The following is a 57,671-nucleotide window of genomic DNA, read 5'->3' as shown; positions in this document are numbered from 1 at the left end:
CCGCCCGCCGCAGATCACGCGCCGTCGAGTAGCCAGCGGACGGTCTCGATCTGGTGCGGGAAGACGACGTCCTCGTCGATGCTCCAGGCCATTGTGTGACCGATCGTCCAACCCCGTACCCGCTCGGCGTCCAGCCCCAGTTCGGTGCTGAGCCGGTCGAGCCGGTGCCGGACTGCGGCCGGCGAGTGGCCCAGCTCCTGACCGCGCACGAGCGGGACGACCGAGAACTCCCGCTCGCCGCTCAGGGGCTTCGGGTCGATCACCAGCCATGGCTCGCGGTCGGCGGCGAGCACGTTGCCGGCGTGCAGGTCCTGGTTGACGAGCACCTGCTCGCCCTGGCTCGACGCCAGGTCGACGAGCAGGGCGCGTGCCGCGTCGAGCAGTCGCCGCTCGTACGGCCGGCCGGTCCGCTCCCAGCTTCGCGGAATCCGGTCGAGCCAGCCGGCCGCCTCCTCGGCCAGCGGGGTGAACGGTGCGCCGGCCGGCCGCCAGAGCCGGGGCAGCACGTCGATCGCCGCGTCCAGGGCCCGGTCCATCGGCAGCTCGTACAGCGGTGTGCCGGGTTGGCAGCGTTCCACAAGCAGGGCGTGCCGGTCCGGGTCGTGCGCGAGCAGCCGGACCGCGCCGTCACCGTCCCAGTGGGCCAGCGCGTGGGCCTCGTGCTGGCTGTCCTCGGCAGGGAACTGGAGCTTGAGCACCGCCGCCGTGCCGTCGGGCAGGTCGGCGGGGAGAGCGAGGGAGGCGTACGCGTACCGGAAGGGCGGGCCCAGCCGCAGCGACCACCGCTCGGCGCACTCCGCCAGCAAGGTCGGGAGTGTGGCCAGCCAGGCCCTGCCGACAGCTGATGTTCGTATCCAGGCAAGTCCCTCAGGCAGATCCATCCGGTCATCCTGGGGCATCCGCGCCGCTGAATCGACAGTGTTCGTGTGTCGGGTCCACTGTGGCTAGCGTGGACGGATGACACCTGAGGACGAGACGTTTCTCCGCCGTGCCGTCGACCTCGCCGCTCGGGCGGGGGCTGCCGGCGAACGGCCGTTCGGCTCGTTGCTTGTCGGCGCGGACGGCGTCGTCCTGATCGAGGACCACAACACGGTGGTCTCGGATTCGGACATCACCGCCCATCCGGAGCTGAAGCTGGCCCGCTGGGCAGCCCGGGAACTCTCCCCGGAGGCGGCCGCCGGCACCACGATGTTCACGAGCTGCCAGCCCTGCCCGATGTGCGCCACCGCGATCGACCGCTCCGGCCTCGGGCGGGTGGTGTACGCGCTGTCCGGCGAGCAGTTCGAGGAGGTCAAGCCTGCCACCCCGCCGCTGCCTCCGGTCCGCTACGAGGGGCCGGCGCTGTTCGAGGAGGCGCGTCGACCGATCGACGACTACTACTGAGCCGAGCCCGCGGCCGTCGGCGGGTGTGACGCAAGCGCAATTGACAGTCGACAGGTAGTCGGAGCAGGGTTGAAGCCTGACAACGATGTCAACGGGCAAGAAGGGATGAATCGTACACATGATCCTCTTGCTCTCATCCGGTGCGACCGGCCGGTTACGGTGTCCCGTTGGCGGGTTTCCCGACGCGAACCCGGTCCGTCCGCCGATTCTGGCCGTATGTCCCCATTCCTATCCGACGGTGACCAGCTGAGATGACCGACGTGCCCCAACCCGACGCCGCCACGACCCCCGCTCCCGCAGGGTCACCCGACCTGCCCGACCTGGCCGGGTTCCTCACCGACCAGGCCCACACGCTGCTCGACACGGCCCGCCGCGCGGTCCGGCCCGAGGGTGGGTTCTGGTGGCTCACCGACGACCGCACCCCGGACCGTGGCGAGCCTCTCCACACCTGGATCACCTGCCGGATGACCCACGTGGCCGCGCTCGCCCACTCCGGCGGCGACCCGGATGCCGCCGCCCTCGTCGACCACGGAGTCGCCGCGCTCAGCACGCTGCTGCGCGACGACAGGTACGGCGGCTGGTTCGGCGGAGTGGACCAGCAGGGCACGCCCACCGACGACCGCAAGGCCGGGTACGACCACGCGTTCGTGCTGCTCGCCGCGTCCAGCGCCACTCGGGCCGGGCGACCCGGCGCCGACCGCCTGCTCGCCGACGTGCTGAGCGTGGTGCGGGACCGGTTCTGGGACGACGAGGTGGGCGCGGTCCGCGAATCGTGGAACCGGGACTGGACTGTCACCGAGGACTACCGAGGCGCGAACAGCAGCATGCACATGGTCGAGGCGTTCCTCGCCGCTGCCGCCGCCACCGGCGACGCGAGCTGGACCGACCGTGCCCTGCGGATCGCCACCCACCTGGTGCACACCGAGGCCGCCCGGCACGACTGGCGACTGCCCGAGCACTTCACCGCCGACTGGACGCCCCTGCTCGACTACAACCGGGACCAGCCCGCCGACCCGTTCCGGCCGTACGGGTCGACGATGGGCCACTGGCTGGAGTGGGCCCGACTGCTGCTGGAGTTGGAGGCGGTCCTGCCGCAGCCACCGGACTGGCTGCTCGCCGACGCCCGTACCCTGTTCGCCGCCGCCGTGCGGCGCGGCTGGGCTGTCGACGGCGCAGACGGCTTCGTCTACACGATCGACTGGGACGACCGGCCGGTGGTGCGCTCCCGGATGCACTGGGTGCTGGCCGAGGCCATCGGCGCGGCGATCACCCTGCACCGCCGCACCGGGGACGCGGTCTACGCCGACTGGTACCGGGTCTTCTGGGCGTACGCGCGCCGCTACCTGATCGACGGCACCGGCTGGCGGCACGAGTTGGACGCGCGGAACCTGCCCGCCGACACGGTCTGGCACGGCCGACCGGACGTCTACCACGCGTACCAGGCGGTGCTGCTGTCCCGCTCGGCCGACGGGCTCGGTGGCCCCGGCCCGCTCGCCCCGGGCACGGTGACCGCATGATCGTGGTCGCCGGCGAGGCTCTCATCGACCTGGTGGTCACCCTCGACGGGCAGCGGGCGGTGCCGGGTGGCTCCCCGGCGAACGTGGCGGTCACCCTGGCGCGGCTCGACCAGCCGGTGCGGCTACTGGCCCGGCTCGGCCCCGACGAGTACGGCCGGCAGATCGCCGAGCACCTGGCGGCCAACCGGGTGGACCTGCGGTGGGCGGTCCACGCCGAGGAGCCCACCTCGGTGGCGGTGGCCACCCTGGACGCCACCGGCCAGGCGAGCTACGAGTTCCGGCTCGACGGCACGGCGGACTGGCAGTGGACCCCGCAGGAGCTGCCCGACCTGGCCGGATCGTCGGCGACGGCCCTGCACACCGGATCGCTCGCGCTCGCCCTCGCGCCCGGCGTGCACGTGCTGGAGGGCCTGCTCTCCCGCGAACGCGACCGCGACGGGCTGACCATCTCGATCGACCTCAACCTGCGCCCGAGCATCGTCACCGACCGGGCCGCGGAGCAGCAGCGGGTACGCCGGCAGGTCCGCCTCGCGCACCTGGTCAAGGCCAGCGACGAGGACCTGGCCTGGCTCTACCCCGATCGCTCGGTGGGCGACGTGCTGGCCGAGTGGCGCGAGGTCGGGGTGTCCTGCGCGGTGGTCACCCGGGGCGGCGAGGGCGCGTTGCTGCTCGCCCCGAACGGCGCACTGCACGAACAACCGGCGGTACGCACCACGGTGGTCGACACCGTCGGCGCCGGCGACTCGTTCACAGGTGGCCTGCTGGCCGCGCTGGCCGACGTCGACGCGCTCGGTGACCGGCCGGCCGACCGGCTCGCCACGGTGACCGAGCAGCAGTGGAGCGCGGTGCTGCGCCAGGCCGCGACGGTGGCCGCGCTGACCTGCGCCCACCGGGGCGCGGACCCGCCCCGAAAGGCGGAGGTCGACGCACTCCTCCACACCACCTGAGCCGCCCCGGGGCCGGGGGTCAGGCGGGGGGTGGCGGGTTCAGGCCCCGGCGGAGGAGTCGGGTGGGGAGCACCGTTGTCGACGGCGGGGAGTCGTCGCCGGCGATGCGGTGGAACAGGCGCTCGGTCGCGACCCGGGCCAGCTCCCGTGTGTCGTACCCGACGACCCGCAACGGCCGGGGCATCAGGTGGGCCAGCTCGAAGTCGTCGAAGCCGACCAACGCCGCGTCGCTGCCCCGGCGGTGCAGCTCGGCGAGGGCGCCGACGGTGAGCCGGTTGTTGCCGCAGAAGAACGCGGTGGGCGGATCCGGAAGGTCGAGCAGCGCGGCGACCGCCCGGCCGGCGTCCTCGGGAGCGATCAGGCGGTCGCGGATCAGCGAGTCGTCCGGTTCGACCCCGGTCGCCGCCAGCGCGGCTCGCGCGCCGACCAGCCGTTCACGCATGGTCGAGACGCTCGGCGCGCCGAGCAGGAGACCCACCCGCCGGTGCCCCTCGTCGAGCAGTGCGGCGACCCCGGCTCGGCCGCCACCTCGGTTGTCCAGCAGCACGGCGTCCGCGAGCAACCCCTGCGGCGGCCGGTCCAGGAAGACCACAGGCATGCCCAGCTCGACCTCGCGGCGCAGGAACGAGTGGTCGGGACCGGCGGGCACCACCAGCAGCCCGTCGACCCGGCGCTGGGTGAAGTCCTGGAGGACGGCGCGTTCCCGCTCCGGGTCCTCCTCGGAGGAGGCGGTGATCAACATGGTGCCGTGGGCGGCGGCGATCTCGGCGGCGACGCTCGCGATGGTGGCGTAGAACGGGTTGGCGATCTCCTCGATCAGCAGCCCGACGGTGGCGTTGAGCTGCCGCGAGCGCAGGTTGCGCGCGATGTCGTTGCGCCGGAAACCCAGCTCGGCGATGGCGGCCAGCACCCGACCGAGCAACTCCTGCCCCACCGGCTCGTCGTTGACGACCCGGGAGACCGTCTTCAGGCTGACTCCGGCGTGCCGGGCGACATCGACCATTGTCGGACGTCGGCGCGCGGTCGACCTGGTCGGAGTCTGGGTCACGGGGTGGTCCTCCACGGCGGGCGCGGGTCAACGGTCGAGAGCGGCGAGCGCGTCGACCGCCTTTCGGGCGGCGATCAGCACCGGATCCCAGACCGGCGCGTACGGCGGAGCGTAGCCCAGGTCGAGCGCGGTCATGTCATCCACCGTCATGCCGTTCCACAGCGCCACGGCCAACGTGTCGATCCGTTTGGCCGCCTCGGACCAGCCGACGATCTGCGCGCCGAGCAGCCGGCCGCTGGGTCGCTCGGCGATCAGCTTGACGGTCATCTGCCGCGCGCCCGGGTAGTAGCCGGCCCGGTTGGTCGACTCGGCGACCACCGAGACGAACTCGAAGCCGGCCGCCTCGGCCTCCCGCTCGCGCAGGCCCGTGCGACCCACCTCCAGGTCGCAGACCTTGGTCACCGCCGTGCCGATCACGCCCGGGAAGGTCGCGTACCCACCGCCGATGTTGATGCCGGCCGCGCGGCCCTGCTTGTTGGCGTGCGTGCCCAGCGGCACGTGCACAGGCATTCCGCTGACCCGGTGCAGCGTCTCCACGCAGTCGCCCGCCGCCCAGACCCCGGGCAGGCCCGGCACCCGCAGCCGGCGGTCCACCCGGATGCCACCCGTCGGCCCGATCGGAAATCCGGCAGCCTTGGCGAGCGCGGTGTTCGGGCGTACGCCCAGGCCCAGGACCACGACGTCGGTGGGCATCGGCCCCTCGGCCGTGACGACCGCGGACACCCGGCCGTCCCGCTGCTCCAGGCCGGTCACCGGGAGGCTGGTGCGGATCGTGACGCCGAGGCCGCGCATGGCCTCGGCGACCAGTTCGGCCATGTCGCCGTCCACCGTCGCCATGGGCTGCTGGCCCGCCTCGACCAGGGTGACCGCGAGGCCACGCTCGATCAGCGCCTCGGCCATCTCGACGCCGATGTACCCGCCACCGACTACCACGGCCCGGCGCGGCTGCGGCTCGGCGTCCAGCCAGGCGCGCAGGGCCGCGCCGTCGTCGAGGGTCTGCATCCCGAACACGCCGCCCGCGTCGGTGTCCGCCCACGGTGGCTGCACAGGTACCGCGCCAGCGGCGTACACCAGGTCGTCGAAACGCTCGCGGACCTCGCCGCCGCCCTCCAGGTCCCGGGCGACGACCTCGCGGCGTTCCAGGTCGATGGCCGTCACCTCGTGCCGCATCCGCACGTCCATGGCGTACTGCGTGCGGAACGTCTCCGGCGTCCGCGCGATCAACTCCTCGGGGCCGGACACCATCCCGCTGATCCAGTACGGGATGCCGCACGACGAGTACGAGGTGAAGTGACCCCGCTCGAAGACCACGATTTCCAGGTCGGCACTGCCGCGACGGCGTCGCGCCTGGGACGCCGCCGACATGCCGGCGGCGTCCCCGCCGATGACGATCAGTCGTTGCGCCACGGGATCATCCTGTCACGGGTGTGTTCAGCCGCGGGTCTGTCGCGCCACGTCCTGCACCACGTCGACGAGCCGTCCGGTACGGGCGTACACGGCACGCTGCCGGGCCGCGCCGGTGCCGTGGCGGCGCAGCCCGCCCAGCAGGTCGGACACCTCCGCCCAGTCGCCGTGCTGCTCCAGCGCCGGCCGCAGCCGCTCCACGAACCCGTCCAGCAGCTCCCAGGCCGGGCGCAGCTCGCCTGTGGTGACGTCGACGCCGTCGCCCTCCAGGCCGTCGTGGGCGGCCCGCCAGTGCGCGCCGACCAGCAGGTGGTGGTCGGTCCGCAGGGCCGGCCGGTCGGCCTCGACGTCCGCGATGGCGGTGGCCACGAGGGCCCGGACCAGCGCGGCGACAAGCACCGCGTCGTCCACCGTCGGGCAGACGTCGCCGATGCGCAGCTCCACGGTCGGGTACTTCGCCGACAGCCGGGCGTACCAGTAGAGCATTCCCTCGTCGAGCATTACCCCGCTGGAGATCAACTGACGGATCAGCCGCTGGTAGTGCTCGTGCGACTCCAACCAGGGCGTCGGCGCCACCGACGGCCAACGCTCCCACTCCACCGAGCGCCAGCTCGCGTAGCCGGTGTCCTCGCCGCGGGAGAACGGCGAGTTGGTGGTGATGGCGTGCAGCATCGGCAGCCACGGCCGGACGTGGTTGAGCACCTGCACGCCGGTCTCCGGATCGGGAATGCCCACGTGCACGTGCATGCCGTTGTTGCCGGGGCCGGGAACGAGCAGCCGGAACCGTTCGATCATCCGGTCGAAACGGGGCTTGTCCACCACCGGAGGCACCGGGCCGTCCACCGGGCCGGTGCCGATGGCCAGCAGCCGTACGCCGGCCCGCTCGGCCGCGTCGCTCAGAGCCCCACGCAGTACGCCGAGGGAGTGCCGGATCGAGGACAGCTCCAACCCGGGCGGAGTGCCGATCTCGATCTGGCTGGTCTGGAACTCGCGCTCGACCTGGCCGCGCAGCTCCGCCGGCACCTGCTCAAGGACCAGGTCGACGGCGGGCACCGCAGCGCCGGTGTGCGGGTCGACGAGCAGGAACTCCTCCTCGACACCCACGGTGAGCGCATCGGTTCCCGCGGTCGTCCCGCTGGGTGCCTCCGCCAGCTGGCCCGTCATCGCGACACCACCGTCCGTTTCTGCCTGTCGCGGTCCGTCCGCGTCGGTCGGCCGCTTGGTTACCCACAGTGGCAACGCCCGGAAACGTGGAACGGCGCGCCGCCCGCGCGTGTCGCGCCACAACTGGCGCGTGGTGCGGCACGGGCCGGCCGCCGGGGCGATCGCGATTCGACCGGACGGTGTGACAGTGGGTCCTATGCTGAGCCCGTGCCGGTGCCGCTGAGTTTCCTCTGGGTCGCGTGGATGTCCGCGTTCGCCCAGCTCACCATGCTCGCGGACCGCCCTGCCGACGTGCTGGCGGGGGCCGCCCTGACCGCCCTGGTCCTGTTCGCCGCGCTGCTCGCCGCGCACGTGCCCGGTCAGCCGGGAGCACCGGGCGTCGCGCGACGGTGGGCCGGGCTGCGTGCCCGCGCCCGAGGTCGCCGGGTTCCCCGTCAGATCGACCCGGACGCCGCCGGCCGACCTCGCCCCCGCGCACCGGGACGCCCCTCGGCCGCGTAGCGCCACACCGTCGCGCGGCCGATCCCACAGTCACCGGTCCTCCGTGCCGGCGGCCGCCGCCGGGGGAGGACCCACCGGAATCGGACCGAGGGGTTTCCCATGCTCGCCTTCGCACCACTGCACAGCGTCGTCGGCGCCGCCGGCACCGCGTTGTCCTGGCTCACCGATCTGCTCGAACCGTTGGCCGGTGGCACGGCGACAGTCGCCGCCATCGTGCTGCTCACCATCGCCGTCCGGTTGCTCATCGCGCCGCTGACCGTCGCGCAGGTCCGCGGGGAACGACGCCGCGCGGCGCTCGCCCCCCAGGTGCGCGATCTCCAGCAGCGGTACGCCGACGACCCGGCGACACTCCAGCGCGAGGTGTTCGCGCTCTACCGCTCGGCCGGCGCGAACCCGATCGCCGGCTGCCTGCCGTTGCTGCTCCAGGCGCCGTTCCTGCTGGTGCTGTACCGGCTGTTCGCCACCGACGAGGGCGGCACCGGACTGCTGGGCGAGCGGCTGGCCGGGGTGCCGCTGGGCCATCACGTGAGCGACGGGTTGGCCGGCGCGGCCGGACCGCTCTTCGTCGTCCTGCTGGGCCTGCTGCTGGTGCTGGCCTGGTGGTCGTCGCGGCGGGCACGCCGGGCGCAGGCGGCGGTCGGCACGGTCGCCGGTACGCCCACCGAGGGGCCGGGCGCCGCCACGCTCGGCCGGCTGCTGCCCCTGCTGCCGTTCACGACAGTGCTGGTGGCGCTGGTGCTGCCGCTCGCGGCGGTGATCTACCTGGTGACGACGACGGCCTGGTCGGCGCTGGAGCAGGCGGTGCTGCGCCGTCCCCAGCAGCCCGTCGCGTCGCCCGGCTGACCCGTGGCGCTGCCCGGCCGAGTGGAACGCGGATCAGCGACCGGCGGTCACCGACCGCCGGTCGTCGCGCTCGCGACGGCGGCGGATCTTGCGGATCACCCAGCCGACCACCATCACGACGAAGACCAGGCCGATCGCGTAGTTGAACCAGTCGCTGTAGCGGGCCACGTCCTGCCAGCGGCTGCCCAGCGCGTAACCGGCCCCGACGATGAGGGCGTTCCACACGCCGCTGCCGATCGTGGTGAGCAGGACGAACTCGCCCAGCGGCATCCGGTTGGCCCCGGCCGGGACGGAGACCAGGCTGCGGACAACCGGCACCACCCGGCCGATCAGCACCGCCCACCGGCCGTGCCGCTCGAACCAGCGGTCGGCCCTCTCCAGGTCGTCGCGGTCCACCAGCGGGATCCGGTCCAGCCAGCGCTTGAGCCGTTCCTCCCCGAGGGCCGCGCCGAGCCAGTAGAGCACCAGCGCGCCGACCAGCGAGCCGACCGTCGCGGCCAGCACCACGACGACGACGTTGAACTTGCCCTCGTGGGACAGGAAGCCGGCCAGCGCCAGCACGATCTCGCTGGGGATCGGCGGGACGATGCTCTCCAACGCGACAAGCAGCGCCACCCCGACCGGGCCCATCGCCTCGATCACCGCCGCCACCCACCCGGTCAGGCCGGTGAACTCGGACGGGTCACCAGTCTGGGCGTACGCCATTGGTCGTCCTTCCGAGCCGGCTACCGGGGATCGGATGGTCATACCCAGCGGCCGGCGACGCACACCTGCGCGTGAGCCGTGCCACGCCGGGCGGGTCAGCCCTCCAGGCGCAGGGGCGGGTCAGCCCTCCGGGTGCAGCGCGGTGTCGGCCGGGCCCTGCCGCCAGCCGGTGAACGCCACGGTGAGGCCGGCGCGCGTCGGCGCGCAGCAGAACGGACCGGCCATGGCCTCGGCCGCCGGATCCAACGGTGCGAGGCGGACCAGCCGCCAGGCCGCGTCCGCGACCCGGGCCCGTACGGTCAGCGCGTCGCCGGCCCGGCTGACCCGCACGGTCACCTCCTGGCCGGCCCAGCCCGGGACCGGGGACACCGACCAGTCGGAGAACTCCCGGGTCGCCACCGCGCCGAGCTGGGCCTCGCCGTCGCTCACCTCGACGCCCGCCTTGACCCACGTCCCCTCGTCCACCCGGACCAGCACACCTGCCTGGTCGAACTGCTCCGAGAAGTCGAGGGTGAAGCTCACCTCCATGGCGGCGCCCACCGGCAGCGGCGCCAGCAGGGCCGGCCCGTTGTCGTGGACGAAGCCGTAGCTGGTCCGCCGCCAGAAGTCGGTCTCCGCCCCGGCCTCGACGACCAGCTCACCGGCCGGACCCTCCTCGGCGCGGACCGGCGGGTGCAACCACGCGCCCCGGGCCCAGTCCAGCGGTTCGCTCGGCGGTACGAGGTCGATCTCCATGACCGGCACGTTAACCAACCGCGCCGGGCCCCGCCGCCCGGGTTTGCCGTGGTGATCGACCGGAGATGTTCCTCCGGCATGGGTGACCGTTGGTATTCCGAAGCCGTCGTCTACTGCCTCGACATCGACACGTACGCCGACTCCGACGGCGACGGGATCGGTGACATTCGCGGGCTGATCGGTCGACTGGACTATCTGGCCCGGCTGGGCGTGACCTGCCTGTGGCTGCACCCGATCCACCCGTCACCCAACCGCGACGACGGCTACGACGTCACCGACTTCTACAACGTGGACCCGCGCTTCGGCACCCTCGGCGACTTCGCCGAGCTGCTGCACCAGGCGCAGAACCGGGGCATCCGCGTGATCATCGACCTGGTGGTCAACCACACCTCCGACGAGCACCCGTGGTTCCAGTCCGCCCGCTCGTCGCCGGACTCGCCGTACCGCGACTGGTTCGTCTGGTCCGACACCGAGCCCGACGACAGGCACCAGGGCATGGTCTTCCCCGGGGAGCAGAAGGAGACGTGGAGCTACGACCGGACGGCCAAGGCGTGGTTCTACCACCGGTTCTACAAGTTCCAGCCGGACCTCAACTTCGCCAACCCGCAGGTCCGCGCCGAGGTCAAGAAGATCATGTCGTTCTGGCTCCAGCTCGGGGTCTCCGGTTTCCGCATGGACGCCGTGCCGTTCATCATCGAGCTGACCGAGCCGGGCAACCCGGACTCGCCTAAGGACTTCGAGTTCCTCACCGAGATGCGCCAGCACGTGCAGTGGCGGCGCGGCGACGCCGTCCTGCTGGCCGAGGCGAACGTCGAACCGGACCAACTGCCCACGTTCTTCGGCGACACCAGCGGCTCCGGCAACCGCATCCACATGCTCTTCGACTTCATGCTCAACGGCCGGCTCATGCTCGCCCTGGCCCGGCAGGACCCGGAGTCGCTGATCGAGGCGTTGCGCGACACCCCGAAGCTCCCCGTCGGCGGGCAGTGGGCCACCTTCCTGCGCAACCACGACGAGATCGACCTGTCCCGGTTGACCACCGAACAGCGCAACCAGGTGTACGCGGAGTTCGGCCCGGACGAGAACATGCGGATCTACGACCGGGGCATCCGTCGCCGGCTCGCCCCGATGCTCGGCAACGACAGGCGGCGCATCGAACTGGCGTACGCCCTGCAGTTCTCGCTGCGCGGCACGCCGGTGCTGCGCTACGGCGAGGAGATCGGGATGGGCGAGGACCTGTCGCTGCCCGGTCGGGAGGCGATCCGTACGCCCATGCAGTGGTCGTACAAGCCGAACGCCGGCTTCTCCACCGCGGACCCGGAGAAGCTGGTCCGCCCGGTGCTCGACAAGGGTGAGTTCGGCTACCAGACCGTCAACGTCACCGCCCAGCGCGGCAACCCGAAGTCGCTGCTCGCCTGGTTCGAGCGCATGATCCGGACCCTGCGGGAGGCCCCTGAGATCGGCTCCGGCTCGACCACCCACATCGACGTGGCGGTGCCGCCCGGAGTGCTGGCACACCGCGCGGACGGGCCGACCGGGACGATGGTCTTCGTGCACAACCTGGGCACCGACGACGTCGAGGTGGACCTGAGCAGCCTCGAACCGGAGGCCGACCTGCCGATCGACGTGCTCACCGACCGTGGCTACGGCGAGTTGGGCAAGCTCGGCGCGGTGAAGGTCTCCGGGCACGGATACCGGTGGATTCGCCTATGCCGGGGTCGGGGGTTCTGACGTTAAGCTCCTCCGATCGACCCCACGTTACCGGGAGGTAATCATGTCGGAGGAGTCCCGCGTCGCCATCGTCACCGGAGCCGCACGCGGCATCGGCGCGGCCACCGCCCGACGGCTGGCCGCCGACGGGATGGCCGTGGCCGTGGTCGACATCGAGGAGGCCGCCACCAAGGAGACGGTGGACGCCATCGTCGGCGCCGGCGGCCGTGCGCTCGGTGTGGGCGCCGACGTCTCCGACCGCGACCAGGTCGAGGCGGCGGTGGCCCGTGTCGCCGCCGACCTTGGCGCGCCCACCGTGCTTGTCAACAACGCCGGCGTGCTCCGCGACAACCTGCTGTTCAAGATGACCAACGCCGACTGGGACACGGTCATGGGAGTGCACCTGCGCGGCGCGTTCCTGTTCAGCCAGGCCACGCAGAAGCACATGGTGGACCGCAAGTGGGGCCGGATCGTCAACCTCTCCAGCACGTCCGCGCTGGGCAACCGGGGTCAGGCGAACTACGCGACGGCCAAGGCGGGCCTGCAGGGCTTCACCAAGACGCTCGCCATCGAGCTGGGGCCGTTCGGGGTGACGGTCAACGCGGTCGCGCCGGGCTTCATCGTCACCGACATGACCGCGGCCACCGCCGCCCGCATGAAGGTCGACTTCGAGGACCTCCAGAAGCACGCCGCCGCCGAGATCCCGGTACGCCGCCCCGGGCGCCCGGAGGACGTCGCGCACACCATCTCGTTCCTGGCCAGCGAGGGGGCCGGATTCGTCTCCGGCCAGGTCATCTACGTCGCCGGCGGCCCACGGGCCTGACCCGGCCGTCCGACGAGGGCGCTTGCTCACCGAGGAAGCGCCCTCGTCAGCCGTGGCCACCGCTGCTCGGTCCAGGCCCGCAACAGCCACTCCATCGGCCCGTACCGGAACCGGGCCATCCACGCCGCGCTGACGGCGAGCTGCACACAGTAGATCGCGACCGCGATGAGGACCACGAACGCAGGTGCCACGGAGCCGGCGAGCCCCAGACCGACACCTGTGAAGACAAGCACGCAGAGCAGCGACTGGCCCAGGTAGTTCGACAGGGACATCCGTCCGGCCGGCGCGAGTACGGCGACCACCCGCCGCCCCCGGTCGGTCTGGAAGAACTGGAGCAGGCTGGCCGCGTACGCCGCCGCGAGCAGTGGCGCGGTGAGCACGCCCGCGGTCAGCCCGGTCAGGTTGGCGGTGCCCCCGCCCGAGGCGAAGATCACCGCGCCGGCCAGGCCGACCGGATAGCCAACGTGCTGCACCCGGCGCAGGAACTGCCGGTTCTCGACGACTGTGGTGAGCAGCCGACGCCGCCCGGCCGCGTAACCGAAGAGGAACGCCGAGAAGGCGAGCGGCCCCTGCACGATCAACGCGCCGACCATCGCCGGCAGTTGGCGTACGTGCTCGGCGATCACCGAGCCGAGGCCACCCTGTAGCGCCTCGGTGGACCGCTGCCCCGCCGCGAGTGCCGTCGCCGGATCGGTGACCAACTGGACCCCGCCGACGGCGGCGAGCGCGAGGACGAAGCCGATCCCGCCGGTCACCAGCACGGCGGTGCGCAGGGCGGTCCCGACTGCGACTCGTCGCATGGCGAGCAGGACCAGACCGAGCAATGCGTACGTGGTCAGGATGTCGCCCTGGAACAGCAGCACCGCGTGCAGGATGCCAAGCACGAAGAGCCCGGCCAGTCGTCGCCGGAACCGTGGGGCGAAGTCGACGCCCCGCCGTGCGGCGGAATCGAGTTGGAGCGTGAAGCTGTAGCCGAACAGAAAGGAGAAGAGCAGGTACGCCTTCATCGTGAAGAGGAGCTCGACCAGCCACAGGACCGTCCGGTCGCCCCACGAGTCCTGTGCGGGATCCGGAACCAGCTGGAAGGCGTAGCCGGAGGCGAAGAAGGCGATGTTGACGATCAGGATGAGAAGCAGCGCCACGGCTCGCAGAGCGTCAACGTCGATGATCCGGGAGAGCGTCCCGGACGCGGGGTTCTCGACGGGCGGGTCTTCGATGGAAGGATGCACGTGACCACCTCCGGAACAGGCAAGGAGAAGCGTTCGACGACTCTCCTGTGACCCTAGGAAGTGGCCTGTCTGGATGACAGCCAGTGAGCGGGAAGGCCGCAGGTGGGGTGTGCCCTACCTCGGCTGCCGGTGGTTCGGGTCAGGCCGGGTCGCGGCGGGTGCGCCAGAGCCAATACAGGCCGAGCACCGGCAGCACCAGCGGGATGTAGCCGTACCCGCTGCCGAACTGCGACCACACCGTCTCGTCGGGGAACAGGTCCTTGTCGACCACGCTGAGGATGCCGACCGCGACGACCCCGACCAACTCCACCGAGCAGCAGGCCAGCGCCACCCGTCGGCCGGTGTGCCCGGCACGGGCCAGGCCGATCGCGGCCACGATGTAGATGAGCGCGGCCAGAGCGGAGAGCAGGTACGCGACCGGGGCCTCGTCGAACTTGGTGGCGATCTGCAGACCTGCCCGACTGGTCGCCGCGATGGCGAAGAGCAGGTAGACCGCGATCAGCAGCCGACCCGGACCGGCGTTCGTGGCGCGTCGGGCCGGTTGTGTCTCAACCACCGAGGACCTCCCAGGTCTGCTGCAGCCGGACCACCACGACCGGCGCGACCAGGCAGACCGCGCAGACGATCGCCGACCCCCAGCGGGTCGGCTCCATCCGGGCCAGCACCCACGCCAGCGGCGGCAGGCAGACCAGCGTGACGAGGTAGCCGTAGAACGCGCCGGGCTCGCCCGGCCGGTCCCCGCCACCGACCGCGACCAGAGCCAGCACCCCCAACGCGAGCAGTGCCAGTTCGAGTACGGCAAGGCCGGTGAACTGCACCCGGTCCGGTGGCCGTTGGCGTACCGCCGCGACCAGCGCCCACACGGCGACGAGCAGCGACAGCACTATCGACGCCGTCGCGAGGAGCCCGTCCACAGGCGAGTCGGCCGCCGCGCTCGTCATCGGCCCCAGCCGGTCGTTGCCTCGGTCACCGGCACAGTCTACTAACCGTCGTAGTACCCGGTTGACCTGCCTCGCCGCCACCGGACGCGGGCGGTCGGCAGGGTGTCGGCCGCTCGCTGTAGAGCTGCCCCACGAGTGGGGCAGCGGCGGGAGACGCCATGATCGACTCAGTTTCCTGTAAGGCGCGGTGTCGATGGCCTGCGGATGCCCCGGAGTCAAGGAAGTCGAGTCGATCATGCAGCCGGTGGCCACAGTGTGCGCGGCAGGTGGCGGCGCCGCCCCACATCTGAGGCAGCTCTACAGGCATCGACCGGACCCCGGTCACGCCCGGTGGCACCGGACATGAACTGCTCCGGTTGGGCGACCCGCCGCTTGTGCCCCTGCTGGGGCGACTAGCGTGGATCACGTCCGTGGCGTCGCCACGGTGCGGGGAAACGGCGGAGGTACACGTGCTGCGGTTCGGCTTGTTCGGCACCGGTCACTGGGCGATCGAGACGCACGGTAAGGCACTGCACGCACACCCGGAAGCGGAACTGGTAGGCGTGTGGGGGCGCAACCCGGAGCGGGCCTCGGCGCTGGCCGAGCGGTACGGGGTGCCCGCCTACGCCGATGTCGACGCGCTGATCGAGCAGTGCGAGGCGATCGCTGTCGCGCTGCCGCCGGACGTTCAGGCCGACATCGCGGTCCGTGCCGCCACCGCCGGCCGTCACCTGCTGCTGGACAAGCCGCTGGCACTGACCGTCGAGGACGCCGACCGCGTGGTCGCCGCCACCGAGGCGTCCGGGGTCGCGTCTGTCGTGTTCTTCACCCAGCGCTTCCAGCCGAACGTGACCGCGTTCCTCGCCGCCACCGCCGCCGCCGGTGGCTGGCAGCACGGCCGCACCACGGCGTTCGCGTCGATCTTCCAGGAGGGCAGCCCGTACGGCGGCTCCCTCTGGCGTCGCGAGCACGGTGCGCTCTGGGACATCGCCCCGCACGCGCTCTCCATTCTCCTGCCGGTGCTGGGCCGGGTGACCCGGGTGGCGGCGATGGACGGGCCGAGCGGGATGGTGCACCTGCTGCTCACCCACGACGGCGGTGCCACCAGCACCGCCTCACTGTCCCTGGACGCCCCGAGCGAGGCGATGGCCCGGGAGTTCGTGTTCTACGGCGAGAACGGGATCGAGACCGTCCCGGTCGGCGAGAACGACCCCGCCACGGCGTTCGGTGTCGCGATCGACCAGCTCGTCGAGCAGGTGCGGACCGGCACCCGCGACCACCGCTGCGACGTCCGCTTCGGCCGCGAGGTCGTGACGATCCTCGCCGCCGCCGAAACCGCCCGAACAGAATCCCGCACAATCCCCCTCCCGTAACCCACCCCAACCCCCCACCCACCCACCCACCCTGTTGATCATGAAGTTATTGCCGTCCCGCCCGGCGTGTCGTGGCAATAACTTCATGATCAACGCAGCGGTGAAGCAGGGGGCCCGGGTCGCGGCCGCTCTGCGCGGGACGCGCATCGCGTCGGACACCGCGGTGGGGTACGTGGCCGGAGCAGTGGCTGGTGCTGTTCCGGCTGCTGCACGCGCGGTGACCGGCCGGTCAGGCCAGGGTGGTGAGCGCCTCGCTCAACTCGGCCGGCGACTCGAACTGTTCGGCCGGCAACGCCTGCAACATCTGCAACATGGCCGTGCTGGCCCCGTTCTCCTGCCCCCAACGGACGAGGTCCTCGCGGGAGACCGGGTAGTCGAGGCCGGCCAGGTACTCCTGCAACTGCACGCCGGGAACGGTCATGCCGGTCGGCTACCCGTTGGCCGCAGCCGTACACGCGCACGGCGTGTCGGCGGGCGACGCGCCGCCGGTTTGCCGGCGCGGCCGCCGGGTAGCCGCTGCCATGCTGGTTCAGCGGCTCGGCGCGCCGAGCGACTTCGACCCGTTGCTGGAGCGCGTCCGGGACGCCCGGGTGGTGATGATCGGCGAGTCCACCCACGGCAGCTACGACTACTACCGGCTGCGTGAGCAGCTCACCCGTCGGCTGATCGCGGAGTGCGGCTTCTCCTTCGTGGCCGTGGAGGGCGACTGGCCGGACTGCGACCGGGTGCACCGCTCGGTCACCGCCGCGCCGGGAGGGGCCCCCGATCCGCAGACCGCGTTGGAACACTTCGAGCGGTGGCCGACCTGGATGTGGGCGAACGCCGAGGTGGCACGCTTCTGCCGCTGGCTGCGGGCGTGGAACCTGGAACGGCCGGAGGACGGGCGTGCCGGTTTCCACGGGCTCGACGTCTACAGCCTCTGGGAGTCGATGCAGGCGATCTTCGACTACCTGGGGGAGGAGGACCCGACCTCGTTGGAGGCGGCGCAGGACGCGTACCGGTGCTTCGAGCCGTACGGCAAGCGGGTCGAGGAGTACGGCGCGGCCAGTCGGTTCGTCTCCGCGCGCTGCGAGGAGGAGGTCGTTCGGCTGCTGGCGCGTACCCGGGAACAGGCCATGTCGGACGGCCCGGACCGGTTCTCGGCCTGGCAGAACGCGGAGGTGGTGGCCGGCGCGGAGCGGTACTACCGGGCGATGGTGGCCGGCGGCCCGGACTCGTGGAACATCCGCGACACCCACATGCAGGACACCCTGGACCGGCTGCTGGAGCGCTACGGCCCGGACGCCCGCGGGATCGTCTGGGCGCACAACACGCACGTGGGGGATGCGCGGGCCACCGACATGGCCGCCGACGGGATGGTCAACATCGGTCAGTTGGCCCGTGAGCGGCACGGCGACGACGCGGTGGCGTTGATCGGGTTCGGCACCTACCGGGGCACGGTGATCGCCGCTCCCCGGTGGGGCTCGCCCTCCGAGGCGATGGTGGTGCCGCCGGCGCGGGAGGGCTCGGTGGAACGGCGGTTGCACGAGCTGATGCCGGAGCGGGCGGTGCTCGTCTTCGGCGGCGACGACCAGCCGGACTGGGTCACCGAACCCGCGGACCACCGGGCGATCGGGGTGGTCTACGACCCGTCCTTCGAGTCCTGGGGCAACTACGTGCCGACCCGGCTCGGGGAACGCTACGACGCCCTCATCTGGTGTGACGAGACGACGGCCCTGCATCCGCTGGCGGTCCCCGCCGTTCCCGGTGAGATGGAGACGTACCCGGCCGGCGTGTGAGCGATGCCGGAGGGTGCGGCCCCCGAGCGGGTGCCGCACCCTCCGTGGTCGGAACGGGTCAGACCCGGGTGGGGGTCTGGGTCGTCAGGTGGGTACGCAGGCCCTCGCCCTCGATGTCGACGTTCGGCAGGGCGCGGTTGAGCCAGCGGGGCAGCCACCAGGCGCGGTCGCCGAGCAGGGACATCACTGCCGGGACGATGGTCATGCGGACCACGAAGGCGTCGATGGCCACGCCGACGGCGAGCGCGAAGCCCATCGACTTGATCACCGGATCGTCGAGGAAGACGAAGCCCCCGAACACCGACATCATGATCAGGGCGGCGGCGGTGACCACGCGGGCGCCGTGTCCCATGCCGCTGATCGTGGCCTGCCGGGCGGTCGCGCCGTGCACGAAGTCCTCCCGCATCCGGGACACCAGGAACACCTCGTAGTCCATGGCGAGCCCGAACAGGATGCCGATGAGCAGGATCGGCAGGAAGCTGATCAGCGGGCCGGGCGTGTCCAGGCCGACCAGGTCGGCGAGGTGCCCCTGCTGGAACACCGCCACCGTGATGCCGAACGTGGCCGCGACGGTGAGCAGGAAGCCCAGCGCGGCCTTGACCGGCACCAGCAGCGAGCGGAACACGAGCATCAGCAGCAGGACCGACAGCCCGACCACCAGCAGCAGGTAGACCGGCAGCGCGTCGGAGAGCTTCTCGGACACGTCGATGCCGATCGCGGTGACGCCGGTGAGCAGCACGTCCGCGTCGCGGATGCCGCTCACCGAGCCGCGGATGTCGTGCACCAGGGTTTCGGTGGCCGCGTCGGTCGGGCCGGTCTTCGGGATCACGCCGAGCAGCGCCGTCCGGCCGTCCGGGCTGAGCTGGGGCGGTGCCACCGCGAGGACGTTGTCGGTGCGCTGGAGCAGCGCGGTGACCTGCGGTACGGCGGCAGAGGTGGCCTGCGGCGAGTCACCGGCGACCACGACCGCGAGCCGGCCGGTGAAGCCCGGGCCGAAGCCCTCGACGGTCAGGTCGTTCGCCACCCGGGCGGGTGAGCCGACGGCCGCCGTCGCGGCGCCCGGCAGGGCCAGCCGCATGTCCGGCGTGGGCAGCGCGAGCAGCCCCAGGCCGAGCAGGCCGACCAGGATGACAGGTACGCGGAACCGGGTGACCAGGCGCGCCCAGCGGAAGCCGAACCGGTTGCTCTGCTCGGTCGTGGTCGTCGTCGCGGCCGGCCGGTCGGTGACGTCCGTGTCGTCCTCGGTGGCGATGTTGTCGGTGGCGGTGCCTTCGGCGGGGACGGCGCGCAGCCGGCGGGGGAGCACCCGGCGTCCGGCGAAGCCGAGCAGCGCCGGCTGAAGGGTGATGGCGACGAGCACGGCCACGGTGACGGTGCCGGCGGCGGCGAGACCCATCACGGTGAGGAACGGGATGTCCACCACGGCCAGCCCGGCGAGCGCGATGACCACTGTGGCGCCCGCGAAGACAACTGCGGAACCGGCGGTGCCCACGGCCCGGCCGACGGCCTCGTCCGGGGGCAGGCCGTCGAGCAGGTTCTGCCGGTGCCGGGAGGTGATGAACAGCGAGTAGTCGATGCCGACGGCGAGGCCGAGCATCAGCGCCAGGATCGGCGCCGTGCTGGTCAACTGGACGACGCCGCTCAGCGCGAACAGGCCGGCCATGCCGACGCCCACGCCGATCAGCGCGTTGAGCATGGTCATCCCGGCGGCCACCAGCGAGCCGAACGTGATGATCAGGACGATCGCGGCGACCAGCACGCCGAGCGCCTCGGTCGAGCCGATCTCCGGCTCCCCGCCGAGCACCTCGCCGCCCGGGGCGACCTGCCAACCCTGCGCCTTCGCCGCAGCGCCGACCTGCTCGTACGCGTCCTTCTGCTCGTCGGTCACCTCGTCGCCGCCGGTGGCGAACTGGACCTGGATCAGCGCGTACCGGCCGTCGGGGGAGACCGCGCCGACCTGGAGCGGGTTGACCGCTCCGACCACGCCGGGCAGCGTCCCGGCCTGCTGGACCAGTTCTTGGACCACGGCCTGGCCCTGCGGGGTGGCGAGTTGGCCGTTCGCGGGCGCCTTGACGGTGATGGTGCCGGTCGCGCCGCTGGCCGCGGGGAACTGCTCGGCGAGCAGGTCGAGCGCTCGCTGGCTCTCGGTGCCGGGCATGGTGAAGTTGCTCGCCGTCGGGCCGCGCAGCGTCGCCGCGGCCAGACCGGCGCCGACGAGTACGACGAGCCAGAGCGCGACGACGAGCCGTCGCCGGCGCAACGCGCCCCGGCCGAGCCGGTAGAGCAGGGTGGCCATCAGGAGTCCTTGTCCTCGGTCGTGGGTGGATGGGTCAGGGTGCGTCGACGGGTTCGACGGCCCGCCGGACGAGGGCGAGCAGGGCGGCGCGCAGCTCGTCGTCGGGGATGTCGGCGAACTCGGCGCACGCCTCGGAGATGCCGGCGAGCAGCACCAGCGCGGCGATCCGGGCGCCCGGTCGGTCGGAGTGCCCGGCCAACGCGTCGCGCAGCCGGTCGGAGATCTGCTGGATGTGCGCGAAAGCCGGTTGGCACAGCAGCTCGGGGAACTCGCCGCGCAGCACCGCGATCTCCCGCCGGAAGCGGACCGCTAGGTCGACGAAGCCCTGGGCGGCGACCTCCTGGGCGGCCGCGCCGGTCCGGCCGGTGAGCTGCTCGTCGAGGTCGCGCAGCACACCGATCGCGGGTGCCATCAGCTCGGCGAGCAGGGCTTCCTTGTTGGCGAAGTGGTAGAGCACGGTGGCCTTGGAGCAGCCGACCTCGCGGGCGATGTCCTGCAACGAGGTGCCCCGGTAGCCGGTCACCGCGAACCGTCGCGCCGCCGCGGCGAGAATCTCGCCGTGCGTCTCGGACACCGCTCTGGCCATCACCGGTCCACCTCCGGAAACCAGCATGCCTGACCGATCGGTCAGATCCTGACCGATCGGTCAGACGAACGCCGTGGCGTTCCCCACACGTGCCCCTGGTTTAGCCGGCGTGCTCGGCGTCGTACCTGTTCCGCGCCTCGGCGATGGCCCGGCGGTGCCGTTCGGCCCAACTGGTCAGCGCCACCAGCGACTCGTACAGCTCCAGCGCCATCGGTGTGGCCGTGTACTCCACCTTCGGCGGGACGGTGGGATAGACCGTGCGGTGCAGCAGGCCGTCGCGCTCCAGGTTGCGCAGGGTCAGGGTGAGCATCCGGCGGCTGATGCCCTCGATGTGCCGCTCCAGCTCGGTGAAGCGCACCGGGCCGTTCGACGCGGCCACCAGGATGCCGATGCTCCACTTGCCGCCGACCCGGTCCAGCACCTCGCGGACGGTGCACGCCCGGGCCTGCCCGGGGGTGAACGGCACGTTCCCGGTAGCGCAGGTGAACTCCGCGTCGACAGGCGCGGGCACATCGCTGTTCCTCTGGGACATCAGAGTGCCTCCTTCCGCTCCGGCTCATGGTCACAGACGATGACGTCGGTAACAAACCGTGCACCAAGGAGGCGTGCGATGGACCGTACCGTCCCGGCCCGCTGGCCGGCCCTGCTCGTGCTCTGCGCCGGCAGCCTGATGATCATTCTGGACGGCGCAGTGGTGGCGGTGGCGCTGCCGGCCGTACAACGCGACCTGGGCTTCACCGCCGCCGGCCTCGCGTGGGTGGTCAACGCGTACCTGGTGGCATTTGGCGGGCTGCTGCTGCTCGCCGGCCGGCTCGGCGACCTGCTCGGCCGGCGGGCTGTCTTCCTGGCTGGCGTCGCCCTGTTCACACTGGCCTCACTGGCCTGCGCGGCGGCCAACGGGCCCGCCCTGCTCGTCGCCGCGCGGTTCGGCCAGGGCGTCGGCGGCGCGCTCGCCATGGCGGTCAGCCTCGGCATGATCGTCCGGCTCTACCCCGAGCCGGTCGAGCGGGCCCGCGCCATCGCCGTCTTCAGCTTCACCGGGGCGGCCGGCGCGTCGATCGGCACCGTCGTCGGTGGGGTGCTCACCGACGAGGCCGGTTGGCGGGCGATCTTCCTGGTCAACCTGCCGATCGGGGCCGGTGTCCTGCTCGCGGCCCTCCGCCTGCTCCCCGCCAAACGGGGGATCGGCCTGCGGGCCGGCCTGGACCTGCCCGGCGCGCTGCTCGTCACCGCCGGTCTGATGGCCGCCGTGCTGGGCATCGTGGGGACCGGCGAGCACGGCTGGACCAGCCCGCGGACCCTCGGCGCGGTCGCCGTCGCGGCGCTGCTGCTCGGTGGGTTCGTCCTCCGTCAACGGATGGCGGCGACCCCGCTGGTGCCCGCCCGGATGTTGCACGTCCCGGGTCTGGTGGCGGCGAACGCCGTGCAGTTCCTCATGGTCGCCGCGTTCTTCGGCTTCCAGTTCCTGCTCGCCGTGGAGCTGCAACTGGTGCTCGGCCTGGACGCGGCGGCCACCGGCTGGGCGTTCCTACCCACCCCGGTGGTGATCGCGGTGACCTCGCTCGGCCTGGCCGGTCGACTGATCGGCCGCTGGGGCGCCCGAGCCGTGCTGCTGGCCGGACTGGCCCTGGCGACGATCGGTTTCCTGCTGCTCACCCGGTTACCCGCCGACGGCGGCTACCTCGGCGACGTACTCCCCGCGCTTGTGGTCTTCGGTGTGGCCGGCGGCCTGACCCTGCCGTCGGTCACCACGCTGGCCATGGTCGGCGCGACCGACAGCGACGCCGGGCTCGCGTCCGGGCTGGCCAACACCACCCAGCAGGTCGGCGGGGCGGTCGGCCTGGCCGCGCTGGCGACCCTGGCCGCGGCCCGCAGCGACGGCCTCCGGGCCGCCGGTCGGGCCGAGGTGGTGGCGCTGGCCGGCGGGTACCGGGTCGCGTACGCCGTTGCCGCAGCCCTGGTGCTCGCCGGGTTGCTGGTGGCGCTGGGCACCCTGCCCCGGAATCGTTCCGTGTCGAAGCGCCGCGTCCGGTTGACCGACGACGCCGGGGCCGAGAGGGTGATCGGGTGAGTGAGGCTGACGAGACCCGCGACGGCGTGGCCCTGACCAACCTGGACCAGCCGCTGTCCGACAGTGACGACGTGACCAAGCGCGACCTGGTCGACTACCTCGACGCGGTCCGGGAGCCGATCATCGGGCAGTTGCGGGACCGGCCGCTGTCGGTGATCCGGGTCCGCCCCGGCCAGCCGCCGTTCATGCAGAAGAACCTGCCCCGCTACACCCCGGACTGGGTCCGCCGGGCGCCGGTCTGGGCCGAGGCGTCCCACCGGGAGATCTCGTACGCCCTCTGCGACGACAGGCGCACCCTGCTCTGGTTCGCCAACCAGCGGGCCGTCGAGTACCACCCGACGCTGGCCACGGTGGCCGACCTGCACCGGCCGACGCACCTGGTGCTCGACCTGGACCCGCCCGAGGGCGACGGGTTCCGCGCGGCCGTCGCCGCCGCCCTGCTGGTCCGGCAGGCACTCGCCGACGCCGGCCTCGCCGGGGCCGTGAAGACCAGCGGCGCCAAGGGCGTGCACGTCTTCGTCCCGGTGGCCGGTGACCCCACCGCCGAGGAGTTGGCAGCCGCCACCCGGGCGCTCGCCGTCCGCGCCGAGCGGCTCGACCCGGCGCTCGCCACCACGGCGTACATCAAGGAAGACCGGGGTGGGAAGGTCTTTGTCGACGCCACCCGGGCCGGCGGTGCGACGGTCGTGGCCGCGTACAGCCCGCGACTGCGGCCCGGAATGCCGGTGTCCTTCCCGGTCGACTGGTCCGACCTGACCGAGGTGACCCCTGCCGACTTCACCATCCGGACGGTGCCGCCACTTGTCGCCGGGGCCGACCCGTGGGTCGCGCTGATGCCGGCGCCGCAGTCGCTCCCCGCCGACCTGGTCGAGGAGGGCCGGACCATCCCGGTGGCCCGGGTGCAGGCCATGCACGAGGGCAAGCGCCGGGCCCGCGCCCGCCGCGAGGCAGGCTGACGGTACGCGCCAGCCCGATCACGCCGGGACAGGGCGAGGCGCGCGGTCCTGGGCGGTCCATCTCGTCGGGGGTGTGTGGCACGATTTCCCAGGTGAGCAGCCGATCCGCCGAGAGTCAGCGCCTGAGCGATCTCGCGCGGCTGCGCCGCGTCCGTGACCGCATCGACCGGGAGTACGCGCAGCCCCTGGACGTCGAGGCGCTCGCCCGGGGCGTCCACATGTCGGCCGGTCACCTCAGTCGGGAGTTCCGGCTCGCTTACGGCGAATCTCCGTACAGCTATCTCATGACCCGGCGCGTCGAGCGCGCGATGGCGCTGCTGCGTCGCGGTGACCTGAGCGTCACCGATGTCTGTTTCGCGGTCGGCTGTTCGTCGCTCGGCACCTTCAGCACCCGCTTCACCGAGTTGGTAGGTGTGCCGCCGAGCACCTACCGGCGGGAGGCGGCGCTCGCGACGGCCGGGATGCCGTCGTGCACGGCGAAGCAGGTGACCAGACCGATCAGGAATCGAGAAGCCCAGGTCACGCCGCCGCCCATAGCGTGACTGCCACGGCTCGCACCGGCGTGGGCGAGCCTCCCCGAGCCGCGCCGGCCGTGACCTGAGGGCTCCCGCCCGCCCGAGAAGATGGAGACACCATGAGCAAGGCCACGGACCCGCCCGCGGCGCACGTCGCCGACCGGCACGACCTGATCCGGGTGCAGGGCGCGCGCGTCAACAACCTCAAGGACGTCACTGTCGAGCTTCCGAAGCGCCGACTGACGGTGTTCACAGGGGTCTCCGGTTCCGGCAAGAGCTCGCTGGTGTTCGGCACCATCGCGGCCGAGTCGCAGCGGATGATCAATGAGACCTACAGCGCCTTCGTGCAGGGCTTCATGCCGACGCTGACCCGGCCAGAGGTCGACATGCTGGACGGGCTGACCACCGCGATCATCGTCGACCAGGAGCGGATGGGCGCCAACGCCCGTTCCACAGTCGGCACCGCCACCGACGCCAACGCCATGCTGCGCATCCTCTTCAGCCGGCTCGGGCAACCGCACATCGGCTCGCCGAACGCGTTCTCCTTCAACGTCCCCTCGGTGCGGGCGACCGGCGCGATCACGGTGGACCGCGGCGCGGGCCGGACCAAGACCGAGAAGGCGACCTTCAACCGTCTCGGCGGCATGTGTCCGCGCTGTGAGGGGATGGGCGCGGTCACCGACTTCGACCTGACCGCGCTCTACGACGACAGCCTGTCGCTCAACGAGGGCGCCATCACGATCCCCGGCTACAGCATGGAGGGCTGGTACGGCCGGATCTTCCGCGGCTGCGGCTACTTCGACCCGGACAAGCCGATCCGCAAGTACACGAAGAAGGAGTTGCAGGATCTGCTCCACCGTGAGCCGACCAAGATCAAGGTCGATGGCATCAACCTGACGTACGTCGGCCTGATCCCGCAGATCCAGAAGTCGTTCCTCGCCAAGGACGTGGACACGCTGCAACCGCACATCCGCGCCTTCGTGGACCGTGCCGTGACGTTCACGACCTGCCCCGACTGTGCCGGCACCCGGCTCAGCGCCGAGGCCCGGTCGTCGAAGATCAAGGGCAAGAACATCGCCGACGTCTGCGCGATGCAGATCAGCGACCTGGCGGCCTGGGTCCGGGGCGTCAGCGAGCCGTCGGTGGCGCCGCTGCTCACCGGGTTGCAACACCTCCTCGACTCGTTCGAGGAGATCGGGCTGGGCTACCTGTCGCTCGACCGGCCGTCGGGCACGCTCTCCGGTGGCGAGGCGCAGCGCACCAAGATGATCCGCCACCTCGGGTCGTCGCTCACCGACGTCACGTACGTGTTCGACGAACCGACGATCGGGCTGCACCCGCACGACATCGCGCGGATGAACGGCCTGCTGCTGCGCCTGCGCGACAAGGGCAACACAGTCCTGGTGGTGGAGCACAAGCCGGAGGCGATCGTGATCGCCGATCACGTCGTCGATCTGGGGCCCGGCGCCGGCACCGCCGGAGGCGAGGTGGTGTTCGAGGGCACTGTCGACGGGCTGCGCGCCAGCGACACGCTCACCGGGCGGCACCTGGACGACCGGGCCCGCCTGAGGACGTCCGTGCGGAAGCCGACGGGTGTGCTCGAGGTACGCGGCGCGAACACCCACAACCTGCGCGACGTCGACGTCGACATCCCGCTCGGCGTACTCGTGGTGGTGACCGGCGTGGCCGGCTCGGGCAAGAGTTCACTGATCCACGGCTCGGTGTCCGACTCCGACGGGGTGGTGTCGGTCGACCAGAGCGCGATCCGCGGCTCCCGACGGAGCAATCCGGCGACGTACACGGGCCTGCTCGACCCGATCCGCAAGGCGTTCGCCAAGGCCAACGGAGTGAAGCCGGCGCTGTTCAGCGCCAACTCCGAGGGCGCCTGCCCCGGCTGCAACGGCGCCGGCGTCATCTACACCGACCTGGGAATGATGGCCGGTGTCGCCGCCACCTGCGAGGAGTGCGAGGGGAGGCGGTTCCAGGCGTCGGTCCTGGAGTACCGCTTCGGTGGTCGCGACATCAGCGAGGTGCTGGCGATGTCGGTGCGCGAGGCCGAGGAGTTCTTCGGCACGGGCGCGGCACGTACGCCGGCCGCGCACGCCATCCTCGACCGGCTCGTCGACGTCGGCCTCGGCTACCTCAGCCTCGGTCAGCCCCTGACCACACTGTCCGGCGGCGAGCGGCAGCGGCTCAAGCTGGCCACCCGGATGGCAGAGAAGGGCGGCGTGTACGTCCTCGACGAGCCGACCACAGGCCTGCACCTCGCCGACGTCGAACAACTGCTCGGCCTGCTGGACCGGCTCGTCGACTCCGGCAAGTCGGTGATCGTCGTCGAGCACCACCAGGCGGTCATGGCGCACGCCGACTGGATCATCGACCTGGGTCCGGGCGCCGGTCACGACGGCGGCCGGATCGTCTTCGAGGGCACCCCGGCCGATCTCGTCGCCGCCCGCTCCACCCTCACCGGGGAGCACCTGGCGGCGTACGTGGGCTCGTGACGGACCTGTCGAACGATCACGCCACCGGCGGTCGGGCGCGCCGTGCCGTCGTGCTGCCGAGGATCCCGCTCGTGGCGGTGATCAGCCCGAGGGCGGCCACGACCGGGTTGACGTACCCGGGAACGGATGAGGTGACGTATGTGCCGCCGTCGCTGAGGTGGCACTCGAAGCGGATCGGGAGGTAGCTGACCGCATACCCGTCGACAAGGCTGGCGAGCTGCGGCCCGGCCTCCCGGCAGGGTTCGATCGGGAAGGAGCCTGCGCCGCCGTCCTCCGCCCGCATGACCGCGAAGCCGACGTGGAGCAGACCCCCCGCGTACATCGCGACAGTCGCCGCACCCGCGAGGAGCGCCGCAGCCCGCAGCCAACCCGGCCGTTCGTGTGCTCGGAACGCCGCGGTGAGCCCTCGAACGGTGAGGACCGCCGCGACGGCGGCCCCGCCCAGTGCGGCCAACAGCAACCCGAGAAACAGCATGGCGACATTCTTGATCTCGTACGATCCCGGGCCGCCGCGGGGTGCGTTCGTCGGGCGGGCGGCCGGATCGGCACGTGGAAACACCCTCCCCGGCCACGAGCCCGGGCTCCGGCACGGCGCCGCGCCCACCCGGGGGCGTGACGACAGCTGTCGGCCTGGGTCACGCCGTCTTCGGGGTACCCCACTTCATCTGCCGATGCCTCCTGATCGAGTGGGAAGGCCGGCTCATCGCTGTCGACACCGGGATCGGGCGTGCGGATATCGAGTCCCCCGAGCTGCGCCTGGGGGAGGACTGGATCGCGCAGGTCGGCCCGGCTCTCGACCCCGACGAGACGCTCGTCGCCCGCGTGATCTCGCTGGGCCTGGATCCGCGGGACGTCTCAGACGTGATCTTGACGCACCATCACCGCGACCACGTCGGCGGCCTCGCCGACTTCCCCTCGGCTCGGGTGCACACCACGAGCGAGTGTCGAGTCGCCGTTGCGGAGGGCGACGAACGCGTCATGCCGGCACAGTGGGCGCACGGCGTGTCCTGGGCGCCCGCACCGACCCCGGCGCCGCCTTGGCGGGGGCAAGCCTCCTGGACACTCGACGGCCTTCCGGCATCGATCCGTCTGGTCGCGCTGGCCGGCCACTCGCCGGGGCACGCCGGCGTGCTTATCGATGACACCACCCAGGGGCAGGCGCTCCTGCACGTCGGCGACGCGATCCACCACCACGCACAGCTCACCCGCACCGCACCGCCTGCGGTCGAGGCGTTCGCCGCCTCCACGCAGTACGACGAAACCGCCAGACTCCACACGCAACGACTGCTGGTGGATCTTGCCGTCGATAGGTCGGTGCGCCTGGTCAACGCCCACGACCCCCACACCGGGTGATCAGGTGGTCGGACGGACGAGAAAGGCTCCTGACCGTGTTTCCCCTGGTCAAGAGCCTCTGCTGCGGTGATTTGTGGTGCCCCCGGCAGGATTCGAACCTGCGCCCCCGCCTCCGGAGGGCGGTGCTCTATCCCCTGAGCTACGGGGGCTCAGCGACTGGAGAAGACTAGCAAACCTCCTCCGCGTACGCCGAATCGGTATCGGGCGAGCCGATCGTGTCGGTGACCGGCCCGCCCGGTGTTCAGGCCGCGATCGCCCGCCCGCAGCTGGGCAGCGGATGCAGGACGATCCGCCGAGGCAGGCGCCGTGGCCACTCGTTGCGTGGCCAGGACCCGTCCACGATCAGGTGCACGGTGCGCTGCTCCTCGCCACTGAGTCGCAGCACGAAGTCGCGGGGAAGCGGCGGGTCGACAGTCGGCGTAGTGATCATGAAGCGCACCCGACCCCGGGACGACACCGCGGAGATCACGTCCGCCGCCGGCATCGTGCCGCGCAGTCGCACCCGACCGATCCAGTAGACCTCGGCCAGGTGCTCCTGGGCCGTCCGGGTGATCGCCGGATACTCGCTACGTACCCAGCGCTCGACCGCGCTGACGCAGAGCCCGCAGGCACGCTCGCGCGGTTCCCGCGGACCCAACCCCCAGGCCCGCAGGTACGCCCCGACCGCGCCCGCGTCCAGCGGTAGGTCGAACCGGCGCTGGATGAGCGTGGTGAGGCTCTGCCGCGTCCACAGCTCGTCGTCCAGGCCGAACTCGTCGGGGTGGACGCCCCGGAGTGTGTCGATCAGTTCGAGTTCCTGTTCGCGACTGAGCGTTCCCGGCTCGCCCTGCCGCTGTCCGCGACGGACGGCTGCCACCGCCCCGTCACCGCCGATGGTGTGGCGTCGGCACCAACTGGTGACCGAGCGCCGTGCGTCTCTGAGTGCAACCCCCACGTCTTGGGCAACGAGCCCGAATCATCTCTGGTCACGATATGTGCGGAGAAAACTCTCTAAGCAACGTAATCGCCTGTCTCGGTCAATCACCCCATGAGGAACTATCCGGACAAGACGGGCGATGATCGACCCCGGTTTCCTGGAAACCGGGCTGTCAGCGCGCCTCGGACACCCCGACTTCCAGGAACCCGAGTCGATCATCGCGTCACGCGCCGCGTCGGGGCTCGCGCCGCGTCGGGGCTCGCGCCCGGACGGCGCGGGCCCGCGCCCCGCCATTGGGTGGCGGTGACGCGGGCCCGGTGTGCCTGTGCGGTCGGTCAGCCCTTGGCCTGCGCCTGGAGCTGCCGGAGGTTGTTCAGCTCGGACTGCTGGGTGTTCTTCATGGTCTGCGCCACCCGTACGACCTCGGCGTTGTCGGTCTCGCCGAGCGCCGCGTCGATCATGTGGATGCCGCCCAGGTGGTGGTCGTACATCAACTTCAGGAACTGCCTGTCGACCTCGATGCCCTTGGCGTCGCGCAACGAGGCCATCTGTTGGGGGGTGGCCATGCCCGGCATCAGCCCGTCCTTGACGGTGGCCCCGTCCGACATCCACGACATCGGCGGCTTCGAACCGGTCGGGCTGAGACCCCACTCGCGCAGCCAGGTCTGCATGGCGCCGATCTCGCCCTGCTGGCCGGTGGCGATGTCGACGGCGATCTGCCGGACCTCGGGCAGCGTCGCCGACCGGTACGCGATGAGGCTCATCTCCACCGCCTGGGCGTGGTGGGTCGTCATGTCCCGCGCGAAGCCCGCCTCGACCGAGGAGTCACCGGGCCGGACGAGGCGGGGGGTGAGCAGGCCGCCGGCGTACCCGAGCAGCAGGCCCACCACCACCATGATGGCGAGCGCCGCGAGGCCGTAGCGCCGCGCCGGGGCCCGGCCGTCCTCGTCCGGGGCGGCCACGACGTCGTCGTGCTCGGTGTCGGTGGTGGCGGGGGCTGTCATAGCCGTCCTTACTGGGTGGGGGGCTGCTGCTGGAGCTCACGCGGCGTGGTGCCGGTGGCGGTGACGCCCGTGTTGCAGAGGGCGGTCGGACCCTCGACGGAGGCGTTCACCCGCAGGTCCTTGATGAACTCGTCGATCCGCTTGTCGTCGGCGTTGTCGAGCTTGAGCTGGTAGCCCCACGCCTGGAGCGAGATCGGCTTGTCCAGACCCTCGTACGGGCTCATCAGCATCTTCTCGACGCCACGCACCTTGCCGGCGAGCTTGTCGACCTGGTCCTTCGGCAGATCCGGGCGGTAGGTGATCCAGACCGCGCCGTGCTCGAGGCTGTGCACCGCGTGCTCGTTGGCGATCGGGGCGTCGTACACGTCGCCCATGCAGTTCTGCCAGGCCGCGTTGTGCACTCCACCGACGGGCGGCGAGTACTTGTAGGTGAGCGGGCCCGACTTGTGGGACTCGTAGTCGAGGCTCGTCTTGTCGGTCTTGCGGATGTTGACGATGCCCTCGATGGCGTTGGCCTTCTTGTCCCACGGCTTGGAGCCCTGGAACGACGCCCAGGCGCCGTAGCCGATGATGCCGGCGGCCAGCACGCCCACGGTCACGAAGAGCGCGATCGGGCCCCAGGCCCGGCCCTGGCTCACCTTGACCGGAGTGACCGGCTTGCGGGGGCCCTTGCCGCTACCGCCTGCCCGTGGCGTGCCTGCCGGCTTGCCGGTGCCGGCCTTGGCGCCGGACGCCGGCCGGCCCGCAGCCGGCTTCTTGCCGGTGCTGACCACGGTCGGGCGGCGCTCAGGGCCGCCCGGGGTGCTGATGCTCATCGTGCCTCGTCAGGTCGGTCGGTCAGGGGAGTGGCGGGCCGGATGACGCGCAGGGTAGCCGCCGAGTGCCCGAGTCTACCCCCGATAACATGGTTGGGTGACTCCTGCAGAACTCGCCTCGGTCGTCCTCACCGCCGCCCACGCCGTCTTCACCGACCGTGGCCTGGATCACGCCGCGCTCCCGGAGCGCACGGTGGTGGAGCGACCGCGCAACCCCGAGCACGGCGACTACGCCTCAACGCTCGCTCTGCAGTTGAGCAAGAAGGTGGGCGTCCCACCGCGCGAGCTGGCCAGCGCCCTGGCCGACGAGCTGGGCCGGGCGCCGGGGATCAAGTCGGTGGAGATCGCCGGGCCGGGCTTTCTGAACATCCGCCTCGACGCCGCCGCCGCGGGCCAGCTGGCCCGGCTGATCGTCGAGGCCGGCGCGGAGTACGGCCGCAGCGACCGGCTCGCCGGCGAGAAGATCAACCTGGAGTTCGTCTCGGCCAACCCGACCGGCCCGGTGCACATCGGCGGGGTCCGCTGGGCGGCCGTCGGTGACGCGCTGAGCCGGCTGCTGCGGGCCACCGGCGCCGAGGTGGGCACGGAGTACTACTTCAACGACGCCGGTTCCCAGATCGACAGGTTCGCCCGCTCGCTGCTCGCCGCGTCCAAGGGCGAGCCCGCACCGGAGGACGGCTACGGCGGCGCGTACATCGCCGAGATCGCCACCGAGGTGCAGGCCCGCCGGCCGGAGGTGCGCTCGCTCGACGACGACGCCGCCCAGGAGGTCTTCCGGGTCGAGGGCGTCGCGCTGATGTTCGACGAGATCCGCTCGTCGCTGCGCGACTTCGGGGTCGAGTTCGACACCTACTTCAACGAGAAGGACCTGCACGACAGGGGTGAGCTCGACCTCGCGCTGGCCCGCCTGCGCGAGCAGGGCCACCTCTACGAGTCCGAGGGCGCCACCTGGCTGCGCACCACCGACTTCGGTGACGACAAGGACCGGGTGCTGCGCAAGTCCAACGGCGAGTGGACGTACTTCGCCGCGGACTGCGCCTACTACCTGGACAAGCGCGAGCGCGGTTTCGAACGGGTCGTGATCATGCTGGGCGCCGACCACCACGGCTACATCGGCCGGATGAAGGCGATGGCCGCGTGCTTCGGCGACGACCCGGAGCGCAACCTGGAGATCCTCATCGGGCAGCTGGTCAACCTGCTGCGCGACGGCGCCCCGATGCGGATGAGCAAGCGGGCCGGCACGGTGATCACCCTGGAGGACCTGGTCGACGCCATCGGCGTGGACGCGTCCCGGTACGCGCTGGCCCGCTACTCCAGCGACTCGCCCATCGACATCGACATCGAACTGTGGACCCGGGCGAGCCGCGACAACCCGGTCTACTACGTGCAGTACGTGGCTGCCCGGACGGCAAGCGCCGCCCGTCAGGCGGCCCAGGTCGGCCTCACCCGTGGCGACGGGGCGGCGTTCCGCCCCGACCTGCTCGACCACGAGAAGGAGAACGAGCTGCTCAAGGCGCTCGCCGAGTTCCCCGCCGTGGTCGCGTCGGCGGCCGAGCTGCGGGAACCGCACCGGATCGCGCGCTACCTCGAGGAGCGCGTGTCGCAGGCGTACCACCGGTTCTACGACGAGCCGACCTGCCGGATCCTGCCGCGCGGCGACGAGCCCGTCACCGACGCCAACCGCGCCCGGCTCTGGCTCAACGACGCCACCCGCACGGTGATCGCCAACGGGCTGCACCTGCTCGGCGTCTCCGCCCCGGAAAGGATGTAGCACGATGCGCGCTCACGAGGCTGGAGCACTGCACGCGGACATCAGCAACCAGGGGCCGGCGTGGCTGCGTGCCCCGGCCGACGTCAACGCCCTCGTGCCGGCGCTGTGGCCACGGTCGGTGACGCGCGGGGCCGACGGCGCGGTCGCCGTCGCGGGCCTGAGCGTCCGCGACATCGCGGCCGAGTTCGGCACCCCGGTGTACGTCCTCGACGAGGCCGACCTGCGCTCCCGCTGCCGCGACTTCCGGGCTGCCTTCCCCGGCGAGGACGTCTACTACGCCGGCAAGGCGTTCCTCTGCCGTGCGGTCGTCCGCATGATCGCCGAGGAGGGGCTGCACCTGGACGTGTGCACAGGCGGCGAGCTGGCGACGGCCCTGTCGGCGGGGATGCCGCCGGAGCGGATCGGCTTCCACGGCAACAACAAGTCGGTCGCCGAGCTGGCCCGGGCGCTGGACGCCGGGGTGGGGCGGATCATCGTCGACTCGTTCACCGAGATCGACCGGCTCACCGCGTTGGCCCGCGAGCGCGGGGTCCGGCCCCGGGTGCTGGTCCGGGTCACCGTCGGTGTCGAGGCGCACACGCACGAGTTCATCGCCACCGCCCACGAGGACCAGAAGTTCGGCTTCTCGCTGGCCGGCGGCGCCGCCGCGAACGCCGCCTTCAAGATCCTCGACGAGGGCGTGCTGGAGCTGCGGGGTCTGCACTCGCACATCGGTTCGCAGATCTTCGACGCCAGCGGCTTCGAGGTCTCGGCCCGCCGGGTGCTCGCCCTGCAGGCGCAGATCCGCGACGCGCGCGGTGTGGAGCTGCCCGAGCTGGACCTGGGTGGCGGTTTCGGCATCGCGTACACCACCCAGGACGACCCGGCCGCCCCGCAGGACCTGGCCAAGCGCCTACGCAAGATCGTCGACTCGGAGTGCGCGGCGGAGAACCTGGCCGTGCCGCACCTGTCGATCGAGCCGGGGCGGGCCATCGTCGGGCCGGCCGTGTTCACCCTCTACGAGGTCGGCACGGTCAAGGACCTCGACGGCCTCCGGACGTACGTCAGCGTCGACGGCGGAATGAGCGACAACATCCGCACGGCGCTCTACGACGCGTCCTACTCGGCGACGCTGGCCTCCCGGGCGTCGACCGCGCAGCCGTTGCTCGCCCGCGTGGTGGGAAAGCACTGTGAGTCCGGGGACATCGTGGTGAAGGATGAATTCCTGCCCGCCGACGTGCAGCCCGGAGATCTTGTCGCAGTGCCCGGCACCGGCGCCTACTGCCGGAGCATGGCCAGCAACTACAACCACGTGCCCCGGCCACCGGTCGTGGCGGTGCGCGACGGCCAGGCGCGTCTGATCGTCCGGCGGGAGACCGAAGACGATCTGCTGGCATTGGATGTGGGATGACGTCACCTGTGCGCTTGGCGCTGCTCGGCTGCGGCACTGTCGGCCAGGAGGTGGTCCGGCTGCTGCACGAGCAGTCGGCCGACCTGGCCGCCCGCATCGGCGCTCCACTGGAGATCGCCGGCATCGCCGTCCGCCGGCTCGGCCGCGACCGCGGTGACCTGCCGGTCGACGAGGACCTGTTCACCACCGACGCGCTCGGCCTGATCAAGCGCGACGACGTGGACGTGGTGATCGAGGTGGTCGGCGGGATCGAGCCGGCCCGAAGCTGGCTGGTCGAGGCGCTGCGGGCCGGTAAGAGCGTGGTCACCGCCAACAAGGCGCTGCTCGCCGAGGACGGCGTGGCCCTGCACGAAGCCGCCGCCGAGGGCGGCGGTGACCTCTACTACGAGGCGTCCGTGGCCGGCGCCATCCCGCTGCTGCGACCGCTGCGCGAGTCGCTGCACGGTGACCGGATCAACCGGGTCACCGGCATCGTCAACGGCACCACCAACTTCATCCTCTCCGCGATGGACGCCACCGGCGCCGGCTTCGCCGAGGCACTGGAAGAGGCCACCGAGCTGGGGTACGCGGAGGCCGACCCCACCGCCGACGTGGAGGGCTTCGACGCGGCGGCCAAGGCCGCGATCCTCGCCTCGCTGGCGTTCCACACCCGGGTCGGGGCGGCCGACGTGCACCGCGAGGGCATCACCGAGGTGACCGCCGCCGACATGGCCAGCGCCCAGGCCATGGGCTGCACGATCAAGCTGCTCTGCATCGCGGCGCGGGGTGTCGACCCGGCCGGCCGGGAGACGGTGAGCGTCCGGGTGCACCCGGCGATGATCCCGCGCAGCCATCCGCTGGCCAGCGTCGGCGACGCGTTCAACGCGGTCTTCGTCGAGGCCGACGCCGCCGGGCAGCTGATGTTCTACGGCCGGGGCGCGGGTGGTGCGCCGACCGCCAGCGCCGTGCTCGGCGACGTGGTGGCGGTGTCCCGCAACCGGCTCGCCGGGGTCCGCGCGGCCAGCGAGAGCGCGTACGCGGCCCTGGCGGTGCGGCCGATGGGCGAGGCGCTGACCCGCTACCACGTGAGCCTGGACGTGGCCGACCGACCGGGTGTGCTGGCCGCGGTGGCCGGCGTGTTCGCCCGGCACCACGTGTCGATCGCGACCGTGCGGCAGGGCTCGGCGGGCGGGGCTCCCGGCCGGGACGGCGACGCCGAGTTGGTCATCGTCACCCACGTGGCACCGGACGCCGCGCTCGCCGCGACGGTGGTCGAGCTGCGGGGCCTGGACATCGTCCGGTCGGTGACGAGCGTGCTGCGGGTCGAGGGCGGCGCCTGACTCGTTGAACCACCGGGCGGCTCGCGCGTCCCGCCAGGTGGGTAACCCGGGGTGTGCCATCGATGGCTGCGGCAGGGTGGTCCAGGGTGCCTGATGCTCGGGTCGGTGCAGGGACAGAGGCGAGGAGAGCGACATGTGGCGGGGTCTGATCGAGGCGTACCGGGATCGGCTGCCGGTCACCGCGGCCACGCCGGTCGTCACGTTGCACGAGGGAAACACTCCGCTGCTGCCGGCGCCCGTGCTCTCGGCTCGGCTGGGCTGCGACGTCTACCTGAAGGTGGAGGGCGCCAACCCGACCGGCTCCTTCAAGGACCGGGGGATGACCCTCGCGGTCTCCAAGGCGGTCGAGGCCGGTAACAAGGCGATCATCTGCGCCTCCACCGGCAACACCAGCGCCTCCGCCGCGGCGTACGCGGCACGTGCCGGGCTGACCTGCGCGGTGCTGGTGCCGCAGGGCAAGATCGCGTTGGGCAAGCTGGCCCAGGCGCTGGTGCACGGGGCGAAGCTGCTCCAGGTGAGCGGTAACTTCGACGACTGCCTCGCGCTCGCCGCCAAGCTGGCCCAGGATCACCCGGTCGCGCTTGTCAACTCGGTGAACATCGACCGGCTGCACGGCCAGAAGACCGCCGCCTTCGAGATCGTCGAGGCGCTCGGCGACGCACCCGACATCCACTGCCTGCCCGTCGGCAACGCCGGCAACATCTCCGCGTACTGGATGGGATATTCCGAGGAGCACGCCGCCGGCACCACCACCCGGGCGCCGAAGATGTACGGCTTCCAGGCGTCCGGGGCGGCGCCGATCGTGACCGGCCAGGTGGTGCCGGAGCCGTCGACGATCGCCACCGCCATCCGGATCGGCAACCCGGCGAGCTGGACCAAGGCGCTCGACGCCCGGGACGCCTCCGGTGGCCTGATCGCGGCGGTGACCGACCGGGAGATCCTCACCGCGTACCGGCTGCTCGCCCGCGAGGTGGGGGTCTTCGTCGAGTTGGGCAGCGCGGCCAGCGTGGCCGGTCTGCTCCAGCAGGCCGCGGCGGGCGCGGTTCCGGCCGGCTCGACTGTCGTCTGCACGGTGACCGGTCACGGCCTGAAGGACCCGGAGTGGGCGATCTCGACCGCGCCCGCCCCGGTGACCATCGAGAACGACTCGCTGGCTGCGGCTCGCGCGCTCGACCTGGCCTGAGAGCGGTAGCGTCCGGCGGCGGTGGGACGCGGCCGGGGGCGGCGGGGGCTCCGGTGATCGAATCCGGCACACTTTCCCCTATCCCCGCCCGCATTCTCTTTCAGGAGTGAGCCAGGCCGATGTCGCTGCTCGCCAGATTCAGCCTCGCCAACCGAGGGCTGGTCGCCCTCATCGCGGTGGTGATTACGGCGTTCGGAGCGTTCGCCGTGCCGTCGCTGAAGCAGCAACTGCTGCCGTCGCTCGAGTTCCCTGCCGCGTTCATCGTGGCCGCCTACCCCGGCGCCGGTCCCGAGATCGTCGAGTCGCAGGTGACCGAGCCGATCGAGAACGCCCTGCAGGGCATTCCCGGGCTGGACAAGGTCACCTCCACGTCCCGCGAGGGATCGGCCACGGTCCAGGTGCAGTACGAGTTCGGCACCGACCTGGACGACGTGGTCAACAAGATGCAGACCGCGCTGAGCCGGATCGACGCCCAGTTGCCGGAGAGCGTCGACCCGCAGGTCATCGCGGGGAGCACCGACGATCTGCCGGCGGTGGTGCTGGCCGCGGCCGGCGGCGCCGACGAGCGGGCGCTCGCCGAGAAGCTGCGCGCGACAGTGGTGCCGGAGCTGGAGGGCATCGAGGGCGTCCGTACGGTCGAGGTGACCGGGACCCGCGACGACGTCGTGGTGGTCACCCCGGACCCGGCGAAGCTGGCCGCGGCGAAGGTCCAGCCGACCGCGATCGGCGCCGCGTTGAAGACCAACGGCGTGTCGGTGCCGGCCGGCGCGGTGACCGACGGCGGCCTGGCCCTTCCGGTGCAGGTCGGCACGCCGATCGCCACCCTGGACGATCTGCGCGGCATCATCGTCGCGCCCGGCGCGACACCGGTTCGTCTCGGTGACGTGGCGGCGGTCGAGCAGCAGCTCCCCCCGGCCACCGCGATCACCCGGACCAACGGCAAGGACAGCCTCGGCATCGCCGTCACGGCTGCCCCGGACGGCAACGCGGTGGAGATCTCGCACGAGATCCGGGACCGCCTGGCCGACCTGAAGGACGCCTCCGGCGCGGAGCTGACAGTGGTCTTCGACCAGGCGCCGTTCGTGGAGAAGTCGATCGAGTCGTTGACCACCGAGGGCCTGCTGGGTCTGGTGATGGCGGTCATCGTCATCCTGGTCTTCCTCCTGTCGGTGCGTTCGACTGTGGTCACCGCGGTCTCCATCCCGCTCTCGGTGCTGGTGGCGTTGATCGCCCTGTGGATCGGCGACTACTCGCTCAACCTGCTGACCCTCGGCGCGCTGACAATCGCGGTGGGCCGGGTGGTGGACGACTCGATCGTGGTGTTGGAGAACATCAAACGACACCTGGAGTACGGCGAGGAGAAGCGGCAGGCGATCGTCACCGGCGTTCGCGAGGTGGCCGGCGCGGTGACCGCGTCCACCCTCACGACGGTGGCGGTGTTCGCACCAATCGCCCTGGTCGGCGGGTTCGTTGGGCAGCTCTTCGCGCCGTTCGCGATCACGGTGACGGTGGCGCTGCTCGCCTCGCTGCTGGTCTCGCTGACCGTGATCCCGGTGCTGGCGTACTGGTTTTTGAAGCCGCGCGGCGGCACCGTCGACGACGAGGCGGTGCGCCGCGGCGCCGAGGAGAAGGAGCTGCGCAACCCGTTGCAGCGCGCGTACCTGCCGGTGATCGGGTTCGCCACCCGCAAGCGGTCGACCCGCTGGATCACCGTCGGGCTCGGCCTGCTGGTGCTCTTCGGCACCTTCGGGTTGGCGCAGAAGTTGGAGACGAACTTCCTGGACGACTCCGGTCAGGACACGCTCAGCTTCCGGCAGGAACTGCCGGCGGGCAGCGGCCTGGCCGCCACCGACGCGGCGGCCAAGCAGGTCGAGGCGGTCCTCGGTCGGGTCGACGGGGTCGAGACGTACCAGGTGACCGCCGGCGGGGGCGACACCCCGTGGGCGGGTGGCGGAGGCAACAACGTCGCGAGCTGGTCGTTGGCGCTCGACGGCGACACCGACGCCAAGCAGGTCCGTGAGGAGCTGCGCCGGGAGTTCGACAAGATCGGCACCAGCCTGGGTGAGGTCAGCTTCGGCGGTGGCCAGGACGCCTCGACCAGCCAGCTGGAGGTGGTCGTCCAGGCCGGTGACCCGGAGGTGCTGACCCGGGCCGCCGAGGCGGCCCGGACGGCGATGGCAGGTGTCCCGGACGTCGAGGACGTCACGACGAGCCTCGCGGAGCGGGTGCCGAGGGTCGACGTGACAGTCGACCGGGTCGCCGCCGGACGGGTCGGCCTCACCGAGGCCGCCGTGGGTCAGCTCGTGTCGCAGGCGTTCCGTGGCGCTCCGCTGGGGCAGGTGGCGCTCGACGGCCGCCAGCAGGACGTGGTGCTGCGGCTGAGCGCGACCGCGCCGGTGTCGCTGGAGCAGCTGCGGGCCCTTCCGATCGGGCCGGTGAAGCTGGACGACATCGCGGACGTCACCCAGGCCGAGGGGCCGCAGCAGGTCACCCGGATCGACGGCGACCGCAGCGTGTCGGTGACAGGTGCCGCGACCGGTTCGAACCTGGGTGCGACCACCAAGGAGTTGCAGAAGCGGCTCGACGGTATCGACGTCCCGGGGGCGAGCTTCACCATCGGTGGGGTCAGCGCCGATCAGGCGGACGCCTTCGGTGACCTGGGCCTGGCGGTGCTGGTCGCCATCGCGATCGTGTTCCTGATCATGGTGGCCACGTTCCGGAGCCTCACGCAGGCGTTGATCCTGTTGATCTCCATTCCGTTCGCGTCGACAGGCGCGATCGGTCTGCTGCTGGTGACCGGGACGCCGCTGGGAGTGCCGGCGCTGATCGGTGTGCTGATGCTCGTCGGCATCGTGGTGACAAACGCGATCGTGCTGCTCGATCTGATCAACCAGTACCGGGCACAGGGCATGGGGGTCCGGGAGGCGGTGGTCGAGGGTGGCCGGCGCCGGCTGCGCCCGATCCTGATGACCGCTGTCGCGACGATCTTCGCGTTGCTGCCGATGGCCCTCGGATTGACCGGCGAGGGTGGCTTCATCTCGCAGCCTCTGGCGGTCGTGGTGATCGGCGGCCTGCTCAGCTCGACGCTGTTGACGCTGATCCTGGTGCCGACGCTCTACACGATGGTGGAGCACACCAAGGAGTCGCTGCGGGAGCGTCGTCGTCGGCGGCGCTCCGGCGACCCGACGGTGACCGCGCCGACCGGACCGACCGCGCCGGAGGGCGTCGAGCCGGACGGCCCGAACCAGGTGGCAGTGCCGACGAGCGCACCGGCCTCGACGCCTGCCGAGGGTTCGCAGCCGGCGGCGGCACGCCCCACCCCGTCGGGCGCGCTCGTGGACGGCACGGACCAGTTCGAGGTGCTCCGGCTGCCCCGCAGCCGTCGCTCGCCGCTGCCCCCGTCGGAGCCGACCGAGTAGTCGGACGACATCCCGAAACGCCCTCGGCAGGCTCGCCTGCCGGGGGCGTTCGCCGTGCCCCCTCGGACACTCCGATCGGTCGACGGGCGCTGCACCTCGCGTCACGTCTTGCATACTCCAGGTAGCAATGGTGAGGTGCCGGCGAGCGGGGCGGGTGGATGACCGAGAGCGCGCATGGGTGGTCCCGGCGCGATCTGCTGCGCCGGGGGGCTCTGGTGGTGACCGGTGCGGCCGCCGGGGCGGGCGTCACCGACGTGTGGCTCACCCACCGGCGGCTGCCGCTCGCGGGCGGCCCGGCCAGCGCCACGGTCGGCAACGGGCCGCAGGACGTCGGCGCCGGGGCCGTGCCGGTCATCTGGTCGGGGTCGACCACGCAGCGGCTGGTCGCGCTCACCTTCGACGACGGGCCGGCGCCACGGTGGACGCCCATGGTGCTGGACACCCTCGCCCAGCACCGGGTGCCCGCGACGTTCTTCCTGGTCGGCGCTCAGGTCAGGAAGCACGCCGACCTCGTGCGCGACAGGCTCGCCACGCACGAGGTGGGCAACCACAGTTGGGCGCACCGGGACCTCGCCCAACTGGACGCCGCCGAGGCGTACGACGACCTGCACCGCAGCCACGACGCGATCGCCGACGTGACCGGCAGGCCGCCGCGGCTGGTCCGCCCGCCGTACGGCCACCTGGGTGGTGCGGTGCTGCACGCGGCGGCCCGGCTGAACTACCGGCTCGTGCTCTGGTCGTCGCAGATGGTGGAGCGGGAGTTTCCCGACGACCCGGCCGGCCACGCCCGGCGGATCGTGGCCGGCGTCCGGCCGGGGACGATAGTGCTCGGGCACGATGTCGGTGACCGGCGCCGTCTGGTCGCGCTGCACGGCCTCCCGGACATGATCGCCGGGCTGCGGGCGCGTGGCTACACCTTCGTCACCGTCTCGGCGCTGCTGGCACCCGGTGTGGCCCCCACGCCGACCGGGTAGGGTCCCGCTGCGTGGCGTCCACCCTCGCGGTCCTCACCGGCAACCGGAGCTTTCGCAACCTCTTCCTCGCCGAGTTGGTGGTCTTCGGCGCCGACTGGTTCGTCATGGTGCCGCTGCTGGTGCTGCTGCCCCAGTTGACCGGCAGCGGGGTCTGGGGCGCACTCGTGCTGGCGGTGGACACCGGCATCGTGGCGCTGCTGCTGCCGTACACCGGCACGATCGCCGACCGCTTCGACCGCCGCAAGATCATGATCGCCGCGAACGTGGCCGCGCTGGCCGGCGTGCTGCTGCTCCTCGGCGTGCGCAACCGCGGTACGGCGTGGCTGGCGCTGGTGGCGATCGGGGTCGTCGCGGTCGCCAAGGCGTTCTACTCACCGGCCGCCCAGGCCGCGCTCCCCAACGTGTTGGAGCCGCACGAGCTGGCCGCCGGTAACGCCGTGGCCGGCTCGGCCTGGGGCACCATGACGGTGGTGGGCGCCTCGCTGGGTGGTGTGCTCAGCTCGGCTGCCGGCCCGTACGCCTGCTTCTGGGTGGCGGCGGTGGGCCTGGCGCTGGCCGCGGGCCTCGCCACCCGGATCCGCCGGCCCCTGCAGGCGGCCCGCGACCCGAAGCTGCCGGCGCAGCGCACCTGGTCGGCGGTCCGCGAGGCGCTCGGCTACATCGGGCACCGGCCACGGGTGCTGGCGCTGGTCACGGTCAAGTCGGCGGTCGGCCTGGGCAACGGCGTGCTGACCGTGTTTCCGCTGCTCGCCGGCGTTTACGGGGTCGGTTCGCTGGGCGCCGGCCTGCTCTTCGCGGTCCGCGGGGCCGGTGCCCTGGTCGGGCCGATCCTGATGCGCCGGGTGTTGACCAACAGGTCCTGGCTGCTGCCCGGACTCGCGCTGTCCATGTCGCTCTACGGTCTGTCCTACCTGGGTACGTCGGTGGTCCGCTGGTTCCCGCTGGTCCTGCTGCTGGTGTTCGTGGCGCACTTCGCGGGCGGCAGCAACTGGGTGATGTCGAATTTCGCCCTTCAGGGCGAGGTGCCGGACCGGCTGCGCGGCCGGGTCTTCGCCACCGACATGATGCTCGCGACGCTTGCCATCTCGGTGAGTCAACTGGCGGTGGCCCTGGTGGTGGACGTGGTGGACGAGCGGGTGGTGCTGGCCGGCTGCGGTCTGGTCACCCTCGTGTACGCGGTCGGTTGGCGGATCGCCACGCGCCGGCTCTCCCTGACCGATCCGGCCACCGAGCCGGTACCCAACCCGGCCGGCTGAGGACCCGGCGGCCCCATGTGCGGGCGGCGGGCCGGACCGCCGCCTGGACTCCGCCTCGGCTCGCCCACGGACTTTGACTCAGGCCCTAGCATGAGCGCGTGCCGACGAACTTCACCGCCGGGCCGGTCCGGGTCCGGGTCCCCGCGACCAGTGCCAACCTCGGTCCGGGCTTCGACGCGCTGGGGCTCGCCCTCGGGCTCCACGACGACCTGGCCGCCGAGGTCGCGCCCGCCGGCGTCCAGGTGACGGTCACCGGGCAGGGCGCGGGTGAGCTGCCGGACGACGACCGGCACCTGGTGGTCCGGGCGATGCGTGCCACCTTCGACGTTCTCGGCGGGCAGCCCGGCGGCCTGAGCGTCGAGTGTGTGAACCGCATTCCGCAGGCGCGCGGCCTGGGGTCGTCGTCGGCAGCCATCGTCGCCGGGGTGCTGCTGGCCCGTGCCCTGGTCGTCGACGGCGAGCGTCGTCTGGACGAGCCGGGTGTGCTCCGGCTGGCCGCCGAGATCGAGGGCCATCCGGACAATGTCGCGCCGTGCCTGCTCGGCGGTTTCACCGTGGCCTGGTCCGAGCCGGGCGGCGCTCGGGCGGTGTCCCTTCCGGTCGCCGTCGACGTACGACCCACGGTTTTCGTACCGGCCGAGCGCGGTCTGACCGCGACCGCGCGGGCGGCGCTGCCGGCCACCGTGCCCCACGCCGACGCCGCGTTGACGGCGGGGCGGGCGGCATTGCTGGTGCACGCGCTCACCACGGCTCCGGCGCTGCTGCTGCCGGCGACCGTCGACCGCCTCCACCAGGATTACCGCGCACCCGGGATGCCCGGCACATCTGCCCTGGTCAGCGAGTTGCGCGCGGCAGGTGTGGCGGCTGTGGTCAGTGGGGCCGGGCCGAGCGTGCTGGCGCTCAGCGAGCCGCCGCCGAGCCTCGACGCGGGAACAGACTGGCAGATCTGGCAGTTACCGATAGACGTCAGCGGTGCCCGGGTCGCCCGGGGTAGACTGGGACACGCCGAGCGGGACCCTGTTGCCGCAGGTCGGAAGAGTTGATTACGCTCTAGACCTAGCACAGCCGCGAAGCACGCGATCTCCTGCGGGGCGGCGCACCCCCGAAGCTCTCGGCGGTCAGCCCGTCACCCCTGCCAAGGCCCACGCCGCACCGCAGTTTCCACAGGTCGCCGCAGACGGCGAGACCTGCTCACCGACTTTTGGTGGGTCGGGAAACCACCGGCTGCTGTGTCACAGACTCCCGCGACGCGTCCTTGCGAGGCGGGTGCACCGAGGCCGCCCGGCCACCTGAGCTCCGACTCCGGGCAGTCCCGGCCTTATCGAGGGAAGGAATCCATTGAGCGACACCACCGACGTGACGTCGGATGTTTCCAACGTCGCTGGCGATGCCACCGCTGCCGCTCCCGCCCGTCGTCGGCGCAGCGGCACCGGTCTGTCGGCGATGCTGCTGCCAGAGCTGCAGAGCCTGGCCGCGTCGCTCGGCATCTCCGGCACGGCTCGCATGCGCAAGGGTGAGCTGATCGCCGCGATCTCCGAGCGGCAGGGCGGCAACGCCGCCGGGACCCCTCGACCGCGAGCCGAGGTCGCGGCTGCGGCCGCTCCGGCCCGTGAGGAGGTGCGGGAGAGCGTGGATCGCCCGGCGACCGAGGGCCGCAACACCGAGCAGGCGTCGGCCGAGCCGGCGACTGCGACCGAGGGTCGTGGTCGTACCCGGCGCAGCCGGACCGCCCCGGCCGAATCCCGTGCCTCCGAGGCCAGCACCTCTGAGGCGCGCACTTCTGAGCCGCGGTCCTCTGAGCCGCGTGCTTCTGAGGCGCGCACTTCTGAGGCGCGCACTTCTGAGGCGCGTTCCGCTGAGGTCCGCTCCTCCGAGGCTCGCACCGACGAGGTGGAGGCCGGCGAGCGGCCCGAGCGCGGCGAGAACCGTCGCGACCGCGCCGAGCGCAACGACCGCGCCGAGCGCTCCGACCGTGGTGAGCGGGCCGAGCGCAACGATCGGGGCGAGCGTGCCGACCGGACCGACCGTGGCGAGCGGACCGACCGTAACGATCGGACCGACCGCAACGATCGGACCGACCGCAACGATCGCGGCGAGCGTAACGACCGTGGTGAGCGGGCCGAGCGCAACGATCGGGGCGAGCGTGCCGACCGGGGCGAGCGGACCGAGCGCAACGACCGGAGCGACCGCAACGACCGGGGCGAGCGCGCCGAGCGCAACGACCGTTCGGAGCGTGCCGACCGCAACGACCGCGGTCAGCGTGTCGAGCGGGACAACGACGACGATGACGGTGAGGGCGGCGGTCGGCGTGGCCGGCGTAGCCGCTTCCGCGACCGTCGGCGCGGCCGTGGCGAGCGGGCGGAGACCGGTGGCGACACCGGTGGCCGTGAGCCGCAGGTCGGCGAGGATGACGTGCTCGTCCCCGTGGCCGGCATCATCGACGTGCTCGACAACTACGCCTTCGTGCGGACGACCGGTTACCTGGCCGGCCCGAACGACGTGTACGTCTCGATGTCCCAGATCAAGAAGTACGGTCTGCGCCGTGGTGACGCGATCACCGGTGCGGTGCGTGCGGCCCGCGAGGGCGGCAACACCGGTGACCAGCGGCGGGACAAGTACAACCCGCTGATGCGGCTGGACACGATCAACGGGATGGAGCCGGACGAGGCGCGGCGGCGGCCGGAGTTCTACAAGCTCACGCCGCTCTACCCGCAGGAGCGCCTGCGGTTGGAGACCGAGCCGCACATCCTGACCACCCGGGTCATCGATCTGGTCATGCCGATCGGCAAGGGCCAGCGGGCGCTCATCCAGTCTCCGCCGAAGGCGGGTAAGACGATGGTGCTCCAGGCGATCGCGAACGCGATCACCCGGAACAACCCGGAGTGCCACCTCATGGTGGTGCTTGTCGACGAGCGGCCTGAAGAGGTCACCGACATGCAGCGGTCGATCAAGGGCGAGGTCATCGCGGCCACGTTCGACCGTCCGCCGCAGGACCACACGACGGTGGCGGAGCTGGCGATCGAGCGGGCCAAGCGCCTGGTCGAGCTGGGCCACGACGTCGTCGTGCTGCTCGACTCGGTGACCCGGCTCGGCCGGTCGTACAACCTGGCGGCGCCGGCCAGCGGCCGGATCATGTCGGGTGGTATCGACTCCACCGCGCTCTACCCGCCGAAGCGCTTCCTCGGCGCGGCCCGCAACATCGAGAACGGCGGGTCGCTGACCATCATCGCCACGGCGCTGGTGGAGACCGGGTCCATGGCGGACACGGTCATCTTCGAGGAGTTCAAGGGCACCGGTAACGCGGAGCTGAAGCTGGACCGGAAGATCGCCGACAAGCGGACCTTCCCGGCCATCGACATCAACCCGTCCGGCACCCGGAAGGAAGAGGTCCTGCTCGCGCCCGAGGAGCTGGCCATCATCCACAAGCTCCGGAAGGTGCTGCACTCGCTGGACTCGCAGGCGGCGATGGACCTCCTGCTGGACCGGCTCAAGCAGTCCCGCACCAACATCGAGTTCCTGATGCAGATCGCGAAGTCCACGCCGGGGGAGTAACCATCCCCGGTTGACCGACGACGAAGGGGCACGGCCATCGCGGCCGTGCCCCTTCGTCGTGTCCGCCCATCGTCCTTTGCTCTGCTTCAACCGGCGCAACACTTCGGGGCGCTTCGTGTTGCGTCCGTTGAAGCAGAGCAAAGGGGACCGAGGGGGCGGCCGGCCCTGCTCGCAGGCCACCAGAGGGGGGGGTCGGCGCGGGGCCAGGAGCCGGGGTTGGCGGAATTTTCCTTCGGTTCAGTCGACAGGTCTTGAAACTTCTATTCACTGGCGGGTTGACTGTCGTCCATGCGTACCCGCAGACCATCCGCCCGTCGCACCGGCGTCCTGCTGCTGACGCCGCTGCTCGCCCTGGCCGTGCCGCTGCCGGCCACCGCCGCGCCGCCGGCGCCGTCCGTGGCCGACCGGCCCGTGGCGTCGCCGCCCTCGCTCCCGGCCACCGCCGCGGAGGACGCGCCGCCCGCGTCGTCCCACCCGGCCGACTCGGTCAGCCTGGCTGCCGACCCGGCCGCCACGACCGCCTCGGTCGCCGCCGCCGGCGGGCTGGAGCCGGCCGGCGGCCTGGAGACCACGAAGGCCACCCGTCCGGTCGCGCCGGGCGTGCAGCTCACCTCCTTCGACAGGTACGACGCCGACGGCTGGCTGCGCGCCGACGCCCTCACCACCGACCTCGCCGGCGGGTCCACGGTCGACTACGTCAACTCCGGCGCGGTCAGCCGAGCCGAACCGCTACGCGAGGCGGTGGACGACTCGCGGGCGGTCGCCGCGGTCAACGGCGACTTCTTCGACATCAACAGCTCCGGGGCCGCCCAGGGCGTCGGCATCCGCGACGGCGAGCTGGTCCAGTCGGCGGTCGGCGGTCACCGCAACGCCGTCGCGGTCACCGCCACCGGGATCGGTCGGGTGGTCGAGGTGAACTTCGACGGCAGCGCCACCCTGCCCACCGGGCCGGTGGCGTTGACCCAGTTCAACAACATGGTGCAGGCCGACGGCATCGGCGCGTTCACGGAGCTGTGGGGGACGTACTCCCGGCAGCGTGCCGTGGAGGGCGCGGCCCGGGTGGTCGAGGTGACCGTGACCGGCGGCCGGGTGGCCGCGGTGGCGGGCGTGGCCGGCAGCGGCCCGGTCGTCGCCGGCACCACCGTGCTGCTCGGCCGCGACGCCGGCGCGGACGCGCTGGCCGGGCTGCACGTCGGTGACCCGGTCGCGGTGACGTGGCGGCCGAAGTCGTCCGACGGGAGCGCCCTGCACGCGGCGGTCGGGGGCGGCAACGTCCTGGTCCGTGACGGCGTCGTGCAGAGCATCGCCGATGCGACACTCGCCCCGCGTACGGCGGTCGGTTTCAGCGCCGACGGCCGAAAAATGATCATGCTGACGGTGGACGGTCGGCAGGTCGACAGCCGCGGCGTGACGCAGACCGAGATGGGCCGGATGATGGCCGAGCTGGGTGCCCGGGACGCGCTCAACCTCGACGGTGGCGGATCGTCCACGCTGCTGGCCAGGGAGCCGGGCGCGTCGGCAGTGCAGGTGGAGAACGGCCCCTCCGACGGCAGCGAGCGGGCGGTGCCCAACGGCCTGGCCATCTACGCGCCGAAGGGCAGCGGCAGGCTCACCGGCTACTGGGTCGAGACGGCCAGCGATCCCACCGCCGCCCCGGGCGTCTCACCGGTTCGGGGTGGCCGGCCCGACCGGGTCTTCCCCGGGCTGACCCGCACACTCACCGCGGCCGGCTACGACGAGACCTACGGCCCGGCGGCGGGTGCGCCAACCTGGCGGGCGACCCCGGCGGTGCGCGGCCGCGTCGACAGCGACGGGGTCTTCCACGCCGGCGCGCCGGGCGCCAGCACGGTCTCCGCCGCACGGGGTCGGGCGACCGGCTCGCTGGGCCTCACCGTCCTGAGCCCGCTGACCCGGCTCGGCGCCACGGTGCCACGGATCGGGCTGACCGGTCGGGACGGCAACGCCCTGGTCGGAGTGGTCGGCTACGACGCCGAGGGCAACACCGCGCCGATCGAGCCGGCGGACCTCACCCTCGACTACGACCGCGACCTGCTGCGGATCGCCCCGAGCCCGGACGGCAACCTCACCGTCACCGCGCTGCGCGACACCGGTTCCGCAGTGGTGACCGTCCGCGTCGGACGGGCGAGCACCGTACTGCCGGTCACGGTCGGGCTGACCGACGTGCCGGTCGCCGGCTTCGACGACGCGGCGTCCTGGCGGTTCAGCCAGGCCCGCGCCAGCGGCTCGGTCGCGCCGGCGCCGGGTCACACCGGCACCGGCCTGAAGATGTCGTACGACTTCAGCCAGTCCACCGGCACCCGGGCCGCCTACGCCGAACCGCCGGCCTGGATCGAGGTGCCCGGCCAGCCGCAGGCCTTCGGCATGTGGATCCACGGCAACGGCACCGGGGAGTGGCCGAGCCTGCACCTGCACGACGCGCAGGACACCCAGCACGTGCTGCGCGGCCCGCTGATCACCTGGACCGGCTGGCGGTACGTGGAGTTCGCGGTGCCGGCCGGGGTGCAGTACCCGGTACGGGTGCGCCGCTTCTACGTGGCCGAGACCAACGCCGCAGCGCAGTACACCAGCGAAGTGATCATCGATGACCTGGTGGCGAAGGTGCCGCCGACAGTCGACGTGCCCGCGGTGGCCCCGCGCACCGACCGGGTGGTGGTCCGCGACGGCACGGTGGACGGCGCCCCCTGGCGGTTCGCGGTGCTCTCCGACGCCCAGTTCGTCGCCGCCGACCCGGACAGCGACCTGGTCGCCCAGGCCCGGCGGACGCTGCGCGAGGTGAAGGCCGCCCGGCCGGACTTCCTGCTGATCAACGGCGACTTCGTGGACACGGCCTATCCGGCCGACTTCGCGCTTGCCCGACGCATCCTCGACGAGGAGTTGGGCGACGCGCTGCCCTGGTACTACGTCCCGGGCAACCACGAGATCATGGGTGCCCCGATCAGCAACTTCGAGGCCGCGTTCGGCGCCACCTCCCGGGTGTTCGACCACGCAGGCACCCGGTTCGTCACGCTGAACTCGTCCACCGGGACGCTGCGCGGTGGCGGCTTCGACCAGGTGCGGATGCTGCGCGAGACGCTGGACGCGGCGGCCACCGACCCGCGCGTCGGCTCGGTCGTCGTCCTTCACCACCATCCGGCGCGGGACCCGAGCCCGGCGCAGGCCAGCCAGCTCGGCGACCGCAAGGAGGCAGCGCTGCTGGAACAGTGGCTGGCCGACTTCCAGCACCGCACCGGCAAGGGCGCGCTGTTCGTGGGCGGGCACGTCGGCACCTTCCACGCCGACCGGGTCGACGGGGTGCCCTACGTGATCAACGGCAACTCGGGCAAGACGCCGTCGACACCCGCCGACCAGGGCGGCTTCACCGGCTGGACGGAGTTCGGCGTCGACCCGGTCACCCCGGCCGAGGCCGACCGCGCCCGTCGCGACCCGCTCGCCGAGGGGCCACGCTGGGTGGACGCGGAGTTCCACGCGCACACCGACCGGCTCACGCTCGTCGCGCCGGCCAGCGTCGCGGTCGGCGCCCCGGCGGCGGTCACCGCCACGCTGACCCAGCCCGGCGGCCGTACGGTCCCGGTGGCCGCTCCGGTCAGCGCCGACTGGACCGCCTCGCCGAACCTGCACATCGGCTCGGCGGCCGGTGTGCGCCCGTGGCACACCGCCCGCTTCGACCCCGCCACCGGCACACTCACCGCGGTGCGCCCCGGCGCACCCGTACGCCTCACCGTCACCGTCAACGGCGTCCGCGCCGACGCCACCATCACGCCCACCCGCTGAGATCGTGCGGGCCCTCTGCCGTCGACTGACGGCGAGGGGCCCGCACACCTCGAAAGTCGCCGCCGGCCACCTGGAAGGCGCTGAGGCCGAGGGCCCGCCACATCTGGACCACCTGGGCGCGGTCGTCGATCCGGCGGTTCGGTCGACGGCGGGTGGGGTACGCGGCGGCGGCTCCCAGGGTGCGCGAATGCCCCGGCCGGCGGCGGGAATGCGGACGGGTAGGCACGTGTTGACGATGCCGGACGAGGTGTGCGGCCCGCTTGCCGGGTCGGCTCAGGCCCATGGCACACTGGTCAATCGGCCACCGGTTCCGGTTCACGCCCGAGCCCGTCGTGTACGGCGCGACGAGTGATGACGGCGACCCGGCGACCACCAACGAGAGGACCGAGGCGAGATGAAGGCAAACATCCACCCGGAGTACGTGACCACCGAGGTCAGCTGCTCCTGCGGTAACACGTTCACGACCCGCAGCACCGCCAAGGGCGGGGCGATCCACGTCGAGACCTGCAGCGCCTGCCACCCGTTCTACACCGGTAAGCAGCGCGTTCTCGACACCGCCGGCCGGGTCGCGAAGTTCCAGCAGAAGTACGCCAAGGTTCAGGCCAAGAAGGCCAAGTAACTCCCCGTTCGGCGCCCGTGTCCGGTTCTTCACCGGACACGGGCGCCGTCCGCGTTCTGCCTGTTTCCGCCCGGCGTCCGACCTTCGAGTCGGCCGGCGTCGCATCCTCGAAGGAGCATCCGCAGCATGAGCAGCGAGCGTCTGGCCGGCCTCCTCGACGAGTACGCGGAGCTGGAGAAGCGGCTGGCCGACCCGGCCATCCACGCCGACCAGGCCACCGCGCGCCGGGTGGGTCGCCGGTACGCCGCGCTGGTGCCGCTGCACAAGGCCGCCGGTGAGCTGGAGCAGGCACGCGCCGACCTGGCCGCGGCCCGCGAGCTGGCAGCCGAGGACCCCTCGTTCGCGGCCGAGACCGAGGCGATCGCGGCGTCCCTGCCGGGACTGGAGGAGCGCCTCGCCGAGCTGCTCATCCCGCGTGACCCGCATGACGCCAAGGACGTGATCGTCGAGATCAAGGCCGGTGAGGGTGGCGAGGAGTCGGCGCTGTTCGCCGGCGACCTGCTGCGGATGTACACCCGGTACGCCGAGCGCCACGGCTGGATCACGGAGGTGATCGACGCGCAGGACTCGGACCTCGGTGGGGTCAAGGACGTCTCGCTGTCGATCAAGACGAAGGGCGTACCCGAGGGTGGCAACGGCGTCTGGTCGCGGCTCAAGTGGGAGGGCGGCGTGCACCGGGTGCAGCGCGTCCCGGTCACGGAGTCGCAGGGCCGGATCCACACCAGCGCGGCTGGCGTGCTGGTGCTGCCCGAGGCCGAGGACGTCGACGTCACCATCGACGCCAACGAGCTGCGCATCGACGTGTTCCGGTCGTCCGGGCCGGGCGGCCAGTCGGTGAACACCACCGACTCGGCGGTGCGGATCACCCACCTGCCGACAGGCATCGTCGTCTCCTGCCAGAACGAGAAGTCCCAGTTGCAGAACCGGGAGCAGGCGATGCGGATCCTGCGGGCCCGGCTGCTCGCCGCCGCCCAGGAGCAGGCCGATGCCGCCGCCTCGGACGCCCGCAAGGCGCAGGTGCGGACGGTGGACCGCTCGGAGCGGATCCGCACGTACAACTTCCCGCAGAACCGGATCACCGACCACCGGATCGGCTATACCGCGTACAACCTGGACCTGGCGCTCGCCGGGGACCTGGACGGGGTGCTGGACGCCCTGGCCGAGGCCGACCGCGCCGCCCGGCTGGCCGGCGACACCGAGCTGACCCGCCGCTGACCGGACCGCCGCCGATCGATCGTGCGGGGCGTGCGGTCAGCTCGCGCGGGGGCGTGACTTCGCCCGTAGCATCTCCCGGTCGGCCTGTTCGAAGGCGACGCTGAGCGCGTCGCGCAGCCCGCCGCCACCGGACACCTCCGCGAAGCCGATGCTCACGCCGACCGGGGTGCCCGGCACCAGGGACTCCCAGTCCTCGTTGCGCACCGCCGCCTCGATCCGGCGGGCCACCTCGGCGGCCTCGGTCATGCCGGTCTCCGGGAGCACCACCACGAACTCGTCCCCGCCGTAGCGGGCCACGAAGTCACCCCGGCGCATCACCCGGTTGATCACCCCGGCGATGCGTTGCAGCACCAGGTCGCCGGAGTGGTGCCCGTGGCGGGTGTTGACCGCCTTGAAGCCGTCCAGGTCGCAGACGCCGATGACCACCCGCTCGCCCCGGGTGACGACTGCGCTGATGTACCGCTCCAGCCGGCGCCGGTTGGGCAGCCCGGTGAGCGGGTCGGTCAGCGCCTCACCCTCGTACCGTGCCGCCTCCCGGCGCATCTCCTCGTGGTCGATGCGGGCGGCGATGCCGTCGATGTAGACGTCGCGCAGCCGGTCGTTGCGTTGTGCGGCGAGCCGGAACGCCAGCCGGTCGGCCCGGTGCGCCGCCGGGTGGTCGCCGGCGCGGGCCAGCGCGATGCTGCGCAGCCGGGCCGGCTCGGCCGCTCCGAGCGTCTCGGTGGACACCCGGATGGTGTCCAGCCGGGCGACCGCCTCGATGGGTCGACCGTCCGCGATGGCCAGGCAGACCATGCCGAGCTGTCGCATGTCCCGTGCACGGGCGCTGTCCCCGCCGTGGCTGAGCAGGTGGGACGGCTCGGCCTCGCCCGTCGACTCCAGCGGGTCGCCGAGCGCGGCCTGCCGCGCCGCCGAATATCCGTACGCTGCGAGGCTGCTCGGGCGTAGCCGGCCGGCCCGCCCGCTACGGACGAACCGGGCCAGGTCGGCTGCGACGTCCCGCAGGACCCGCAGGCAGCCGTCGCTGTCCCCGTTGTGGTCCAGTGCCACGGCGTTGCGCAGCCGGATGCCCGGCGCGGCGAACGTCTCCTCCGGGATGCCGGAGGTCAACCCGAGCTGCCGCGCGCGTTCGATCGCGCCCAGGGCGTAGCCGTGGAAGCTGAGGTAGCTGTAGGCCATCGCGAGGTCGTGCCAGCCCCACGCCGTGTCCCGGTCCGGGTCCTCCACGGCGCTGAGCGCCCGGGCGGCCTTGACGAGGTGGGTGACGCAGCGGTCCAGCGCGCCCTGGTGGTGCGCGGCGAGCGCGGCCAGCGCGTTGAGGTGCCCGTGCAGGTAGGGCTCGGCGAGATCGCGAACGGCCGCCGACGCCTCCTCGATGGCCCGGGTGAACTCCGCCGTCCGACCGAGATTGATCAGCGCGGAGAGACGCTGCACGAGGGCGTCCGCGCGCGCCGCCGGGTCGGTGGTGGTGCGGATCACCCGCTCCAGCAACGCGTACGACTCCGCGGAGCGACTTGCTTCTTGCAAAGCCCGCGCCTGCGTGAGGGTGTCAACCTGGTCATGGACCCGGTCGAGCCAGCCCACCCACAACCTCCTGCCGTGTGCGTCTTGACGCACCCGTTCGTGGCGTCGTCCGTGACGCCTCATGATTGTCGCGTGACCACTCTGCCGCAACACCCCCCCGAAGGGACAGGACGTACCCGTCCGTCCGCCGCGGTCGCCCGCGCGGCGCGGGCGCTCGCCGCCGCCGGGGTGGGTCCGGCGCGCGTGGAGGCCGAGCTGCTGGCGGCGTACGTGCTGGGGGTGCCCCGGGGTCGCCTGGCGCTCGCCGACGACCTGGACGACGCCCAGCTGACCCGGCTCGACGAGCTGGTCGGCCGTCGCGCCGGTCGGGAGCCGTTGCAGCACCTGACCGGTCGGGCGGGATTCCGGCATCTGGAGCTGGCGGTCGGTCCGGGCGTCTTCGTGCCCCGCCCGGAGACGGAACTGCTGGCGGGTTGGGGTGTCGAGCAGGGGCGGGGCAGATCCGAGCCACTGGTCGTGGACCTGTGCAGCGGCACCGGCGCTGTCGCCCTGGCGGTGGCGCAGGAGCTGCCCGGGGCGCGGGTGATCGCGGTCGAGCGGTCCTCTGCGGCGCTGGCGTGGCTGCGCCGCAACGCGGCCGAGCGGGCCGCCGCGGGCGACCGCCCGATCGAGGTGGTCGAGGCCGACGTGACGGTGCCGGACCTGCTGGCCGACCTGGTGGGCCGCGTGGACGTGCTGCTCTGCAACCCGCCGTACGTGCCGGTGGAGGTGGTGGTGCCGCCGGAGGTGGCGGCGCACGATCCGGCGGAGGCGGTCTTCGGCGGCGTGGACGGTCTGGCGGTGATCCGGCCGGTGATCGGCCGGGCGGCGGCGCTGCTGCGCCCCGGCGGCGTCATCGGGGTCGAGCACGACGACACACACGGCGTGGCGGTGCCGGCGTTGTTCGCCTCCGACGGCCGGTTCGAGGCCGTCACGGAGCATCCGGACCTCACCGGCCGCCCCCGCTACGCGACCGCGTCCCGACGGGCGGACGGCCAGCACACCGCGTCCGGGCCGGCGTGGCAGACTGACTCCTCGTGATGCTCTACGACTGCCGATCGCCCGCCGATCGGGACCGCGGCATCGCTGCGGCCATCGAGGCGGTCAAGAACGGCGAGCTTGTCGTCCTCCCGACGGACACGGTCTACGGGATCGGCGCGGACGCGTTCACGCCCTACGCGGTCAAGGCGCTGCTGGACGCGAAGGGCCGGGGTCGGCAGATGCCGCCGCCGGTGCTGATCGGTTCGCGCCACACCCTGGACGGGTTGGTCTTCTCGCTGCCCACGGCAGCACGGGACCTGGTGGAGGCGTTCTGGCCGGGTGCGCTGACGATCGTGGTCGAGCACTCGCCGAGCCTCCAGTGGGACCTGGGCGACAAGACGGGCACCGTGGCGGTGCGGATGCCGCTGCACCCGGTGGCCCTTGAGGTCCTGCGGGAGACCGGCCCGATGGCTGTCTCCTCGGCCAACAAGACGGGCCAGCCGGCCGCGGTCACCGCCGAGGAGGCGCGTGACCAGCTCAGCTACTCGGTGCGCGCGTACCTGGAGGCCGGGCCCTGCCCGGACCCGGTGCCGAGCACGATCGTGGACCTGACCGGCGAGGTGCCGCAGTTGCTGCGGGCCGGTGCGATCCCGCTGGAGAAGCTGCGGGACGTCGTCCCGGATCTCGTCGACGTCCAGGGGGTCTGAGTGCCCCCGTTCACCGTCCTGCACGTCTGCATGGGCAACATCTGTCGTTCGCCGATGGCCGAGCGGCTGCTCGCCCTGGCGATGCGGGAGCGGTTGACCCGGCGTGCGCAGGACCCGGTCGCCGCCGAGGAGCTGCTGCACAGCCACAGCGCCGGCACCGGCGGCTGGCACGCGGGCGAGGAGATGAACCCCCCGGCTGCGCGCCAGGTCATCGACCGTGGCGGCGCCGTCGAGGGGTTCGCGGCGCGCAAGCTGCGCTCGGACCACATCGACGCCGCCGACCTGGTCCTGACGGCCACTGCCGACCAGCAGGAGTACGTGGTGGCGCTGCGCCCGGACGCGGCGGCCCGCACCTTCGTGCTGGGTGAGTTCGGCCGGCTGCTGGCCGCGGTGGACGCCGCCGCGTTGCCGGCGGCCGAGCCGACCCCGGAGGCGGTGTACGCCCGGGGCGTGGCCCTGGTGGCGGCGGCGCACGACAACCGGCTGGGCGCGTCGGCGCTGCCGACCGACGATCTCGACGATCCCTGGGGTCGTGGCGACCAGTGCTTCACGCGGGTCGCCGACGAGATCGAGGAGACGGTCCACCCGCTGGCCGGCGCGCTGCTGCCCTGAGCGTCGTGCGAGTTTCCTCCGGGTTTGGGGAAAACCAGGGGCGAAAGGGGCGTTCCGGGTCATTCTGAACGGGTCCTAGCGTGACCGGCTCCTGCGGGGAGAGCTGATGATCCGGGCCCGACTCGACAAACTGCTGACCGTGGTGATCGCCGGTGTGCTGGCCGGGCTGGTGCTGGCCGGGGCCGCCCTACCCGCGGCCCTGGTCTTCGGGATCGGCTTCAGCGCCCTGTCCACGCCCTACTCGGAGCTGCCCAGCACGCTGCGTACGCCGCCCACCGCCCAGCGCTCCAACCTCTACGCCAACGACGGCGCCACCCTGATCACGTCCTTCTACCAGGAGGACCGGGTGGACGTCCCGCTGCGCGAGGTAGCCCCGGTGATGCGCCAGGCCATCGTGGCGGCCGAGGACGTCCGGTTCTACCAGCACAGCGGTGTGGACCTGCGCGGCGTCGTGCGCGCCTTCACTGTGAACAAGCGGGACGGCAAGACCCGGCAGGGTGCCTCCACCCTGACCATGCAGTACGTCCGCAACGTGCTCAGCAGCGACCCCCGGCTGACCGAGCGGGAGCGCCAGGCGGCCACCGAGGTCACCACCGCCCGCAAGCTCCAGGAGATGCGGTACGCGCTGGCGCTGGAGCGGGAGCTGAGCAAGGAGGACATCCTCACCCGCTATCTCAACATCGCCTACTTCGGCGCCGGGGCGTACGGGATCGCGGCGGCCAGCAAGCGCTACTTCTCCCGCTCGCCGGCCGAGTTGACACTGGCCCAGGCCGCGCTGCTGGCCGGGTTGGTCCGCTCGCCGGACAGCGACGACCCGATCAACGGGGACGCCGACAGCGCGCTGGGGCGGCGGACGTACGTGCTCGAGCGGCTGGTGGAGACCGGTCAGGTGCCGGCCGACGCGGCGACGGCGGCGCAGGCCGAGCCGTTGCAGCTGCGGCCCAGCCAGACGCCCAACGACTGCACGGGGGTGCCCGACGGGCACAACGACTGGGGCTTCTTCTGCGACTGGTTCACCCGCTGGTGGAGCAGCCAGTCGGCGTTCGGGTCGAGTGCCGACGAGCGGCAGCGTACGTTGCGCCGGGGCGGCTTCTCCATCGTCTCGTCGCTGGACCCGGCGGTGCAGCGGGCCACCACGGAGCAGGTGCTGAAGATCTACCGCCCGACCGAGGCGCGGGCGGTGCCGACCACAGTGGTGCAGCCCGGCACCGGACGGGTGCTGGCGATGTCGGTGAACCGCACCTACAGCGTCGCCGACAACCCGGTCGGGCAGAAGAACCGTCCGAACACGGTCAACCAGCTCGTCGCCGGCGGCGGTGCCATCGACGGCTACCAGGCCGGCTCGACGTTCAAGCTGTTCGCCATGCTGGCCGCGCTGGAGTCCGGCCTGCCGCTGTCGACCGAGTTCACGGCGCCGAGCCAACTACTCACCCGGTTCCCGGCGACGGGGACGGGAAGCTGCGACGGCCGTTGGTGCCCGTCGAACGCCAGCCCGTCGTCGATGGACGGCCCCCGCACCATGTGGACCGCGTTCGGCCGGTCGGTGAACACCTACTTCGCCTGGCTGACCGAGCGGGTCGGCGCCGATCGGGTGGTGGAGATGGCCGAGCGGCTCGGCGTCGTGCTGCGCGCCGACTCCGACGAGCGCCTGGCCCGCTACGGTGCGAAGAACTGGGGCCCGTTCACCCTGGGCGTGGCCGCGACGACCCCGCTGGACCTGGCCACCGCGTACGCCACGGTGGCGGCCGAGGGGACCTGGTGCGCGCCGCTGCCGGTGGTCTCGATCAGTGACTCGGCGGGCCGGCCGGTGGACGCCGCCAAGCCGGACTGCCGGCAGGTGCTCGACACCGACGTGGCGCGGGCGGCGGCGGACGCGGCCCGCTGCCCGGTGGGCGACCAGTCGATGTACGGGCGGTGCGACGGCGCCACCGCGCCCGACCTGCGGTCCCGCCTCGGTCGCCCGGTGGCCGGCAAGACCGGTAGCTCCGAGCGGTACGAGACGGAGACGGTGGTGGCCTTCACCCCGCAGTTGGCCGTCGCCTCGATGGCGGCCAACCCGGACGACCCGCGCGACGCGGTCGGTCAGGCGGTGCAGGCGCAGATGGTGACCGCGGTGGGGGAGGTGCTCCGCGTCGCCCTGCGCGACCAGCCGGTCCGCGACTTCGTCCCGCCGAGCGAACGCGCCGCCTTCCAGACGACCGGCGCCCGCACCGGCAACTGACCCG

Annotated in this window: 48 protein-coding genes, 1 tRNA gene and 1 pseudogene (1 of these 50 running past the window's edge); 31 read left to right on the top strand and 19 right to left on the bottom strand. The window is 72.1% G+C overall.

The genetic code is table 11. The features are described 5' to 3' along the window. Positions 1–32, top strand: the 3' portion of a protein-coding gene (locus AB0K10_RS04645) for a DNA-formamidopyrimidine glycosylase family protein (protein WP_363679970.1). Its footprint begins 811 nt before the window's first position; the window shows 32 of its 843 coding nt (coding positions 812–843); its start codon lies off the left edge, out of view; the stop codon is at positions 30–32. Here AB0K10_RS04645 and AB0K10_RS04640 read toward each other — a convergent pair. Further along, positions 15–806 carry an aminoglycoside phosphotransferase family protein gene (locus AB0K10_RS04640; RefSeq protein WP_363679968.1) on the bottom strand — a complete coding sequence of 264 codons (792 nt, stop codon included), beginning with the start codon at positions 804–806 and terminating at the stop codon, positions 15–17. The genes AB0K10_RS04645 and AB0K10_RS04640 overlap by 18 nt on opposite strands. 151 nt (positions 807–957) lie before the next feature. Here AB0K10_RS04640 and AB0K10_RS04635 point away from each other — a divergent pair, with 151 nt between their 5' ends. The 3 genes from AB0K10_RS04635 to AB0K10_RS04625 all read left to right on the top strand — a co-directional run bounded on the left by AB0K10_RS04635 (position 958) and on the right by AB0K10_RS04625 (position 3,847). After that, positions 958–1,383: a nucleoside deaminase gene (locus tag AB0K10_RS04635; RefSeq protein ID WP_363679966.1), complete on the top strand. Its 426-nt coding sequence runs from the start codon at positions 958–960 to the stop codon at positions 1,381–1,383. Positions 1,384–1,634: 251 nt separating this feature from the next. After that, a complete protein-coding gene (locus AB0K10_RS04630; protein WP_363679964.1) occupies positions 1,635–2,900 on the top strand; it encodes an AGE family epimerase/isomerase in 1,266 nt (421 codons plus the stop codon). Next, entirely contained in the window at positions 2,897–3,847 is a 951-nt protein-coding gene (locus tag AB0K10_RS04625) for a carbohydrate kinase (protein ID WP_363679962.1), read from the top strand. The genes AB0K10_RS04630 and AB0K10_RS04625 overlap by 4 nt, the downstream gene beginning before the upstream one ends. Positions 3,848–3,866: 19 nt before the next feature. Here AB0K10_RS04625 and AB0K10_RS04620 read toward each other — a convergent pair whose 3' ends face one another. The 3 genes from AB0K10_RS04620 to AB0K10_RS04610 form a co-directional block, all read right to left on the bottom strand. Beyond that, on the bottom strand, positions 3,867–4,850 hold the full coding sequence (locus AB0K10_RS04620; RefSeq protein WP_363680500.1) for a LacI family DNA-binding transcriptional regulator: 984 nt from the start codon (positions 4,848–4,850) through the stop codon (positions 3,867–3,869). A gap of 72 nt (positions 4,851–4,922) precedes the next feature. Then, the gene (locus AB0K10_RS04615; protein WP_363679960.1) at positions 4,923–6,302 is read right to left on the bottom strand and encodes an FAD-dependent oxidoreductase; all 1,380 of its coding nucleotides are present in this window, start codon (positions 6,300–6,302) and stop codon (positions 4,923–4,925) included. Positions 6,303–6,326: 24 nt separating this feature from the next. Beyond that, positions 6,327–7,463, bottom strand: coding sequence for a glutamate--cysteine ligase (locus AB0K10_RS04610; protein WP_363679958.1), 1,137 nt, complete (start codon positions 7,461–7,463; stop codon positions 6,327–6,329). 207 nt (positions 7,464–7,670) lie between these two features. On the opposite strand from AB0K10_RS04610, the gene AB0K10_RS04605 reads away from it, so the two are divergent. Next, positions 7,671–7,964, top strand: coding sequence for a DUF6412 domain-containing protein (locus AB0K10_RS04605; protein WP_363679956.1), 294 nt, complete (start codon positions 7,671–7,673; stop codon positions 7,962–7,964). Positions 7,965–8,063: 99 nt separating this feature from the next. Further along, a complete protein-coding gene (yidC, locus tag AB0K10_RS04600; protein WP_363679954.1) occupies positions 8,064–8,807 on the top strand; it encodes a membrane protein insertase YidC in 744 nt (247 codons plus the stop codon). A gap of 33 nt (positions 8,808–8,840) precedes the next feature. Here the strand turns inward: yidC and AB0K10_RS04595 are convergent, their stop codons facing one another. Together AB0K10_RS04595 and AB0K10_RS04590 are read right to left on the bottom strand one after the other, a co-directional pair. Continuing rightward, positions 8,841–9,512: a DedA family protein gene (locus AB0K10_RS04595; RefSeq protein ID WP_358142347.1), complete on the bottom strand. Its 672-nt coding sequence runs from the start codon at positions 9,510–9,512 to the stop codon at positions 8,841–8,843. A gap of 120 nt (positions 9,513–9,632) precedes the next feature. Further along, the gene (locus AB0K10_RS04590) at positions 9,633–10,247 is read right to left on the bottom strand and encodes a DUF1349 domain-containing protein (RefSeq protein ID WP_363679952.1); all 615 of its coding nucleotides are present in this window, start codon (positions 10,245–10,247) and stop codon (positions 9,633–9,635) included. Positions 10,248–10,325: 78 nt separating this feature from the next. On the opposite strand from AB0K10_RS04590, the gene AB0K10_RS04585 reads away from it, so the two are divergent. Both AB0K10_RS04585 and fabG read left to right on the top strand, forming a co-directional pair. After that, complete coding sequence (locus tag AB0K10_RS04585) at positions 10,326–11,978, top strand: alpha-amylase family protein (RefSeq protein WP_363679950.1); 1,653 nt, start codon at positions 10,326–10,328, stop codon at positions 11,976–11,978. A 43-nt stretch (positions 11,979–12,021) separates the two neighbouring features. Continuing rightward, positions 12,022–12,780, top strand: coding sequence for a 3-oxoacyl-ACP reductase FabG (fabG, locus tag AB0K10_RS04580; protein ID WP_363679948.1), 759 nt, complete (start codon positions 12,022–12,024; stop codon positions 12,778–12,780). Positions 12,781–12,806: 26 nt separating this feature from the next. On the opposite strand, the gene AB0K10_RS04575 is transcribed toward fabG, so the two are convergent. The 3 genes and pseudogenes from AB0K10_RS04575 to AB0K10_RS04565 form a co-directional block, all read right to left on the bottom strand. After that, positions 12,807–14,009 (bottom strand): DUF418 domain-containing protein, encoded by a 1,203-nt coding sequence (locus AB0K10_RS04575; protein ID WP_363679946.1) that lies wholly within the window; start codon positions 14,007–14,009, stop codon positions 12,807–12,809. 139 nt (positions 14,010–14,148) lie between these two features. Then, on the bottom strand, positions 14,149–14,565 hold the full coding sequence (locus AB0K10_RS04570) for a hypothetical protein (RefSeq protein WP_363679944.1): 417 nt from the start codon (positions 14,563–14,565) through the stop codon (positions 14,149–14,151). After that, a pseudogene (locus AB0K10_RS04565) lies at positions 14,558–14,985 on the bottom strand (hypothetical protein). Before AB0K10_RS04565 ends, AB0K10_RS04570 begins: the two are co-directional and overlap by 8 nt. A gap of 414 nt (positions 14,986–15,399) precedes the next feature. Between AB0K10_RS04565 and AB0K10_RS04560 the strand changes: the two are divergent. After that, complete coding sequence (locus AB0K10_RS04560) at positions 15,400–16,302, top strand: Gfo/Idh/MocA family oxidoreductase (protein ID WP_363679942.1); 903 nt, start codon at positions 15,400–15,402, stop codon at positions 16,300–16,302. Between the two features lie 229 nt (positions 16,303–16,531). Here AB0K10_RS04560 and AB0K10_RS04555 read toward each other — a convergent pair whose 3' ends face one another. Continuing rightward, positions 16,532–16,723, bottom strand: coding sequence for a DUF2795 domain-containing protein (locus AB0K10_RS04555; protein ID WP_363679940.1), 192 nt, complete (start codon positions 16,721–16,723; stop codon positions 16,532–16,534). A gap of 100 nt (positions 16,724–16,823) precedes the next feature. Between AB0K10_RS04555 and AB0K10_RS04550 the strand changes: the two genes are divergently transcribed. Beyond that, positions 16,824–18,080, top strand: coding sequence for an erythromycin esterase family protein (locus AB0K10_RS04550; protein ID WP_363679938.1), 1,257 nt, complete (start codon positions 16,824–16,826; stop codon positions 18,078–18,080). 58 nt (positions 18,081–18,138) lie between these two features. On the opposite strand, the gene AB0K10_RS04545 is transcribed toward AB0K10_RS04550, so the two are convergent. The 3 genes from AB0K10_RS04545 to AB0K10_RS04535 form a co-directional block, all read right to left on the bottom strand. Beyond that, positions 18,139–20,376, bottom strand: a complete 2,238-nt coding sequence (locus AB0K10_RS04545) for an MMPL family transporter (RefSeq protein WP_363679936.1) — start codon at positions 20,374–20,376, stop codon at positions 18,139–18,141. Positions 20,377–20,410: 34 nt separating this feature from the next. Continuing rightward, entirely contained in the window at positions 20,411–20,962 is a 552-nt protein-coding gene (locus AB0K10_RS04540) for a helix-turn-helix domain-containing protein (RefSeq protein ID WP_363679934.1), read from the bottom strand. Between the two features lie 100 nt (positions 20,963–21,062). After that, positions 21,063–21,497 carry a helix-turn-helix domain-containing protein gene (locus AB0K10_RS04535; RefSeq protein ID WP_363680498.1) on the bottom strand — a complete coding sequence of 145 codons (435 nt, stop codon included), beginning with the start codon at positions 21,495–21,497 and terminating at the stop codon, positions 21,063–21,065. A 75-nt stretch (positions 21,498–21,572) separates the two neighbouring features. Here AB0K10_RS04535 and AB0K10_RS04530 point away from each other — a divergent pair, with 75 nt between their 5' ends. The 4 genes from AB0K10_RS04530 (at position 21,573) to AB0K10_RS04515 (ending at position 27,005) form a co-directional block, all read left to right on the top strand. Then, a complete protein-coding gene (locus AB0K10_RS04530) occupies positions 21,573–23,033 on the top strand; it encodes an MFS transporter (RefSeq protein WP_363679932.1) in 1,461 nt (486 codons plus the stop codon). After that, positions 23,030–23,989, top strand: coding sequence for an ATP-dependent DNA ligase (locus AB0K10_RS04525; protein WP_363679930.1), 960 nt, complete (start codon positions 23,030–23,032; stop codon positions 23,987–23,989). Before AB0K10_RS04530 ends, AB0K10_RS04525 begins: the two co-directional genes overlap by 4 nt. Before the next feature lie 92 nt (positions 23,990–24,081). After that, positions 24,082–24,531, top strand: coding sequence for a helix-turn-helix transcriptional regulator (locus tag AB0K10_RS04520; protein ID WP_363679928.1), 450 nt, complete (start codon positions 24,082–24,084; stop codon positions 24,529–24,531). A gap of 92 nt (positions 24,532–24,623) precedes the next feature. After that, positions 24,624–27,005 (top strand): excinuclease ABC subunit UvrA, encoded by a 2,382-nt coding sequence (locus AB0K10_RS04515; RefSeq protein WP_363679926.1) that lies wholly within the window; start codon positions 24,624–24,626, stop codon positions 27,003–27,005. Positions 27,006–27,021: 16 nt separating this feature from the next. Here AB0K10_RS04515 and AB0K10_RS04510 read toward each other — a convergent pair whose 3' ends face one another. Continuing rightward, the gene (locus AB0K10_RS04510; RefSeq protein WP_363679924.1) at positions 27,022–27,480 is read right to left on the bottom strand and encodes a hypothetical protein; all 459 of its coding nucleotides are present in this window, start codon (positions 27,478–27,480) and stop codon (positions 27,022–27,024) included. Positions 27,481–27,617: 137 nt separating this feature from the next. Between AB0K10_RS04510 and AB0K10_RS04505 the strand changes: the two genes are divergently transcribed. Then, positions 27,618–28,358 carry an MBL fold metallo-hydrolase gene (locus AB0K10_RS04505; RefSeq protein ID WP_363679922.1) on the top strand — a complete coding sequence of 247 codons (741 nt, stop codon included), beginning with the start codon at positions 27,618–27,620 and terminating at the stop codon, positions 28,356–28,358. Between the two features lie 74 nt (positions 28,359–28,432). Here AB0K10_RS04505 and AB0K10_RS04500 read toward each other — a convergent pair. The 4 genes from AB0K10_RS04500 to AB0K10_RS04485 all read right to left on the bottom strand — a co-directional run bounded on the left by AB0K10_RS04500 (position 28,433) and on the right by AB0K10_RS04485 (position 31,093). After that, positions 28,433–28,507, bottom strand: a tRNA-Arg gene (locus AB0K10_RS04500). A gap of 92 nt (positions 28,508–28,599) precedes the next feature. Then, positions 28,600–29,292, bottom strand: coding sequence for a winged helix-turn-helix domain-containing protein (locus AB0K10_RS04495; protein WP_363679920.1), 693 nt, complete (start codon positions 29,290–29,292; stop codon positions 28,600–28,602). 317 nt (positions 29,293–29,609) lie between these two features. Continuing rightward, on the bottom strand, positions 29,610–30,278 hold the full coding sequence (locus tag AB0K10_RS04490; protein WP_363679918.1) for a DUF305 domain-containing protein: 669 nt from the start codon (positions 30,276–30,278) through the stop codon (positions 29,610–29,612). 8 nt (positions 30,279–30,286) lie between these two features. Next, positions 30,287–31,093 carry a DUF3105 domain-containing protein gene (locus AB0K10_RS04485; RefSeq protein WP_363679916.1) on the bottom strand — a complete coding sequence of 269 codons (807 nt, stop codon included), beginning with the start codon at positions 31,091–31,093 and terminating at the stop codon, positions 30,287–30,289. Positions 31,094–31,190: 97 nt separating this feature from the next. Between AB0K10_RS04485 and argS the strand changes: the two genes are divergently transcribed. The 12 genes from argS (at position 31,191) to prfA (ending at position 51,583) form a co-directional block, all read left to right on the top strand. Beyond that, the gene (argS, locus tag AB0K10_RS04480; RefSeq protein WP_363679914.1) at positions 31,191–32,864 is read left to right on the top strand and encodes an arginine--tRNA ligase; all 1,674 of its coding nucleotides are present in this window, start codon (positions 31,191–31,193) and stop codon (positions 32,862–32,864) included. Positions 32,865–32,868: 4 nt separating this feature from the next. Further along, positions 32,869–34,254 carry a diaminopimelate decarboxylase gene (gene lysA, locus AB0K10_RS04475; protein ID WP_363679912.1) on the top strand — a complete coding sequence of 462 codons (1,386 nt, stop codon included), beginning with the start codon at positions 32,869–32,871 and terminating at the stop codon, positions 34,252–34,254. 8 nt (positions 34,255–34,262) lie between these two features. Next, positions 34,263–35,573, top strand: coding sequence for a homoserine dehydrogenase (locus AB0K10_RS04470; protein ID WP_363680496.1), 1,311 nt, complete (start codon positions 34,263–34,265; stop codon positions 35,571–35,573). 133 nt (positions 35,574–35,706) lie between these two features. Further along, positions 35,707–36,756 carry a threonine synthase gene (thrC, locus tag AB0K10_RS04465; RefSeq protein WP_363679910.1) on the top strand — a complete coding sequence of 350 codons (1,050 nt, stop codon included), beginning with the start codon at positions 35,707–35,709 and terminating at the stop codon, positions 36,754–36,756. Positions 36,757–36,875: 119 nt separating this feature from the next. Further along, on the top strand, positions 36,876–40,175 hold the full coding sequence (locus AB0K10_RS04460; RefSeq protein ID WP_363679908.1) for an efflux RND transporter permease subunit: 3,300 nt from the start codon (positions 36,876–36,878) through the stop codon (positions 40,173–40,175). Between the two features lie 158 nt (positions 40,176–40,333). Beyond that, positions 40,334–41,149 carry a polysaccharide deacetylase family protein gene (locus AB0K10_RS04455; RefSeq protein ID WP_363679906.1) on the top strand — a complete coding sequence of 272 codons (816 nt, stop codon included), beginning with the start codon at positions 40,334–40,336 and terminating at the stop codon, positions 41,147–41,149. 11 nt (positions 41,150–41,160) lie between these two features. Next, positions 41,161–42,405 carry an MFS transporter gene (locus tag AB0K10_RS04450; protein ID WP_363679904.1) on the top strand — a complete coding sequence of 415 codons (1,245 nt, stop codon included), beginning with the start codon at positions 41,161–41,163 and terminating at the stop codon, positions 42,403–42,405. Between the two features lie 98 nt (positions 42,406–42,503). Beyond that, positions 42,504–43,448, top strand: coding sequence for a homoserine kinase (gene thrB, locus AB0K10_RS04445; protein WP_363679902.1), 945 nt, complete (start codon positions 42,504–42,506; stop codon positions 43,446–43,448). 295 nt (positions 43,449–43,743) lie between these two features. Next, on the top strand, positions 43,744–45,957 hold the full coding sequence (gene rho, locus AB0K10_RS04440; RefSeq protein ID WP_363679900.1) for a transcription termination factor Rho: 2,214 nt from the start codon (positions 43,744–43,746) through the stop codon (positions 45,955–45,957). 288 nt (positions 45,958–46,245) lie between these two features. Next, positions 46,246–49,749, top strand: coding sequence for a phosphodiester glycosidase family protein (locus AB0K10_RS04435; protein WP_363679898.1), 3,504 nt, complete (start codon positions 46,246–46,248; stop codon positions 49,747–49,749). A gap of 394 nt (positions 49,750–50,143) precedes the next feature. Next, positions 50,144–50,368: a 50S ribosomal protein L31 gene (gene rpmE, locus AB0K10_RS04430; RefSeq protein WP_007464546.1), complete on the top strand. Its 225-nt coding sequence runs from the start codon at positions 50,144–50,146 to the stop codon at positions 50,366–50,368. Between the two features lie 126 nt (positions 50,369–50,494). After that, on the top strand, positions 50,495–51,583 hold the full coding sequence (prfA, locus tag AB0K10_RS04425) for a peptide chain release factor 1 (RefSeq protein WP_363679895.1): 1,089 nt from the start codon (positions 50,495–50,497) through the stop codon (positions 51,581–51,583). 36 nt (positions 51,584–51,619) lie between these two features. Here prfA and AB0K10_RS04420 read toward each other — a convergent pair whose 3' ends face one another. Next, a complete protein-coding gene (locus AB0K10_RS04420) occupies positions 51,620–53,167 on the bottom strand; it encodes a GGDEF domain-containing protein (RefSeq protein ID WP_363679893.1) in 1,548 nt (515 codons plus the stop codon). Between the two features lie 72 nt (positions 53,168–53,239). Here AB0K10_RS04420 and prmC point away from each other — a divergent pair, with 72 nt between their 5' ends. The 4 genes from prmC (at position 53,240) to AB0K10_RS04400 (ending at position 57,667) form a co-directional block, all read left to right on the top strand. Beyond that, a complete protein-coding gene (gene prmC / locus AB0K10_RS04415; RefSeq protein WP_363679891.1) occupies positions 53,240–54,187 on the top strand; it encodes a peptide chain release factor N(5)-glutamine methyltransferase in 948 nt (315 codons plus the stop codon). Then, positions 54,187–54,834, top strand: a complete 648-nt coding sequence (locus tag AB0K10_RS04410) for an L-threonylcarbamoyladenylate synthase (protein ID WP_363680494.1) — start codon at positions 54,187–54,189, stop codon at positions 54,832–54,834. The genes prmC and AB0K10_RS04410 overlap by 1 nt, the downstream gene beginning before the upstream one ends. Continuing rightward, on the top strand, positions 54,835–55,446 hold the full coding sequence (locus AB0K10_RS04405; RefSeq protein WP_363679889.1) for a phosphotyrosine protein phosphatase: 612 nt from the start codon (positions 54,835–54,837) through the stop codon (positions 55,444–55,446). A 106-nt stretch (positions 55,447–55,552) separates the two neighbouring features. Next, positions 55,553–57,667: a transglycosylase domain-containing protein gene (locus AB0K10_RS04400; protein ID WP_363679887.1), complete on the top strand. Its 2,115-nt coding sequence runs from the start codon at positions 55,553–55,555 to the stop codon at positions 57,665–57,667. Positions 57,668–57,671: the final 4 nt, after the last annotated feature.

Source organism: Micromonospora sp. NPDC049274 (assembly GCF_040678875.1).
GTDB lineage: Bacteria > Actinomycetota > Actinomycetes > Mycobacteriales > Micromonosporaceae > Micromonospora.
The sequence above is the reverse complement of the archived record's forward strand: the minus strand, read 5'-3'. Positions and strand labels throughout refer to the sequence as shown.

Excerpts from the sequence above, each read along its gene's own strand:
- AB0K10_RS04620 (WP_363680500.1), bottom strand. The coding sequence starts at position 4,850 with ATGGTCGATGTCGCCCGGCACGCCGGAGTCAGCCTGAAGACGGTCTCC.
- AB0K10_RS04625 (WP_363679962.1), top strand. The coding sequence starts at position 2,897 with ATGATCGTGGTCGCCGGCGAGGCTCTCATCGACCTGGTGGTCACCCTC.
- AB0K10_RS04545 (WP_363679936.1), bottom strand. The coding sequence starts at position 20,376 with ATGGCCACCCTGCTCTACCGGCTCGGCCGGGGCGCGTTGCGCCGGCGA.
- AB0K10_RS04635 (WP_363679966.1), top strand. The coding sequence starts at position 958 with ATGACACCTGAGGACGAGACGTTTCTCCGCCGTGCCGTCGACCTCGCC.
- yidC (WP_363679954.1), top strand. The coding sequence starts at position 8,064 with ATGCTCGCCTTCGCACCACTGCACAGCGTCGTCGGCGCCGCCGGCACC.
- AB0K10_RS04610 (WP_363679958.1), bottom strand. The coding sequence starts at position 7,463 with ATGACGGGCCAGCTGGCGGAGGCACCCAGCGGGACGACCGCGGGAACC.
- AB0K10_RS04490 (WP_363679918.1), bottom strand. The coding sequence starts at position 30,278 with ATGACAGCCCCCGCCACCACCGACACCGAGCACGACGACGTCGTGGCC.
- AB0K10_RS04590 (WP_363679952.1), bottom strand. The coding sequence starts at position 10,247 with ATGGAGATCGACCTCGTACCGCCGAGCGAACCGCTGGACTGGGCCCGG.
- prfA (WP_363679895.1), top strand. The coding sequence starts at position 50,495 with ATGAGCAGCGAGCGTCTGGCCGGCCTCCTCGACGAGTACGCGGAGCTG.
- lysA (WP_363679912.1), top strand. The coding sequence starts at position 32,869 with ATGCGCGCTCACGAGGCTGGAGCACTGCACGCGGACATCAGCAACCAG.
- AB0K10_RS04540 (WP_363679934.1), bottom strand. The coding sequence starts at position 20,962 with ATGGCCAGAGCGGTGTCCGAGACGCACGGCGAGATTCTCGCCGCGGCG.
- AB0K10_RS04530 (WP_363679932.1), top strand. The coding sequence starts at position 21,573 with ATGGACCGTACCGTCCCGGCCCGCTGGCCGGCCCTGCTCGTGCTCTGC.
- thrC (WP_363679910.1), top strand. The coding sequence starts at position 35,707 with ATGTGGCGGGGTCTGATCGAGGCGTACCGGGATCGGCTGCCGGTCACC.
- AB0K10_RS04435 (WP_363679898.1), top strand. The coding sequence starts at position 46,246 with ATGCGTACCCGCAGACCATCCGCCCGTCGCACCGGCGTCCTGCTGCTG.
- AB0K10_RS04595 (WP_358142347.1), bottom strand. The coding sequence starts at position 9,512 with ATGGCGTACGCCCAGACTGGTGACCCGTCCGAGTTCACCGGCCTGACC.
- AB0K10_RS04455 (WP_363679906.1), top strand. The coding sequence starts at position 40,334 with ATGACCGAGAGCGCGCATGGGTGGTCCCGGCGCGATCTGCTGCGCCGG.
- AB0K10_RS04460 (WP_363679908.1), top strand. The coding sequence starts at position 36,876 with ATGTCGCTGCTCGCCAGATTCAGCCTCGCCAACCGAGGGCTGGTCGCC.
- rpmE (WP_007464546.1), top strand. The coding sequence starts at position 50,144 with ATGAAGGCAAACATCCACCCGGAGTACGTGACCACCGAGGTCAGCTGC.
- AB0K10_RS04485 (WP_363679916.1), bottom strand. The coding sequence starts at position 31,093 with ATGAGCATCAGCACCCCGGGCGGCCCTGAGCGCCGCCCGACCGTGGTC.
- AB0K10_RS04550 (WP_363679938.1), top strand. The coding sequence starts at position 16,824 with ATGCTGGTTCAGCGGCTCGGCGCGCCGAGCGACTTCGACCCGTTGCTG.
- AB0K10_RS04400 (WP_363679887.1), top strand. The coding sequence starts at position 55,553 with ATGATCCGGGCCCGACTCGACAAACTGCTGACCGTGGTGATCGCCGGT.
- AB0K10_RS04630 (WP_363679964.1), top strand. The coding sequence starts at position 1,635 with ATGACCGACGTGCCCCAACCCGACGCCGCCACGACCCCCGCTCCCGCA.
- AB0K10_RS04585 (WP_363679950.1), top strand. The coding sequence starts at position 10,326 with ATGGGTGACCGTTGGTATTCCGAAGCCGTCGTCTACTGCCTCGACATC.
- AB0K10_RS04410 (WP_363680494.1), top strand. The coding sequence starts at position 54,187 with ATGCTCTACGACTGCCGATCGCCCGCCGATCGGGACCGCGGCATCGCT.
- fabG (WP_363679948.1), top strand. The coding sequence starts at position 12,022 with ATGTCGGAGGAGTCCCGCGTCGCCATCGTCACCGGAGCCGCACGCGGC.
- AB0K10_RS04510 (WP_363679924.1), bottom strand. The coding sequence starts at position 27,480 with ATGCTGTTTCTCGGGTTGCTGTTGGCCGCACTGGGCGGGGCCGCCGTC.
- AB0K10_RS04555 (WP_363679940.1), bottom strand. The coding sequence starts at position 16,723 with ATGACCGTTCCCGGCGTGCAGTTGCAGGAGTACCTGGCCGGCCTCGAC.
- AB0K10_RS04515 (WP_363679926.1), top strand. The coding sequence starts at position 24,624 with ATGAGCAAGGCCACGGACCCGCCCGCGGCGCACGTCGCCGACCGGCAC.